Here is a 55376-nt window from a genome sequence, read left to right as displayed (position 1 = left end):
ACGAGTTCTGGGCGCAGAGCAACGTCACGCTGAAGACGAGCGAGCGACTGACCTCGCTCACCGTCGAGTTGAAGGTGGCGCAGACCGGCGGGGTGTCCTCGACGGGCGCCTGGCGGTCGCTGCCCGAGGACGACTTCACGCTCACGGTCGCCGAGGAGGACGGCTTCCTCGTCTACACCTGGGTGCTCAAGGAGGGCCGTACGGTCCCGGCGGGCGAGTGGGTGTTCGCGGGGCAGTACGACCACGAGCGCGGCGGCCGGGACGCGAAGGACGACAGGTACACCGCGACGGCCGTCGCGGGGTCCGGGCAGCTCTTTGTGGGCGGCGACTTCGCGCCCCGGGACGGCGACGGCGCGGACGACGAGGACTCGTAGAGGATTTTTCCGCGGACGCGGCAACCCTTTCCTCGCGGGCGGCGACCAGGAGACGCAAGTATCCGCTCACCACGCAAGGAATGGGCATGACTGCACGAGCTGAACAGCGGGTCCGCCATCGCCGCCGGGTCACCGGACGACGGGCGGTGATCGCCGGGGCCGCTGCTTTCGGCATCACGGGTGCGGCCATCGTCACCACGACGATGCTCTCCACCGCCGGCGCCGCGACGGCCTGGCCGACCGCCAACGGCAGCAAGGCCGTCAAGTCGACGATCCCGGTGTCCGGCACCTACGACGGCAAGCTGCAGAAGTTCTACGGCTCCGGGGCCCTGGGCGGCGACAGCCAGGACGAGGGCCAGGACCCGATCTTCGAGCTGGCCGACGGCGCCGTGCTGAAGAACGTCATCATCGGCACCCCGGCCGCGGACGGCGTCCACTGCAAGGGCAGCTGCACGCTGCAGAACGTGTGGTGGCTGGACGTCGGCGAGGACGCCGCGAGCTTCAAGGGCAAGTCGTCCTCGGCGACGTACAAGGTGATCGGCGGCGGCGCGAAGAACGCCGACGACAAGGTGCTGCAGTTCAACGGCGCCGGCACGCTGACCGTGACCGGCTTCCAGGTGGAGAACGCCGGCAAGCTGGTCCGCTCCTGCGGCAACTGCTCCACGCAGTACAAGCGCACGATCGTGCTCAGCGACATCGACGTGACCGCGCCGATGAAGTCGATCGTCGGCGTCAACGCCAACTACGGCGACACCGCCACGCTGTCGAAGATCCGCATCCACGGCGACAGCAAGAAGAAGATCAAGACGTGCGTCCGCTACCAGGGCAACAACACCGGCAAGGAGCCCACCGAGCTCGGAACCGGCGCGGACGGCAAGACCTGCAAGTTCTCCAGCTCCGACATCAGCTACGAGTGACGCCGGCCGCCAGCCGGCCACGCGTGGCCGAATGAGCGCCACCACTGGTCGTCCGGCCTGAGAAACCCCCCTTCAGGTCGGCGCGCCGGTCCGAGCCCCCCTCGGACCGGCCACCGCCGGTCGGGCCCCCACCCGGCCGGCATCCCGGTCGCCGGGCCGAGCCCCCTCGGCCCGGCGGCCACCACGCCCCCGCCGGTCGGTGACCGGCGGGGGCGTTCGTCCGTGCGGGCCGGGCCGCGATCGCGCCGGCGTGGCCGGACCGGTGACCGGGAGCGTGGGGGCCGCGCGGGTCGCCGCGGCGGACGAAAGCCGCCGAAAACTTTCGTCCGGCCGTCCCCGGCGCCACCTGTTGACGCCCTGTCCCCCGCCGATGACACTCCGAAGGCCTGCATCGAACAGAAACCCCCATACTCCGACAGGAAGTGTCATGCGCTCCCGCACCGCCCGCACGCTCCTGCTTCCGCTCCTCGCCCTGCCCGCCCTCCTGCTGGGCCTGCTCGCCGCACCGCCCGGCACCGCCCACCCCGGAGCACCCCCCGTGAGACACCCGCAGTACGCCGGCTACCTCTTCGCCTACTTCACCGGCGAGGGCACCGCCGACGGCGAGCAGATCCGCTACGCCCTCAGCCGCGGCAACGACCCGCTGCACTGGCGCGAGCTGAACGCCGGCCGGCCGGTGCTGACCTCCGCCGTCGGCGAGAAGGGCCTGCGCGACCCGTTCGTGATCCGCTCCCCCGAGGGCGACCGGTTCTACCTGATCGCCACCGACCTGAGGATGTACCGCAACAGCAGCGGCAGCTGGGACGAGGTCCAGCGCCACGGCAGCAGGTCGATCATGGTCTGGGAGTCCGCCGACCTGGTCCACTGGACCGACCAGCGCCTGGTGGAGGTGGCCCCGGACAACGCGGGCAACGCCTGGGCGCCGGAGGCCTACTGGGACGAGAGCCTGGGCTCGTACGTCGTCTTCTGGGCGTCGAAGCTGTACGCCGACGACGATCCCGGCCACACCGGGTCGACGTACAACAGGATGCTGTACGCGACCACGAAGGACTTCCGCACCTTCAGCGAGCCCAGGGTCTGGCACGACCCCGGCTACTCGGTGATCGACTCGACGGTGGTCGAGCACCGGGGCACCTACCACCGCTACACCAAGGACGAGCGGGACCCCGGCTCCGCCGGCCCCTGCTCGAAGTTCATCACCGCGGAGAAGTCCACGTCCCTGACCTCCACGGCGTACGACTTCGTCGCCGACTGCATCGGCAGCGGCACCCTGGACCGCGGCGAGGGCCCGACGGTGTTCAAGTCCAACACCGAGGAGAAGTGGTACCTGTTCATCGACGAGTACGGCGGCCGCGGGTACGTCCCGTTCGAGACCACCGACCTCGACTCGGGCCGGTGGACCCCGTCCGCGGACCACCAGCTCCCGGCGAGCCCCCGGCACGGCACGGTGCTCCCGGTGACGCAGCAGGAGTACGACCGGCTGCTGGCCGCCTACCCCGCCACGCCGGCGTCCGTGGTGGACGTGACCGCGAAGGGCCAGAAGGGGTACGCGATCGTCACGGAGTCCGCGTCGAAGGTCGTGCTGCCGATGCGGCCGGACGCGGACCTGGGCGGCCTCGCCCCGAAGCTGTGGGCCGGCGAGGGCGCCACGATCAGTCCCCGCTCCGGGACCCGCCGCGACTTCCGCACGCCGCGGACCTACACCGTGACGGCCGCGGACGGCACGCGGCGCACCTGGACGGTGGAGGCGGTGCGCACCCGCAGCCCCGTCCTGCCCGGCCTCACCGCCGACCCCGACGTGCACCGTTTCGACGGCCGGTACTGGATCTACCCGACGACGGACGGCTTCCGGGGCTGGAGCGGGACGCGGTTCACCGCGTACTCGTCCAAGGACCTGGTGCACTGGGAGGACCACGGCGTCGTCCTCGACCTGGGGCCGGACGTGAGCTGGGCCGACCGGTACGCCTGGGCCCCGGCGATCGCCGAGCGCGACGGCCGGTACTACCTGTACTTCTGCGCCGAGCAGCAGATCGGCGTGGCGGTGGCCGACTCCCCCGCCGGGCCCTTCCGGGACGCGCTCGGCAAGCCCCTGGTCGCCAAGGGCGGGTCCTTCGCCGGCCAGACGATCGACCCGGCGGTCTTCACCGACGACGACGGGCAGGCGTACCTGTACTGGGGCAACGGGCACGCCTACGTGGTCCCGCTGAACGACGACATGGTGTCGTTCGACGCGGCGGCGGTGCGGGACATCACCCCCGGGGACTTCCGCGAGGGCTCCTTCGTGATCAAGCGGAACGGCACGTACTACTTCATGTGGTCCGAGGACGACACCCGCAGCGAGAACTACCACGTGGCGTACGCGACGGGACCGTCCCCGCTGGGCCCGTGGACCGAGCGGGGCACGATCCTGTCCAAGCGCCCCGAGTACGGCATCCTCGGCACCGGCCACCACTCCGTGGTGAACGTCCCCGGCACCGACGACTGGTACGTCGTCTACCACCGGTTCGCCCTGAACGGCCCCGGCCGGCCCGGCGGCGACGGCACGCACCGGGAGACCACCGTCGACCGCCTGGAGTTCGCGGCCGACGGCACGATCGAGCCGGTGGTGCCGACGCTGGAGTCGATCCGCCCGGTGCGGCGGTAGGGCTCACAGGACCTCGTCGAGCCAGGCGAAGACCTCGTCCTGCATACGGCCGGTGAAGGCGTGGCCGAGGTCCGGCCACGCCTTCAGCCGCAGCCGCTCCTCGGCGCGGCGCGAGCGCCACACGGCCCGCATCTTGTCGTACGCGACGCGCACGCCGTCGGCGGGGAACAGCGTGTCCTGCCCGCCGTGGAAGAACAGCATCGGCTTCGGGGCCGCGATGCTCGCCACGTCGGGGATGTCCAGGTGCCGGGCGAGGCCGGGGTGGAGCATGTGGTACGCCGACTGCCCGCGCAGCGTGTTGTTGCCGGGCACCATCATCTCCTTCAGGCCGGTCATCCAGCACACGCTCGCGGCGGCGGCGACGTCGTCGCTGAGCGCGGCGGCCTGCCAGGCGCGGTAGGCGCCCATGGAGAACCCGACGGCCGCGACCCGGCGGGCGTCCACCCGGTCCAGGCCCGCCAGGAAGCCCGCGGCGCGGGCGTCCTCGCGGGCCATGAGCCCGGCGGGCGAGGAGCCGAGGTGGTAGAGGTTGGAGGCCAGGGCCTGCTGCTGGTCGTAGACGAGCGGCCCGCGGTCGCTCCAGCCGAGGGCGTCCAGGCACAGCACCACATGGCCGCGCCGGGCCAGCTCGTCGCCGACGAACCGGCCGTCGAAGTGCCGGTCCGCCCAGGCCTGCGCGGAGGCCAGGCGCGTGTCGTCGTACCAGGGCCGGACGAGCTTCTCCTTCCCGATGTCGAACTTCGCGCCGTGGTCGTGCAGCAGCAGGACCGCGGGGAAGGGTCCGGGGCCGTGCGGGGTGAGCAGGACCCCGCGGACGCGTTCGTAGCGGGTGAGGGAGACGGTGACCAGCTCCCGCCGGTAGCCGTCGCCCTCGGGTCCCTCGGTGTACTCGGGCGCGTACGGCGTCCCGTCCTGCCGGCCGACGAGGAGGTGCTCCTCGACGGTGGCCCGGGCGGCCCGCCGCCACGCCCGGAAGTCGCGGACGGGCGAGGTGCCCCAGGCGAGCGGGAAGGTCAGCTCGTCCTTCAGGGCCTGGTGGAAGTCCGGCAGGTTGCCGCTGATCAGCCCGGCGGCCTCGGCGGCACCGGCGGGCCGCGCCCCCGTCCCGAGGAGGGCCATCGCCGCCGCTCCCGTCACGAAGGTCCGCCGTCCCGGCGCGTCAGCCCTGGACACGGGGCCTCCAGTCGCCGAGGTACGCCTGCCTGGTGTGCGCCGCGGCCTCCTCCTCGGTGAGCTGGGGCCGGTTCTCCGGGACGGTGATCGCGGCGCCCGGGCCGGTGTTGCGGTACTCCCGGAACCGCATGGACTGCCAGGGGTACGCGTCCCGCATGTTCGTGTAGGGCGCGGCCGCGTCGATGCCGGGGCCGAGCCGGGTCTCCCGGACGGTGAGCATCGGGCGGGCGGTCGGGTCGGAGCTGGGCACCCAGGGGCGGGCCAGCTTGTAGAAGCCGTCGGGGGCCTCGCTGCTGACCCGGCTGCGGATCACCAGGTAGCCGCGCGGGTTGGCGCCGGCCGTGGACGGGGCGAAGACGAAGCCGTACGGGGCGGACGCCAGGTCGGTGCGGTCCAGGGTGCGGAAGTGGCAGTGCTCGAAGACGGCGGTGGCCCGGCCGAAGACGAAGTCGACGTCGCCCTCGACGTAGCAGTGCGCGAAGAACTGGCGGGCGAAGACGCCGAGGTCCGGCGAGTCGGCGTACAGCGTGTCCTGGTGGCCGAGGAACCGGCAGTGGGTGAAGGCGCTCCGGTCGCCCTGCGTCTTGAGGGCGACGGCCTGGGTGCCGGTGATGCCGGGGTGGTCGGCGCGCAGCCAGTCGTTGGCGAAGGTGATCCAGCGGGCGGTGAAGCCGTCGGCCTGCGTCGTGACGGTGGCGGAGCCGGACGTGCCGTACGTGCCGCCGCCGGGCTTGGGGGTGCCGGCCGCGTTGTCGTGGACGATCACGACATCGCGGGGGTCCTCCGAGGCGCCGATCCAGGTGGTGTCCGTGCGGGTGGCGTCGACGGTGACCGTCTCCCGGTAGGTGCCCGGTGCGACGACCAGGGTCCAGCCGCTGCCGGCGGCCGCGGCGACGGCGGCCCCGACGGTGGTGAAGTCGCCGCGGCCGTGCGGGTCGACGTACAGGGTCTTCGGGTCGCGGCGGGCGGCCGGTGAGCCGTACCGGCCGAACGGGCGCCGCCCGCCGCCGGCCCGTGCGGGGCCGGACGCCGCGCCGAGCGCCACGGCCGCGCCGGCGCCGGCCAGGAGCAGGTTGCGTCGGGACAGGGGGAGAGGGGGATGCGAGGGCATGGGGCTGTTCCTTCGCGGTGCGGGTCGGAGGGCGCGGGCCGGGGCGCGGTGGCCCCGGCCCGTCCGTCGGAGCAGGTGCGGACGGGGCGCGGCGGTCCCGGCCCGTCCGGGTGCGGGGGCGGGCCGGGCGGTCCGGGTCCGCCGGGTGCGGGGGCGCGGGACGGGTGCGGCCCCGCCGTCCCTTGGAGGCTGCGCCGGCGGGGCGCGGTGGCCCCGCCCGCGCCGGCGGGAGGGGTCAGCGCAGGCGGCCGGCGCCCGCGCCCCGGTCGACGATCGCGGGGACCGCCCTGGCCGGGTGGACCTGGGCGCGCAGGACCGGCGTCCAGCCCGCGCCCGACTGGAGGGTCTCGCCGGGGATCTCCGCGTTGTGCACGGCGATCAGGTCGACGGGCCGGCCGTTGACGACGTTGTGGGCGGCGGTGACCGGCGCCTCGTTCCACTTCTTCAGCACCTTCGCCGGGCTGATCCCGGCCGGCAGCGTGAAGGCGTTGTGCTCGGCGACGAGCTGGGACTCCTTGCCGATGCCGAAGCTGTAGGAGTAGGTCCCGTCGGCCACGACGTGGTTGTTGTACGCGTCGACCTGCCCGAAGCGGACCCGGGGCGTGCGCTCGACCAGCCTGGCGAACAGGTTGTGGTGGAGGGTGACCTTCAGGCGCCCCCGGTCGCCCGCGGCGGTGGACTCGCTGTCGCTGTTGCCGATCAGGATCGTCTTGTCGTGCTCGGTGAAGACGTTCCAGGAGGCGGTGACGTAGTCGGAGCCCCGCACGACGTCCAGCTGGCCGTCGTGCTGCTGGTAGAGCATGCCGAAGTAGGCGGGCGCCGCGCTGTCGGGGTGGCTGCCGTCGGTGAAGGTGTTGTGGTCCAGCCACACGTGGGTGGAGCCGTGGACGACGGCGGTGTCGTACTCGGAGTTCCAGTTGCCCTTCGAGCCGTCGGTGGGATCCCACTGCGGGAAGCAGTCGACGGGGCTCTCCAGGGTCAGGTTGCGGACGATGACGTTGTCCACGCCCCTGATCTGCAGGCTGGCGCCCTTGAACCCGGCGTTGCGGCCCACCCCGATGATGGTGGTGTTGGACGGGACGGTGGCCTTGATGGCCTTGTCCTGGTTGGCGGCGGAGGCGCGGCGCAGCCCTTCGGGGCTGTCGGCGGGCTCGGCGGAGAGGTCCTGCTCCAGGCCCCACTTCTCGGGCGCGTACTTGTCCAGGTAGGCGGCGAAGTCGTACCCGGGCGCGGCGAAGGCCTCGCAGCCCTCGGCGACCGCGTCGATGGTGCCCTTCACCTTGATGATCTTCGGGGCGTCGCCGCCCGCGGCGAGCGCGGCCTTGAACTGGGCCCAGGTGGTGACGGTGTACACGTGCTCGGCGTCGGCCGCGGCACCGCCCGTGGTGCCGGTGCCGTGGGCGGCCCAGCCGTCGTTCGCGCCCAGGGTCTGGCGGGCCGGGTCGCGGTGCCCGGCCTGCGCGGCGGGACCGGCCAGCGACAGCACGAGCGCCGTGCAGCCGGCCAGCACGGCACCTCTTCTTATGGCATGCCCATGCCGCTTCTGTGTGTTCATCGTGCGGCTCTCTCCTCTGTGGGACGGGGTGGGTTACGCGCCGGCCTCCGGCCAGGTGATCCAGGACTCGGGGATCTCCTCGTCCAGCCGGCGCACGTCGCGCGGGGCGAGCACCCGGGTGCGCAGCAGCTCCCGCGCGACCAGTCGCGCCACGGCGATCGCGCCCGGCGGGTTGAAGTGCGTGTTGTCCTGTTCGGCGGCGGTCCAGTTGAAGTACGCCTTGGTCTCCTCCGGCCCCAGCTCCTGCCAGAGCGCGAGCGACAGCGCCTGGACGTCGAGCAGGGCCACCCGCTCCTCCTCGGCGAGCGCCCGCATGGCCGCCGGGTACTCGCCGTGGCTGGGCAGCGCGGTGCCGTCCGCGTCGAACCTGCGGCGCTCGACGGGGGTGGCCAGCACGGGGCGGGCCCCGCGGGCCCGGGCGCCGTCGACGTACTGCCGCAGGTACTGCTGGTACGTCGTCCAGGGCTCGGTGTACCGGGCCGGATCGTTCGCCTTCTCGTCGTTGTGCGCGAACTGGATCAGCAGGAAGTCACCGGGCCGGATCACCGACAGGACGGCGTCCAGCCGCCCCTCGTCGACGAAGCTCTTGGAACTGCGCCCGTTGACCGCGTGGTTGGCGACCGGACGGTCGCGGTGCAGGAAGAAGGGCAGGGCCATGCCCCACCCGGTCTCGGGGGCGGCGTCGGCGTACTTCTGCGCGGCGGTGGAGTCACCGGCGATGTGGAGGGTCCGCCGGCCGGGGGCGGCCTGCGCGGCACCGGTGGCGGCCAGGGTCAGGGGAACGGCGGCGAGTGCCGCCGAGGTGACCTGCCTGCGGCTGAGCGACACGGGTTGTTCACCTTTCCGCTGAGGGAACCCCCGCGCCCCGAGAGGGCGCGGGGCTGTCTCGACGTCCGTCAGCCGTTCTGCTGCTTCCACTCGGCCTGGGCCTCGTTCAGCTGCTCGGCCAGCGTGTCCAGGAACTCCTTCGCGCTCAGCTTCCCGAGCAGCACCTTCTGGAAGTTCGGCTCGTTGTCGGCCTTGGAGATGGTGTTCCAGTCCGGCAGGTAGTACGGCAGCTGCACGATCGTCGTGGACCCGTCCGACAGGGCCTCGGCGGCCAGCTTCGTCGGCTCCGCCTCGGAGACCCACGCGTCCTGCGCGGCCCGGGTGTTGGCCGGCACCTGCCCCGCCGACTTGTTGAACTTCGAGTTCTCCTCGTGCGAGAGGGCGAACTCGATGAACTTCCAGGCGGCCTCCTTGTTCTTGGAGCTCTTGAACAGCCCCAGGCCGTCCACGGGGTTGGACACCTGCACGCGCTTCCCGGAGGGGCCGGTCGGCTGCGGGATGCCCCGGAACTTCTCCGGCCCCAGCGCCTTCACGTGGTCCTGGTAGGAGCCCAGGTTGTGGTTGAGCATCCCGATCGTGCCGGAGTCCCACTGGGCGACCATCTTGGTGAAGTCGTTGTTGAGGTCGGCGGCCGGCGTGTACTTCTTGTACAGCCCGGCGTACTTCTCCAGCGCCTCGACGTTCTTCGGGTCGTTGACGGTGGTCTTCTCGCCGCTCTCGTCCCAGAAGGACGTGATGCCGGACTGCCCGTACATGGCGTCGAACGCCTGGGCGATCGAGCCCGCGCCGCCGCGGATGGTGTACCCGAACTGGTTCCTGCCCTTGTCGGTGAGCTTCTCGGCGGCCTCGAAGAACGCGTCCCAGCTCGCCGGCGCCTCCAGGCCCGCCTTGTCGAACAGGTCGGTGCGGTAGTACAGCACGCCGTTGTTGGCGGAGGTCGGGACCGAGTACAGCGTGCCGTCGCCGCCGCCGGCGGCCTTCATCGACTCCACCATGTCCTTGTTGAGCTCGCCGCTCAGCGGCGACTTGGCGAGCCGGTCGTCCAGCGGCTCCAGCGCGTTCTGCGCGGCGAACCCGGCGAGCATCGCCGCGCCGACGCCGCCGACGTCCGGCAGGCCGCCGCCCTGGATGGCGGTGTCGACCTTGGACTGGTACTCGGTGGCGGCGATCCCGACGTACTCGACGTCGATGTCCGGGTTGGCCTTCTCGAAGTCGGCGATGATCTCCTTCCAGATGTCGGTGCGCACACCGCCGTTGTTGTCCCAGAAGACGATCTCGCCCTTGCCGCTGCCCTCGGCGCCCTCGTCGCCGCCCGCCCCGCTGCCGTCGTCGCCGCAGGCGGTGACGGTCAGCGCGAGCACGGCCCCCAGGGCGACGGCGGCCGGCATCCGGCGCCTTCCTGTGCTGCTGGTGCGAATGCTGATCTTCATTGGTCGGCTCTCTCTTCCAAATCCAGCAAAGGTGTGAGGTGGGGGGATCAGGGGCGGGTGTGGGGCGCCCAGTCGTCCGTGCCCTCGAGGTAGGCGGCGACGGTGTACGCCCGTGCCGCGTCCTCGCCCAGTTGCGGCCGGTCCGCGGTGACGGCCGCGCCCGGTCCGTGGTTGCGGTACTCGGCGAACCGCGCGTCCCGCCACGAGAAGCCGCTCATGTCGGTCCACGGCGAGGACTTGATCGCGGCCGGCAGCTCGGTGTCCCGGATCAGCACCTGGGCGACCGCGTCGGGTTCGCCGCCCGGGTGCCAGGGCCGCCCGAGGTGGAAGGTCCCGGCGGGGGCGTCGCTGACGATCCTCGACCCGGTGATCAGGAACCCGTACGGGTTACCCGTCCAGGTCGAGGCGGCGGTGACGTAGCCGTTGTTCGTGGCCGAACCCCGGCTGAGCGCGCGGATGACCGAGTGCTCGATCACCGTCGTCGCCCGTCCGTAGATGAAGTCGACGTCGCCCTCGATGTACGAGTCGCGGATGTAGACCCTGCTGACGGTGGTCAGCTTCGGGCTGTCGGTCATCAGGGTGTCCTGGTTGCCCAGGAAGGCGGTGTCCTCGAAGACGATCCGGTCGCCGGTCGTCTTCATCGCCAGCGCCTGCTCGCCGTCGAGGTCGTGCGCGGCCTCGTCGAAGTCGTTGCTGAAGGTCAGGCGGCGCGCGGTGACGTCGTCCGCGGCGATCCGCACGGTCGCGCTCCCGGTGGAGCCGCCGTACGCGGCGGGCGTGTCGTAGACGATGACGGTGTCGGACCGGTCCTGTCCAGTCCCCTGCAGCACGATCTTCGGCTTGGCGGCGGGGACGACCACCTTCTCGCGGTACGTGCCCGGCGCGATCGCGATCGTCACCGGCACGTCGTTGCCGTCGGGCACGGCGTCCACGGCGGCCTGCACGGTCGGGTGGTCGGCCGGGACGCGCAGCGTCACCGAGTCGCCGATGCGCCGCTGCGGGCCCGAGAACCGCTTCACCAGCGCCGGCACGGCGGCCGCCGGGTCCAGCCGGTAGGCGTAGAACGCCCGCGGGTCGAAGGCCTCGCCCCGCTCGTCGTGCCGTCCGGTGGTGTTGCGCAGGACCGAACCGCGCTGCACCAGCTCGGCGGTGGCGTCGGCCTGGTAGGGGTGCTGCACACGGTCGTAGAAGCTGTTCTCGATGACCATCCGGGTCCGGCCGCGCGACCAGTTCCCGTAGGTCCACACGGGGTCGCCGGGGTCCGCCTGCGCGCTCAGGTAGTTGTTGTACAGGTGCGCGTAGGCGGCGTTGTCGACCGAGGGGTTGCGCTGCTTGGTGTTGCGGAACCAGTTGTGGTCGACGGTGATCTGCGTCCTGACGTTCGTCGTCCAGCCCAGCCCGAACGTCTTGTTGTTGTTCTCGAACCGGTTGTAGGAGACGGTCACGTACTCGCTGTCCTTGCGGATGTCGAGCTGCCCGTCGCAGATGCGCGAGAAGCGGTTGTGGTCGATCCAGACGTGGTGGACGGTGTCCATCTGGATGCCGTCGAAGTCGGTCTCCTTGCAGTCCCAGTCGCCCTCGACCGCCGAGTCGCGGATCGTCATGTTGCGGATGATCACGTTGTGCGTGCCGGGGGCGAGGCGGAACTCGCCCCGCACCAGTTCACCGCTGGTGCCGACCCCGACGATCGTCTTGTCCGAGGCGACCTCGATGCCCGCGCCGAACGGCTCGACGGTGATCGCGCCCCGCACCCGGATGACGTACGGTTCGGGCGCCGCCGCGTACTCGGCCAGCGCGGCCTGGTCGGTGACGGTGACGACCCGGCCGCCCGCGCCGCCGGTGGTGCCGCCGGCGAGGGAGGCGAAGCCGTGCGGCCGGTCGCTCCAGCGGGACGCGTCCGGCGCGGGCCGCTCGGCGGGGGCGGCCCGCGCCTGGCCGACCGCGCCCAGGCCCAGCGCGGCGACGAGGCCGATCACGGCGGCCACGACCGTGCCGGGTCTGCCGTGCCCCGGTCTCGGCAAGCGCTTGCCACGGAAGTGCGTCATTGCGGCTCCCCACAGGCGTACGGGTGGATTACGAAGGCGTCACTCGGAACTGCGTGAAGGTCGCCGCGCCGGCGTGTCCCCGGCCGGCGGGCGCGAGGGCGAACAGGCCGAGCAGGGCGCCGACCCAGCGCCAGGGAGCGGCGGCGAAGACCTGGCCGGAGGGGCGGAACCCGTCCCCCGTGTCGGCGAGGAAGCGGCAGCGCGCGCCGGGGCCGATCTCGACGCGCAGCCGGGCCCGCCCCCCGGGCGCGAGCCGCGGATGACCGGCGTCCCGTTCCCGGTCCGCGACCGCCTCCGCGAACCGGTGCACCAGGTGCACCGTCCCGTCCGCGCCCCGCTGGAGCCCGATCCAGCTGTAGGCGTCCCCGAGCACCGCCAGCCCGGCCCGCGCGCCCGGCTCCTCGCTGTCCAGGCGCAGCTCCACCTCGGCGGCGGACGGGCTGCCGGGCAGCCGCTGGGTGAGCACGTTCGGCAGCAGGCGCAGGTCGTGCGCGTCCGGCGAGCGGACGCAGGTCAGCTTCAGCCCGTCCCCGGAGTGCTGCGTGGCCCAGCCGTCCCGGGGGTTGGCCGTCCACTGCCACTGGCGGCCGAACCGTCCGCCGGGGAAGTCGTCGTCGGTGGCGGGCGCGGCGGGCGGCTGCGGCGGCAGGCCGGGCCGCCGGTGCACGGTGACGGGGGCGCCGTCGTCCCCCATCACCGGCCAGCCGTCGTCGCCCCAGCGCATCGGCTGGAGGTGGACGACCCGGCCGTAGGCGCCGCGCTGCTGGAAGTGCAGGAACCAGTCCTCACCGGACGGCGTGCGCACCCAGCCGCCCTGGTGCGGCCCGTTGACGCCGGTGTCCTTCTGCTCCAGGACGACCCTCTCCTCGTACGGCCCGAAGAAGCCGCGCGAGCGGAAGGCCCCCTGCCAGCCGGTCTCCACTCCCCCGGCGGGCGCGAGGATCCAGAACCAGCCGTCGTGCCGGTAGAGCTTCGGGCCCTCCAGGGTGAACCAGCCGGGGATGCGGTCCGCGTCGACGATCACCTTGCCCTCGTCGAGCAGCGCGGTGCCGTCGGGGTGCATCCGGTGGCCGGTGAGGCGGTTCTTGATGCCCGAGCGGGACCTGGCCCAGGCGTGCACGAGGTAGGCCTCGCCGGTCTCCTCGTCCCACAGGGGGCACGGGTCGATCAGGCCCTTGCCCTCCTTCACCAGGTGCGGGCGGGTCCACGGGCCCCTGATCCCGGGGGCGTTGACCTGGAAGACGCCCTGGTCCGGGTCGCCCCAGAAGATCCAGAAGCGGTTGTCGTGGTACCTGAGCGACGGCGCCCACACCCCGCAGTCGTGGCGGGGCACGGCGAACCGGTCCTCCGGTTCCAGGCGTTCGAGGGCGTGGCCGACCAGCGTCCAGTTGACCAGGTCCCGGGAGTGCAGCAGCGGCAGGCCGGGGACGCGGCCGAAGCTGGAGGCGGTCAGGTAGAAGTCGTCGCCGACGCGGACGACGTCCGGGTCGGACCAGTCGGCGTCGAGGACCGGGTTGGTGTAGGTCGCGCCGGTCACGGGCTCACCGCCTTGCGCACCAGGGCCGCGGCCGCGTCCCGGTCCAGGCGGCCGTCGGCGACGACGGTGACGACGCGGCGGACGACCGTGTCGCCGGGCGCGACCGTCAGCCGCTCCTCGGAGGCCAGCGAGGAGCCCACGCCCGGGTACTCCTCGGCGCGCACGAACCACGGGTCCCGGCGGGTCCGTTCGGTGGCGCCGGCGAAGACCAGCGTCCAGGTGCGGCCGGCCAGGGCGAGCCAGTCGGCGCGGCGGCCGTGGACCCGCTCCTCGCCCTCGGCGTCGGCGGTGAAGACCGCCGGCGCCGCGTCCTCCTTGCGGGCCCGCCAGAAGAAACCGCCGTAGGCGGCGCCGGGGCGCCCGTTGGTGGCGGGGCTGCCGATCGACAGCGGCTCCGGCGTGACGTTGGTGAGGGAGAAGGTGAAGTCCAGCGCCCAGGCGGTGCCGGTGAGTTCGACTGCCGCGACCGTGCGGCGCTCGCGCAGCAGCTCGGCTCCGGCCGCGACCCAGCGCAGCTCCTCCACGAAGCCGTCCGGGTCGCGCAGCTGGAAGGCGACGTGCCGCTGGGCGCCGTGGTTGTCCAGCTCGGTCGGGCCCCGGCCGCGGACGAAGGTGCGCCCGCCCCAGAAGTTGTGCCCCTCGACGTCGGGAACGGCGACACCGACGCCGAGGTGGTGCAGGTGGTCGGCGGGGCCGAGCTCGGTGACCGCCGTGCCGGCCAGGGTGGTGACGGGGTGCAGATACGGGCGCGGGGAGAGCCGGTCGGGCAGCTCGGGCCGGGTGACGTAGCGGCCGACCGGGCGGCCCGCCACCCGCAGGACCGGGGAGTCGCTGCCGGTCATCGGGCGCTCACCTCCTTCGGCAGGTGCTCCGCGGCCGGCGCCCAGGGGGCGCCCAGCTCGGAGTAGAGGGACAGGGTGTCGGCGGCGGCCGCGACGAGCCCGTCGACGCCGGGCACGGCCCGGCGGTTCTCGGCGGGGATCCGGCGCCAGGCGGTGGGCGGCAGCGGGGCCGGGTCGGGGGCCCGCCGGATCGTCTCAACGACCTTCATGAAGGCGCCGGTCTCCTCCGGGGCGACGAGGAGGCCGGCTCCCCGGGTGAGGTGCGCGACGAGGTTCTCCAGCAGGTCGGTGCGGCCGTACTCGTACTCCTCCGGGCCGTGGCCGGCGCGCTGGAGCAGCACCCGGTCCTGCTTGTACCAGAAGGTGATCCGGCCGCGGCTGCCGTGCACCAGGACGTACGGCTCGCCGGCCCGCTCGGCGCACAGGGTCGCGGCGACGGTGACCCGGTGGCCCCGCCCGGTGGTGATCCGCACGCAGGAGGTGTCGTCGGACTCGATGTCGTTGGCGCGCAGCAGCTCGGTCTCGATGCCGGTGACGTCCTCGGCGCGGGTGGTGCCGCCGAGGGCGAGGGCGGTGGCGACGGCGTGCGCGAGCGGGTTGGTCAGCACGCCGTCGACCACGTCGGCGCCGTTCAGCCGCCGCCGGCCCGCCCAGGGCGCGCGCCGGAAGTACGCCTCGTCGCGCACCCAGGCGCCGGCCCCGCCGAGCCCGACGAGTTCGCCGATCGCGCCCTGGCCGATCAGCTCCCGGATCGCCGGCACGGCGTGCGAGCCCAGCGACTGGAAGCCGATCTGGCAGGCGACCCCCGCCTCGGCCACCCCGTCGGCCATGCGGCGGAACTCCGCGTAGGAGGGGGCGGGCGGCTTCTCCAGCAGGATGTGCACGCCCCGGCGGGCGGCGGCCAGCGCCAGGTCGGTGTGGGTGGGGATCGGCGTGCAGATCACGGCGACCTGCGCGCCGGTGGAGTCCAGGAGGGCGCCGAAGTCGGCGGACTGCTCGGGGAGGCGGCCGCCGAACTCCTCCTCGGTCAGCGGGGTCAGCTCGCAGATGCCCGCCAGCCGCACCAGGCCCTCGTCCTGGAGCCGGCGGATGTTGGCGACGTGCCAGCGGCCGTGGCCGCGGGCGCCCGCGAGGACGACGGACAGCGGTTCGTTCATGGCGTCCTCCCCGCGCCGCCCGGGTGGCAGGCGTGGCGGAACCGACACGGTGTCATCCCTTCACCGCCCCCGCGCTGAACCCGGTGATCAGCCACTTCTGGATGAAGGCGAACACGATCACCACCGGCACGGCCGCGATGATGCCGCCCGCGGCGAGGGCGCCGAGGTCGACGCTGTCCGCGCTCATCAGGGTGTTGAGGCCGACCGGGATGGTCTGCGTCTCCTGGTTGTTGAGGAACATCAGGGCGAACAGGAAGTGGTTCCAGGAGTGCACGAAGGCGAAGGAGCCGACGGCGATCAGACCGGGCCGCAGCAGCGGCAGCACGATCGTCCGGAAGGCGCGGAACCGGCCGCAGCCGTCGACCCAGGCGGCCTCCTCCAGCGAGTACGGCACGTTCTTGATGAAGTTGCTGATCAGGATCATCGACAGCGGCAGCTGGAAGACCGTCTCGGCGATGATGACACTGCCCAGGGAATTGATCATCCGCAGCTCGGCGAAGATCTCGAACAGCGGGACCAGCAGCAGCGCGCCCGGCACGAACTGGGAGCACAGCAGGGCGAGCATGAAGCCCCGCTTGATCCGGAAGTCGAACCGGGCCAGGGCGTAGCCGCCGGCCAGCGCGACGATCGTCGTCATCACCAGGGTGGCGACGCCGACGAGCACGCTGTTCTGGAAGTAGGTCCCGAACTGCCGCTCCGTCCACACCTTCTCGAAGTGCTCGAAGGTGACCGGCCAGGGCACCAGCGAGGTGGAGCCGGCCGGGCGCAGCGCGAACAGCAGGATCCAGTAGAAGGGGATGAGGGTGAAGACCAGGTAGACACCCAGCGGCAGGTAGATCTGCCAGCGGGGGACCTCGTCCCAGGCGGGGCTCCGCTTCGCCGGCCGGGGCGGTTCGGGGGCGGTGCGCACGGGGGCGGGCGCGGCCTGGGTGGCTTCCTTGACGCTCACTTCTCGCCTCCGAACTTGCTCAGCCGCAGGTAGACGATCGAGCAGAAGAGCAGGATCACGAACGCGACCGTGGTCAGGGCCGACGCGTAGCCGAAGTCGTGCGACTCGACGGACGTGTTGGCGATGTACAGGGGCAGCGTCGTGGTCTCGCCCGCGGGCCCGCCGCCGGTCAGGGTGTAGAGCAGGTCGACGTTGTTGAACTCCCACACCGCGCGCAGCAGCGTGGACAGGATGATCGCGTCCTTCAGGTGCGGCAGCGTGATGTGCCAGAACTGCTTCAGCCGGCTCGCCCCGTCGACCTCGGCGGCCTCGTACAGGTCCTTCGAGACGGACTGGAGGTCGGCGAGGATGAGGATGGCGAAGAAGGGCACGCCGCGCCACAGGTCGGCGACGATCGCCGCGGGGAACACGGTCGAGGTGTCCGACAGCCAGCTGGTGCCGTAGTCGCCGATGCCCAGGTCCGCGAGGTAGCGGGTGATGCCGGTCTGGGAGTTGTAGAGCAGCACCCAGATCGCGGAGGTCAGCACGCCGGAGACGGCCCACGGGGAGAACACCAGGGCGCGTCCCAGCGCCCGGCCCACGAAGGTCTGGTTGACGATGAGGGCCAGGGCGAGTCCGAACAGCAGTTGCAGCCCGACCTCGACGAAGACCCACTTGGCGCTGAAGACGAGGGTGTCCCAGAACTGCGGGTCCTCGGTGAAGATGCGGACGAAGTTGTCGAAGCCCGCGTAGCCGTTCCGCCACGGCTTGGTGGGGTTGTACTCCTGCAGGCTGTAGTAGAAGACGCTGATGACCGGGTAGGCGATGAAGCCCAGCATCAGCAGGGCCGCCGGGGCGATCAGCAGGTACGGCAGCCTGCGCGGCGTGGCGGAGGCACGGCGCCGCCGGGGTGGCGCGGGCGGTTTCGCCACGGCTGCGGCTTGGGCCATGACTGTTCTCCGTTCTCGTACGTCGTGCGGTCTCGTGCGCGTGCTTCTCGGGCCGGTGCCTCTTGCACTGGGGGAAGCGCTTTCTATGTGTGCAGCGTGCATCCGGGTGCGGTGCGGGAGGTCAGCCCGCGTACGGGTCCTGCACCGCGCCCGGCCGGGCCAGGAACTCGAAGTCGCAGCCGGTGTCGGCCTGGGTGATCTGGTCGTTGTAGAGCGCGCCGTAGCCCCGCTCGTACCGGACGGGCGGCGGCGTCCACTCGGCCCTGCGCCGCCGCAGCTCCTCGTCGTCCACGTTGAGCTGGAGGGTGCGGGCCTCGACGTCGAGGGTGATGCTGTCGCCGGTGCGGACCAGGGCGAGCGGTCCGCCGACGTACGACTCGGGGGCCACGTGCAGCACGCACGCGCCGTAGCTGGTGCCGCTCATCCGGGCGTCGGAGATCCGCACCATGTCCCGCACGCCCTGCTTGAGCAGGTGGTCGGGGATGGGCAGCATCCCGTACTCGGGCATGCCCGGTCCGCCCTTGGGCCCGGCGTTGCGCAGCACCAGCACGCTGTCGGCGGTGATGCCCAGCGACGGGTCGTTGATGGTCCGCTGCATCGCCTTGTAGTCGTCGAAGACGACCGCGGGGCCGGTGTGCTTGAGCAGGTGCGGCTCGGCGGCGATGTGCTTGATGACGGCGCCGTCCGGGCAGAGGTTGCCGCGCAGCACGGCGACCCCGCCCTCGCTCGCGACCGGGTTGTCCCGGGGCCGGATCACGTCGTCGTCGTACACCTGGGCGCCGGCGATCTGCTCGCGCAGGGTGTCGTGGGCGACGGTGGGCCGCTCCAGGTGCAGCAGGTCCGGGATCCGGGAGAGGAACCCGGGCAGGCCGCCCGCGAAGTGGAAGTCCTCCATCAGGTACGTCCGCCCGCCCGGCCGCACGTTGGCCAGCACCGGGACCGTGCGGGCGATCCGGTCGAAGTCGTCGAGCGTGAGCTTCACGCCCGCGCGGCCCGCCATGGCGATCAGGTGGATCACGGCGTTGGTGGAGCCGCCGAGGCCGAGCACGGTGGTGACCGCGTCCTCGAACGCCTCCCGGGTGAGGAGGTGGGAGAGCCGGCGGTCCTTGTGCACCAGCTCGACGGCGATCATGCCGGCCTTCGCGGCCATCCGGTCGTGCCCGGAGTCCACGGCCGGGATGCTGGAGGCGCCGGGGACCGTGACGCCGAGCGCCTCGGCCGCGGCGGTGAGCGTGGAGGCCGTGCCCATCGTCATGCAGTGCCCGGGCGAGCGGGCCAGGCCGCTCTCCAGCTCCTGCATCTCGCAGTCGCCGATCAGGCCGGCCCGGTGGTCGTCCCAGTACTTCCACATGTCGGTGCCGGAGCCGAGGACCTCGTTGCGCCAGTGGCCCGGCAGCATGGGCCCGGCGGGCACGAACACGGCCGGCAGGTCGGCGGAGGCGGCGCCCATCAGCAGGGCCGGGGTGGACTTGTCGCAGCCGCCCATCAGCACGGCCCCGTCGACGGGGTAGGACCGCAGCAGCTCCTCGGTCTCCATCGCGAGCAGGTTGCGGTAGAGCATCGGGGTCGGCTTCTGGAAGGTCTCGCTGAGGGTGGAGACGGGGAACTCCAGCGGGAAGCCGCCCGCCTGCCACACCCCGCGCTTGACGGCCTGCGCGCGGTCGCGCAGGTGGACGTGGCAGGGGTTGATGTCGGACCAGGTGTTGAGGATCGCGATGACGGGCTTGCCGAGGTGCTCCTCGGGCAGGTAGCCGAGCTGGCGGGTGCGGGCGCGGTGGCTGAAGGAGCGCAGGCCCGAGGAGACGCCGCTGCCGTACCACTGGTGGCTGCGCAGTTCCTCGGGGTTCTTCCTCGGCGTGTTCATATGGACCATCCGGCGGCGATGGCGGCGACCTCGGCGCGCTCGGGCTCGGGCAGCGGCTTGCTCGGCGGGCGGACCTCGCGGCGGCACAGCCCGAGCGAGGCCAGGGCCTCCTTGACGACGGTGACGTTGTTGGCGGAGCCGTCGGCGGCGCGCAGCTCCTCGAAGCGGCGGATCTGCTCCCAGACCTTCATGGCGGCCGGGTAGTCGCCCGACCGCAGCGCCTCGATCATGTTCCGCGAGACGGCCGGGGCGACGTTCACCAGTCCCGAGGTGAAGCCGGTGGCGCCCGCGGAGAAGTAGGAGGGGGCGTACGGCTCGGCGAGCCCGGCCACCCACACGAAGCGGTCCAGCCCGGCGTCGCGGGCGAAGGCGGCGAACCTGGCGGCGTCCGGCACGGCGTACTTCACGCCGATGACGTTGGGGCAGGCGTCGGCCAGTTCGGCCAGGAGGGCGCCGGTGAGCCGGTCGTTGCGGATGTAGGGGACGACCCCCAGCTCGGGCACCGCCTCCGCGACCGCGCGGTGGTAGTCGACCCAGCCGGCCGGGGAGACGTACGGGTGGACGGGCTGGTGCACCATCACCATCTGCGCGCCGAGCTCACGGGCGTGCCGGGCGGAGGCGACGGCGGTGGGCACGTCGTGTCCCACGCCGACCAGGACGGCGGCCCGGTCGCCCGCCTCGTCGATCGTCAGTTCGGTGACCAGGCGGCGCTCCTCGGGGGTGAGGGCGTAGAACTCGCCGGTGTTGCCGTTGGGGGTGAGGGTGGTGATGCCGCCGTCGAGCAGCCGGCGCAGCAGGGTCCGGTAGGTGTCCCGGTCGACGGAGCCGTCCTCGGCGAACGGGGTCACCGGGATCGCCACCACGTCGGCCAGGGCCGCCCGCTGGGTCTCGAACGTCGTTGTCATGCCTGACCGTCCTCTCCCTGGGCCTCGGTCTCCGCTTCCGGGAAGGCCCGCTCGACGAACGACGCGATGTGCGCGTGGAGGGCGCCGGCCGCGCCGTCCGCGTCCCCGGCGAGGGCCAGCCGCAGGATCTCCCGGTGCTCGCTGGCCTCCCGCTCCCAGGAGGGTTCGGCGGCCCAGGCGACCGCGGAGACGAGGGCCGCCTGGTCGCGGACCTGGTCGAGCATCCGGCCGAGCAGCGGGTTGCCGCACGGCAGGTACAGGGCGCGGTGGAACTCGCGGTTGGCCAGCGACCGTTCGGCGGTGTCGGCGGCCTGGTCGGCGCGGGTCAGCGCGTCCCGGGCGGCCTCCAGGGAGGCCCCGCGGCGCACGGCCCGCCTGAGCGCCTCGGGCTCCAGCAGCAGCCGCACGTCGTAGACCTCGCGCGCCATGTCCGCGTCCACCATGCGCACCGTGACGCCCTTGTACTGGCTCATCATGACCAGTCCGGTGCCGGCCAGCGTCTTGAGCGCCTCGCGCACCGGGGTCTTGGAGACTCCGAACTGCGCGGCGAGCTCGGTCTCGACCAGAGCCTGGCCCGGCGTCAACTGCCCGGTGAGGATGCGGCGTTTGATCTCCTCCAGCACGAACTGCGTGCGGGAGGGGATCGGCGTGGGCACAGAGGTCATGCGCGCCTCTCGGATCTCGCGTATCGCGTCTCATATATGACGTACGAAGTACGACGCGTTGAAGGTAGGAGCGCCCCTGTGTTTCGTCAATGCTTCTGACAGAGGAAGTTGAGGTTGCCGAGAGGGCGAGGGGGGCCGGGCCGGGCCGGCGGAAACGGGCCCGGAAACCGGGCCCGTACGGGAAAGCGCAGGCCAAACGCCCGGACGCGTCGCACACGGGGTCCGCGGCCCGCGTGCGGCGCGCCCGGGCCGGGAGAGGGCGCCGGGCGGCGGGACGAATCCCCCGCGAGGAGGCCGGGACCGGCATTCGGCCCGGAACGCGCGAAGCGGGCCGGAGCGGGGCGTGTCCGGCGCCCCGCTCGACGTCGGGACACGGGCCGGGCGCACCGGTACGGCCCCTGGCCGAGCCCCGGTCGGCGCCGGGCGCGTCCGGCCCGGATCACGGCCGCCGGGGGCCGCCGCCCGGGCCGGGAGGGCGTGCCGGGCGGGACGGGGCGCCGGGGCCGCGGACGCCGCCGCCCCGGCGCGGGTCTCGCGGCGGGTCAGAGCCCCGCGAGCGCCGAGCGCACCGCCGCCAGGTCGGCGTCCGAGGCCAGTCCGGCGTGGTACAGCCGCAGTTCGGTGGCGCCGAGGTCCCGGGCGGCCGCGGCGTCGGCCGCGAGCGTGCCGGGGCTGCCGCCCATGCCGGAGACGACGGTGAGGTTGGCGGCGAGGACGGCGCCCGCGCGGCCCTGCTCCGCGAACGGGGCGAGCAGGCCGGGGCCGCCCGTGCAGGGCACCACCACCCCGTCCGTCACGGACAGGATGTGCGCGGGGTCGACGCCGGCGTTGGCACCGCAGTGGTACGACACCGGGTCGGCGTGCAGCAGCACCTGGAAGCCGTCCGGCGCGGCGGCGCGGACCGCCGCGACCGCCGCCTCCTGGAGCGTGCGGGCGGTTTCGTCCCGCCACGCGCGGGTGGCGTCCGCCGTCGTCTCGCCGAGCAGCTTCGCCACGCCCGCCCAGCCCCCGTCCGAGGGCGCCCCCCGCCACACCGGCTCCAGCGCGGTCCGTACCGCGTCCGCCAGTTCGTCGGCGTCCAGGCCCTTGGCGCCGTAGCCCGCCCGGCAGTCCGGGCAGAAGCACAGCGACATCAGGTACTGGCCGGCGTCCCCGAGGCCGACCCCGCCGGTCTTGTCGTGGGCGTGCAGGTGGGCGAGCCCGTACCAGCCGAGGGACTCCAGTTCCGTGCCGCGCGCCCCGGGCCGCACCGCGGCCTCGGCGGCCAGGTCGGTGAGGTACGCGCGGGTGGCGGGCCGGGCGATGCACGGCGCCCACGGGTAGCGGTCCCCGTAGGCGTTGACGACCGAGGTCTCGGGGTGTTCGGCGCCCAGCCGGGAGTTGTGCGCGAGCACCACCCAGGTGTGCACCTCCAGGCCCGCGTCCGCGAGCGCGGCGGCGGCCTCGCCGTAGGCGTCGCCGGGCGCCCAGTCGCCCGCCTCGTACGGGCGCAGCTCCCGGCCCTCCCAGCGGCCGTCCGGCGGGTAGAGCACGGCGGCGTGCTCGGCGGTGACCACGCGGTGGCGCGGGTGGCGCGGGGTGAGGGCGCGGGTGGAGTGGTAGGCGGCGGCGAGGGTCACCTGCCGCACGCCGGTTCCCGCGATGAACTCCGCGGCCCGCGGGTCCCCGTTGACGTCCCAGGGGTAGACGAATGCCGACGCCTTCACATGTCCTCCTCGAGCAGCGCGTCACCGCGTTCGATCAGCCGGGCGAGCTGCTCGACATGATCCTCGGTCGGTTCGTGCAGCGGCGGCCGCACCTCCCCCACGTCGAGCCCGCGCAGCCGGACTCCGGCCTTGACCAGGGCGACGGCGTATCCGCGGCCCTGGGCGCGCAGTTCGGCGAACGGCCGGTAGAAGCCGTCCAGCAGGCGGTGCGCGGTGGCCTCGTCGCCGGTGTTCAGGGCGCGGTGGAAGGCCAGGGCGAGGTCGGGGGCGAAGCAGAAGACGGCGGAGGAGTAGAGCGTGATGCCGATGCCGCGGTAGGCGAGCTGGGTCTGCTCGGCGGTCGGCAGCCCGTTGAAGTACAGGAAGTCGCCCGGGGCCTCGGTGCGCACGGCGCTCACGATGCGCTGCATGAGGTCCAGGTCGCCCAGTCCGTCCTTGAGCCCGATGATCCCGTCCGTGCGGGCCAGGCCGACGACGGTCCGGGGGGTGAACACGGCGTTGTCGCGCTGGTAGACGATCACCGGCAGCGAGGTCGCGGCGGCCACCTCCCGGTAGTGCCGCAGCAGCCCCTCCTGCCCGGCGAGCACGAGGTAGGGCGGCAGGGCGAGCAGCCCGTCCGCGCCGGCCGCCTCGGCGAGCCGCGCGTAGCGCACCGCGAGCGCGGTCCCGTACCCGGCGCCCGCGACCACCGGCACCCGGCCCTCGGCGGCCTCCACGGCCGCCCGGACGCACCGCTCGAACTCCTCGGGGGTCAGCGCGTGGAACTCCCCGGTGCCGCAGCACGCGAAGACCGCGGCGGCTCCCGCCTCGACCCCGCGGCGCACATGGGCGCGGTAGGCGTCGAGGTCGAGCGCGCCGTCGGGACCGTACGCCGTGACGGGGAAGAACAGCGGCCCGCTGGGGACGGTGAGTCGAGCGGCGAGAGGGGCTGTCGTCACGGGCTCTCCCATTTCTATATGTATGATCAGTGTCTACATTTCTGAACGATGTCACGCTAAAGGGCCTCCCGGAAGGCGGTCAAGCGCCCCCATCCGCGACGCACCTGCGAATTCCCCGCCCGACGGGCCCCTTGACGGGCGACGCCCTCGCTCCTTAGCGTGTCCACGCATATGAATGCCGTACGCACATATGTACGGCTGTTGATTCGAGGAGACCCGAGGATGCCCGCTCCCCGCACCGTCCTGCTCACCGGCGCCGCCGGCGGCCTCGGCACCCTGATGCGGGACCTGCTGCCCGCGTACGGCTACCGGCTGCGCCTGCTGGACCTGCGCCCGGTCGAGGGCGAGCCGGACGCGATCACCGCCGACCTCGCCGACCGGGAGGCCGTCCGCGAGGCCGTGCGCGGCGTCGACGCGATCATCCACCTCGCGGGCATCTCCCTGGAAGCCCCCTTCGAGAAGATCCTCAAATCGAACATCGAGGGCACCTACCACGTCTACGAGGCCGCCCGCGAGGAGGGGGTCAAGCGCATCGTCTTCGCCTCCTCCAACCACGCCGTCGGCTACACCCCGCGCCCCCGGGGCGACGACCCCCTCGTCCCGATCGACACCCCGCGCCGCCCGGACACCTTCTACGGCCTGTCCAAGTCCTTCGGCGAGGACCTCGCCCAGCTCTACTGGGACAAGCACGGCCTGGAGACCGTCTCGGTGCGCATCGGCTCCTGCTTCCCCGAGCCGACCAGCGTGCGCATGCTCTCGGTGTGGATGAGCCCCGCCGACGGCGCCCGCCTCTTCCACGCCGCGCTGACCGCCGAGAACGTCGGGCACACCGTCGTCTACGGCTCCTCCGCCAACACCCGGCTGTGGTGGGACCTGTCCACCGCGCGGGCGCTCGGCTACGAACCGCAGGACGACTCCGAGCCGTACGCCGAGAAGCTCATCGCCGAACAGGGCGAGCTGGACCCGGAGAACGAGGCGCACGCCCGCATCGGCGGCCACTTCGTCACCGACCCGCCGATCTGGCCGTACTGACGCCGGTCCGCACGGCGGAAAACCGACCCCCGCGGGGGGGGGGGGGGGGGGGGCCCCCCCCCCCCCCCCCCCCCCCCCCCCCCCCCCCCCGGCGCCCCCCCCCCCCCCCCCCCGCCGGGGGGGCCGCCCCCCGGCGGCCCCCCGGGGCCCCCCCCCCCCCCCGGGGGGGGGGGGGGGCCCCCCCCGGCCCCCCCCCGCCGCCGCATTCGGGCACCGCCGCTGCCCGGTCCCACGCCCCGGTCGGCGGTGACGCAGGTACGCGCCGGGCGCACGCCGCGCCGAACGGGCGCAAACGGGCATCATCGAACCCGCAACAGACCTGGTCAGCGCCGCCTCCCCGCTGTAGAACTTCCCCCGAGGGCCCCACCGGGCCCGAACGGGCAGGCCGGCGACGAGGCAGGTGGAGGCCATGGGCACGAGAACGGCGGAAGAGCGCCAGCGGGAGATCGTGCGGGTGGCGCGCGCCACCGGCTCGGTCGACGTCACCGCGCTCGCCGCCCGGCTGGGCGTGGCCAAGGAGACCGTCCGGCGGGATCTGCGCGCCCTGGAGGACCACGGCCTGGTCCGCCGCACCCACGGCGGGGCCTACCCCGTGGAGAGCGCCGGGTTCGAGACGACGCTCGCCTTCCGCGCCACCAGCCACGTCCCCGAGAAGCGCCGGATCGCCGCCGCCGCGGCCGAGCTGCTCGGGGACGCCGAGACGGTCTTCGTCGACGAGGGCTTCACCCCGCAGCTCATCGCCGAGGCGCTGCCCCGGGACCGGCCGCTGACCGTGGTCACCGCGTCCCTGCCGGTCGCGGGCGCCCTGGCCGGGGCGGAGCACGCCACCGTGCTGCTGCTCGGCGGCCGGGTCCGCTCCGGCACCCTCGCCACCGTCGACCACTGGACGACGCGGATGCTGGCCGGCTTCGTCCTCGACCTGGCCTACATCGGCGCCAACGGCGTCTCCCGCGAACACGGCCTGACCACCCCCGACCCGGCGGTCGGCGAGGTCAAGGCCCAGGCGATCCGGGCCGCGCGCCGCACGGTGTTCGCGGGCGTGCACACCAAGTTCGGGGCGGTCAGCTTCTGCCGGTTCGCCGAGGTCGGCGCCCTGGAGGCGATCGTCACCAGCACCCTGCTCCCGGCGTCCGAGGCCCACCGCTACTCCCTGCTGGGGCCCCAGGTCATCCGGGTCTGACCGCCCGGCGCGCCGCCGGGCGCCCCCCGCGCCCGCCCCGCCTTCCGGGCGCGGCACCCGAACCCCCCGCACGTCCCCCGGGGGCACCGCACGCCCAGCGGCGCCCCTTATCCCCCCATACATCCAGTTCTCCCCTACGTCCAGGAGCGATCCATGCGAACCCAGAGCCGACGGCGGCCAGCGCGAGCCATGCTCGCCACGGCCGCCGCAGGGACGCTGCTCGCCCCGCTGCTCTCCGGCTGCTGGGTCGGGGCGGGCGGGGCCGGATCGGGCGGCGACGCCATCAACGTCCTGATGGTCAACAACCCCCAGATGGTGACGCTGCAGAAGCTCACCGCCGCCCACTTCACCGAAGAGACCGGCATCGAGGTCAACTTCACGGTCCTGCCCGAGAACGACGTCCGCGACAAGATCAGCCAGGACTTCGCCAACCAGGCCGGCCAGTACGACGTCGCCACCCTGTCCAACTACGAGGTACCGATCTACGCCCGCAACGGCTGGCTGCACGAGATGGACTCCTACGTCGCCCGGGACCCGGCGTACGACGAGCAGGACGTGCTGAAGCCGATGCGCCAGTCGCTCACCGGCGACGACGGCAAGCTCTACGGCCAGCCCTTCTACGGCGAGTCGTCCTTCCTGATGTACCGCAAGGACGTGTTCGCGAAGAAGGGGCTCACCATGCCCGCGCGCCCCACCTGGCGGCAGGTGGCCGACCTCGCCGCGAAGGCCGACGGCGCCGAGCCCGGCATGAAGGGCATCTGCCTGCGCGGGCTGCCCGGCTGGGGCGAGGTGATGGCGCCGCTGACGACGGTGGTGAACACCTTCGGCGGCACCTGGTTCGACCAGGACTGGAAGGCGCGGCTGGACTCCCCGGAGTTCGAGAAGGCGACGAAGTTCTACGTCGACCTGGTCCGGAAGCACGGCGAGTCGGGAGCGGCCCAGTCCGGTTTCGCCGAGTGCCTGAACAACATGACCCAGGGCAAGGTCGCCATGTGGTACGACGCCACCTCCGCCGCCGGCTCCCTGGAGTCGGCCGGCTCCCCCGTCAAGGGAAAGATCGGCTACGCCCCCGCCCCCGTGGAGAGGACCGGGTCCTCCGGCTGGCTCTACACCTGGGCCTGGGGCATCCAGAAGGCGTCCCGCAACGCGGACAAGGCGTGGAAGTTCGTCTCCTGGGCGTCCGGCAAGGAGTACGAGCAGCTCGTCGGCGACCGGATCGGCTGGTCCGACGTCCCGGCCGGCAAGCGCGCCTCGACGTACGCGAACCCCGCCTACCGCGCGGAGGCCGCCGCCTTCCAGGAGATGACGAAACGGGCCATCGAGGGCGCCCGCCCGACCGACCCGGGGGTGCAGCCGCGGCCCGCGCCCGGCATCCAGTTCGTCGGCATCCCCGAGTTCACCGACCTCGGCACCAAGGTCTCCCGGGAGATCAGCGCGGCCATCGCCGGACGCCAGTCCGTCGAGTCGGCCCTGAGGAAGTCCCAGCAGCTCGCCGAGAAGATCTCCGAGGAGTACGAGGGACGATGACCGCCACGACCACGGCCCCCGTGGCCGCACCCGAGATCCGCGCCGCGGGACACCGGCCCTCCGCCCGGCTGCGCGCCTGGGCCACCCGGGCCCCGCTGCTCCCCGCCCTGATCTTCATGATCGTCGTCACCCAGCTGCCGTTCGTGGCCACGCTGGTGATCTCCTTCTTCGACTGGAACGCCCTCTACCCAAAGGCCCGGCGCTTCGCCGGCCTCGACAACTACCGCCAGGTGCTGACCGATCCGGACCTGCGCCACTCGGTGGGGACGACCGTGCTGCTGACCGCGGCGGTGGTCCTGGCCAGCCTGGCGCTCGGCCTGCTCCTCGCCCTGCTCCTGGACCGCAGGTTCCGCGGGCGGGGCGTCGTCCGCACACTGCTGATCGCCCCGTTCCTCGTCGTTCCCGTGGCGGCGGCGCTGCTGTGGAAGCACGTCCTGTACAACCCCGAGTACGGCCTGCTCAACGGCCTGCTGCACTACGTCGGCGGCCCGCAGCCCGACTGGGTCTCCAGCACCCCGCTGCTCGCCGTCGAGGCCGCGCTGGTGTGGCAGTGGACGCCGTTCATGATGCTGATCCTGCTGGCCGGACTGCAGAGCCGGGACCAGCAGCAGATCGAGGCCGCCCGGGTCGACGGGGCGAGCGACTGGCAGATCTTCCGCCATCTGACGCTGCCGCACCTGCGCCGCTACCTCGAACTCGGCGCCCTGCTGGGCTCGATCTACATCGTCCAGAACTTCGACGCGGTCTTCACGATCACGTCCGGCGGCCTGGGCACCGCCAACCTCCCCTACACCGTGTACCAGACCTTCTACCAGGCCCACGAGAACGGCCTCGCCTCGGCCGCGGGCGTCCTGGTGGTCATCGGCTCGATCGTCATCGCCACCTTCGCGCTGCGCGTGGTGTCGTCCCTGTTCCGCGAGGAGGTCTCCCGCGCATGAGCACCATCGCCGTACGGCGCGCCCGCCGCAAGGGCGCCGGGCTGGGCCTGGCGGCCTGGCTGGCCGGCGTCGTCTTCTTCCTGCCCGTCGCGTGGATGGCGCTGACCTCCTTCCACTCGGAGGAGGACGCCGCCACCAACCCGCCGTCCTTCACCGCCGCGCTGACCCTGGACGGCTACCGCGAGTTCTTCGGCGCCGACGGCGGCGCGAGCCCCTGGCCGGCGCTGGTCAACTCGGCGGTGGCGTCGGTGGCGTCGACGCTGCTCGTCCTGCTCCTCGCGCTGCCCGCGGCGTACGCGCTGTCGATCCGCCCGGTGCGGAAGTGGACGGACGTCCTGTTCTTCTTCCTGTCGACGAAGATGCTGCCGGCCGTCGCCGGCCTGCTGCCGGTCTACCTGTTCGCCAAGAACGCCGGCCTGCTGGACAACATCTGGCTGCTGGTCGTGCTGTACACCTCCATGAACCTGCCGATCGCGGTGTGGATGATGCAGTCGTTCCTCGCCGAGGTGCCGGTGGCGGTGATCGAGGCGGCCCGGGTGGACGGCGCGCGCCTGCCGACGGTCCTGGCCCGGGTGGTCGCCCCGATCGCCCTGCCCGGCATCGCCGCGACGGCGCTGATCTGCTTCATCTTCAGCTGGAACGAACTGCTCTTCGCACGGGTGCTGACCGGCGTGGTCGCCGAGACCGCCCCCGTGTTCCTGACCGGCTTCATCACCAGCCAGGGCCTGTTCCTGGCGAAGGTGTGCGCCGCGTCGCTCGTCATCTCCCTGCCGGTGCTCGCCGCGGGGTTCGCCGCCCAGGACAAACTGGTCCAGGGCCTGTCGTTGGGAGCCGTGAAATGAAGGCCGCCGTCATCGAGTCCGTGGGCCGGGCCGTCGTCACCGAGGTCCCGGACCCGACGCCCGGGCCGCGGGACGTCGTCGTCGAGGTCGCGGCCTGCGGGCTGTGCGGTACGGACCTGCACATCCTGCAGGGGGAGTTCGCGCCGAAGCTGCCGATCGTGCCGGGCCACGAGTTCGCGGGCGAGGTGGTCGGGACCGGCAGCCAGGTCACCGAACTCGCGGTCGGCGACCGGGTGGCGGTGGACCCGTCCCTGTACTGCCACGAGTGCCGCTACTGCCGCACCGGCCACAACAACCTGTGCGAGCGCTGGGCGGCGATCGGGGTGACGACGGCGGGCGGCGCGGCCCGGTACGCGGTGGCGCCGGTGGCGAACTGCGTGAAGCTGCCCGAGCACGTCCGCACCGAGGACGCGGCGCTGGTGGAACCCCTGTCGTGCGCGGTGCGGGGGTACGACATCCTGTCCTCCCGGCTCGGGGCGCACGTCCTGATCTACGGCTCGGGCACGATGGGCCTGATGATGCTGGAACTGGCCAAGCGGACGGGCGCGGCGAGCGTGGACGTGGTCGACGTGAACCCGGCGCGGCTGGAGACGGCCCGGCGGCTCGGGGTCTCGGCCGGCGCCACCAGCGCCGACGAACTGGACCGGCCGCAGGGCTGGGACGTCGTCGTCGACGCGACGGGCAACGCGGCGGCGATCCAGGACGGCCTGGACCGGGTGGCCAAGGCGGGCACGTTCCTGCAGTTCGGGGTCGCCGACTACGCGACGCGGGTGACGATCGACCCGTACCGGATCTACAACCAGGAGATCACCATCACGGGTTCGATGGCCGTGCTGCACAGCTTCGAGCGCGCCGCCGAGCTGTTCGCGAACGGGGTGCTGGACCCGGAGGTCTTCATCAGCGACCGCATCCCGCTGGACCGCTACCCCGAGGCGCTGGACCAGTTCGCGGCGGGCGTGGGCCGCAAGATCGTGGTGGTCCCGCAGGGCTGACCGCCTCCGCCGCCGGGCGGGGCGGGACGGGCCGGGCCGTACGGTCCCGGCCCGCCTCCGCCCCCGCGGCCGCACCGCCCCGCGGTTCCGCCGCGGGGCGCATCCGAGCGGCACCCTGCGCACCGCCCGCGCGCCCGGCGCCGAGCCGGTCGGGCACCTGGTAAGGGAACGGTAAAACGGCCCCGCTCGTTCACCGGTCATGACAGCTATGACCCCCGGCTCGAACATCCCTCTCTCCGCCGCGCGCGTGACGGTGGACGTCGCCGCTCCGGTGCGGCTCGACGTATCGGGCCTGCTGCTCACCGCCGACGGCAAGGTGCGCTCCGACGACGACTTCATCTTCTACAACCAGCCCGCCGGCCCGGGTGTGACCTACCGCCCCGGCGGCGGCGCCGCCCCCGACGCGATCACCGTGGACACCACGGCCGTCCCCCCGGGCATCGAGAAGATCGTCGTCACCGCCAGTCCCGACGCCCCGGGCCAGACCTTCCAGGGCATCGAACCGACGGCCACGATCCGCAACGCGGACGACGACTCGGTGCTGGCCACCTTCACGCCCCCGCGGCTCGGCAGCGAGACGGCCCTGGTGGTCGTGGAGATCTACCTGCGGGGCGGCCAGTGGAAGGCCCGCGCGGTCGGCCAGGGGTACGCCGACGGCCTCGCCGGCATCGCCACCGACTTCGGCGTCACGGTCGAGGAGCCGGCCGCCGCGCCCCAGCCGGCCGCCGCGCCCCGGCCGGTCACCCCGCCGCCGGCCGCGACGCGGCCGCCGGTGACTCCGCCGGCCCCGGCCGCCCCCGCCTCGGCCGCGCCCGCCGCACCCGCGCCCGGCGCCGGGAAGATCAACCTGGACAAGGGCCGGGTCAGCCTCCAGAAGAACCAGACGGTCTCCCTCGTCAAGGGCGGCCGTCCCGTCCTGTCCCAGGTCAAGATGGGCCTCGGCTGGGAGCCCGCGTACCGCGGCAGGGACATCGACCTGGACGCCTCGGTCATCGCCTACGGACCGCAGCGCAACCACATCGACAGCTGCTACTTCGGCAAGCTGCAGATCGTGGGCGGCGCCATCCGGCACTCCGGCGACAACCTCACCGGCGAGGGCGGCGGCGACGACGAGGTGATCACCGTCGACCTCGGCCGGCTCCCGCAGGAGGTCACCGGCCTGGTCTTCACCGTCAACTCCTTCTCCGGCCAGAAGTTCACCGAGGTCGCCAAGGCCTACTGCCGTCTGCTGGACGGCGCGACCGGCGAGGAACTGGTCCGCTTCGACCTCACCAGCGCCGAACCGCAGACGGGCGTGATGATGGCCAAGCTGATCCGCCAGTTCTCCGGCGAGTGGGAGATGACCGCCATGGGCGACTTCGTCAAGTCCCGCACGGTACGGGGAATGGTGAAGCCGGCCGCCCAGGCCCTGTAACGGCCCGTACGGCTCCGGGGGCGCCCCTGGTCCGGGGGCGCGGCCCGGAGTCAGGCGCCGCCGGCCCCCGGGCCCGGCCGCAGTCCCTCCGTCAGCAGGGACAGGTACCGGCGGATGCACCGGCCCTGCCCGTCCGCCAGTTCCGACGCCGTCGCCACGCCGTGGGCCAGGCGCAGGACCTCGATCGGCTCGACGTCCCGGCGCAGCGTCCCCTCCCGCTGCGCCGCGCCCACCAGCCGCGCCGCCGCGTCCTTCACCGAGTCGCCGCAGGCGGTGACCACGGCCGGGCCGCCGTCCGTGACGGCCGCTCCCACCAGTGCCTTCAGCCCCCGCACCTGGATCATCCCGACGCCGAGCTCGTGCAGCCACTCCGTCAGCGCCTCGCCCGGCGGCAGCTCGGCCGCGAGGGTGCCGGCCCGGGCCGCGATCGCCTCGATCCGGTCGAGGTACGCGGCCTCCAGCAGCGCCTGCCGCGTCGGGAAGTGCCGGTACAGCGTCCCCGACCCGACGCCCGCGCGCCTGGCGATGTCGTCCAGCGACGCGTTCTCCCCCTGCTCGGCGAAGGCCTCCGCCGCCGCCTTCAGCAACCGCTGGTAGTTGCGCCGGGCGTCCGCGCGCATGGGTCTGACCTGCGCCATCCCGCACTCCTCGCACACCGGGGATCCTCCGCGCAGCTTATCGGGGCGCGGCGCGCCGGCGGCCTGCCGCCGGCGTCCGCCCCCTGCCGCCGCCCCGCCCCGGCGAGCGCGCCGGGCCGGTGGAGGCGCCCGGGGACGAGGCCGGCGGCGGGGTGCCGAAGGCCGCGGCCGGGACCGGCGACGGCGACACGCCGCCGCCCCGCCTCAGCCCCCGTGCTGTGACCGCGCCTTGAACGCCGCTTTCCGGGCCTCCTTGGCGATCCGCTTGTCCGGGTGCAGCCGCCCCATCGCCTCCAGCACCTCCGCGGTGGCCGGGTGGTCGACCCGCCACGCCGCCGCGAAGAAACCGCTGTGCTGCTGGGCCAGCCCCCGCACCAGCGCGCTCAGCTCCTCGGAGTTGCCCTCGGCGGCGAGCTGCGCGGCCACCGTGTCGACGGTCAGCCAGAAGACCATCTCCTGCGACGGCGCGGGCACGTCGCGGGCCCCGTGCTCGGTCAGCCACACCCGGGCCAGCCCGCCCAGCTCGGGATCGTCGAGGACCTCCCGCAGCGCGGGCTCGGCCTCGGCGCCGACCAGCGACAGCGCCTGCTGGCAGCGCAGCCGCCGCAGCGGCGCACCGGGGTCCGAGCCGCGGGCGGCGGCCAGCAGCTCCCGGGCGGCGTCGAGGGGCCGGCGCCGGGCCAGCCACTGCTCGGTCTCGGCCTGCGCCGCCGCGGGCGGGAACGCCGCCGTCCCGTCGAGCAGCGCGTCGGCCCCCTTGTCGGCGAGGTCCCCGACCGCCGGCGCCTCGAACCCGGCCTCCAGCAGCCGTGCCCGCAGCCCGTACCGGCCGAGCGGCGTCAGCCGGACCATGCCGTAGCGGGAGACGTCGGTGTCGTCGGCCACGGCCGCCTCCTCCTCGGCGTCGCCCGCCCTGAGCGCCTCGTCCACCGGCTGGTACTGCACGAGTCCGGCCGGCTCCAGCAGCCGGAACTGGTCGTCCAGCCGCATCATCGCGTCGGACACCTGTTCCAGCACGTCGTTGGTGGGTTCCCGCATGTCGCCGGGCACGAGCACCGACGCGGCCAGCGCGGGCAGCGGCACCGGCGCGTCGCCGGGTCCGTCCTGGTCGACGGTCAGCAGGTACAGGTTGCCGAGCACCCCGTCGAGGAACTCCGCCTCCGCCTCCGGGTCCCACTGCAGCGCCGAGAAGTCGATCCTTCCGTCCTCGTCCACCGCGTCGGCCAGGCCGTCGAGGTCGGGCACGCTCGCGTCGGCGAGCACCGCCTCCAGGGCGTCGAGCCACACGCCGAGCACGTCCTGCGGCGAGCCGCCGGTGAGCAGCGCCAGGTCCTTGCCGGGCGCGACGGTGCCCTCCTCCTGGTCGACGATCTCCACGAGCCCGGTGTCCACGGCGATCCGCCAGGCCTCGCCGGCGTACGCCGTCGCGTCCCGGCCGCTCAGTCCCAGCACCTCGGCCGCCGCCGGCAGCTGCTCGTCGACGAGCCCGCCCCCGGCGTCGACACGGGTGTCCGGCCCGGCCCAGCGGGCGAGCCGGGCGGCCCGGGAGAGCAGCGGTGTGGACAGTGCGTCGCGGGCCAGCTCCGCTTCGGGTCGCAGCCGTACGGGCGGCAGGGTGGAGCTGTCTGACATCGGCTGGTTCTCCTAGCGCACGTCGCTTCGACTCAACCGCTCAGCCTAGACGGGTTCTCACCCGTGCCGCCCGGTTCATCCGCCCGTCAGGAGGCGTACATGGCCGAAACCTTGACAAGCGGCCCGGGCAGGCTGGAGATTGACGCGCGTAGAAATCGGCGGACACCTGTTCACCGGGCTGCACCTCCGCCCGCCCTGGCCCACCGGCTTCTACGGGTGTCGCGCCGCCCCGCCGGCCGCGGCCGTCGCTCCCGCTGTTCCCGCATCTCGTCCCGGCGCCCCGTCACGTCCCCGGAGGGATCCCGTTGCCGAGCAAGTCGTCCGCGCGCCTCGCCGCGCTCACCGTCGCCGCCGTCTGTTCCGCGGCGGTCGCCGCCCAGACCGTCGCCCTCCCCACGCCCGCGCACGCGGACTCCGTGCGCATCCACGACGTCCAGGGCGACACCCGGATATCGCCGTACGCCGGACAGAAGGTCACGGACGTGGCCGGAATCGTCACCGGCGTCCGCGCCTACGGCTCCTCCAAGGGCTTCTGGATGCAGGACCCCGACCCGGACGCCGACGCGGCCACCAGCGAGGGCGTCTTCGTCTTCACCAGCTCCGCCCCGAAGGTCGCCGTCGGCGACGCGGTCACCGTCTCCGGCACCGTCTCGGAGTACGTCCCGGGCGGCACCTCCTCCGGCAACCAGTCGCTGACCCAGATCACCCGCCCGACGGTCACCGTCGTCTCCGGCGGCAACCCGGTCCCGGCCGCGACGGTGATCGACGCCGCCTCCGTGCCGGACGCCTACGCGCCCGCCGGCGACCCGGCCGCGAACAACTCGGTCAACGCCCTGCCGCTGCGGCCCGCCGCGTACGCCCTGGACCGCTACGAGTCCCTGGAGGGCATGAACGTCCGGATCGCCGACGCCCGCGTGGTCGGCGCCACCGACCCGTACACCGAGCTGTGGGTGACGGTGAAGCCGCGGGAGAACCCCAGCCGCCGCGGCGGCACGGTCTACGGCTCGTACGGCTCCCAGAACACCGGCCGCCTCCAGATCCAGTCCCTCGGCGCCGCGGCCGACTTCCCCGACGCCAACGTCGGCGACACCCTCACCGGCACCACGGCGGGCCCGCTCGACTACAACCAGTACGGCGGCTACACCCTCGTGGCGAACGAGCTCGGCACCCTCAGGAGCGCCGGCCTGCAGCGCGAGACGACCCGCCGGCAGCGGAACGGCGAGCTGGCGGTCGCGACGTACAACGTCGAGAACCTCGACCCCTCCGACGACACCTTCGCCGCGCACGCCGACGCGATCGTGCACCACCTGCGGTCGCCCGACATCGTGTCCCTGGAGGAGATCCAGGACGACAACGGCGCCACCGACGACGGCACGGTCACCGCCGGCCGGACGGTGGCCCGGCTGATCGACGCGATCGCCGCGGCGGGCGGCCCCGTGTACGACTGGCGGTCCGTCGACCCGGTGGACGGCGCGGACGGCGGCGAGCCGGGCGGCAACATCCGCCAGGTGTTCCTGTTCAACCCCGAGCGGGTCTCCTTCACCGACCGCGCGGGCGGCGACGCGACGACGGCCGCCGGGGTGACGAGGGTGCGCGGCAAGGCGGCCCTGACGGTCTCCCCGGGCCGCGTCGACCCGGCGAACCCCGCCTGGGAGAACAGCCGCAAGCCGCTGGTGGGCGAGTTCGTCTTCCGCGGCCGCACGGTCTTCGTGATCGCCAACCACTTCAACTCCAAGGGCGGCGACCAGGGCCTGACCTCGGCCTACCAGCCGCCGGTCCGCAGCTCGGAGACCCAGCGCCACCAGCAGGCGACGGCGGTGCACGCCTTCGTCGAGGAGATCCTCGACGTCCAGAAGAACGCCGACGTCGTCGCGCTGGGCGACATCAACGACTTCGAGTTCTCCGGCACCACCCGGATCCTGGAGGGCGACGGCGAGCTGTGGTCGGCGATCAAGTCGCTGCCCCGCAGCGAGCGTTACTCCTACGTCTACCAGGGCAACAGCCAGGCCCTGGACCAGATCCTGGTCAGCCCGTCGATCCGCCGCGGCGCGTTCTCCTACGACAGCGTGCACATCAACGCGGAGTTCCACGACCAGATCAGCGACCACGACCCGCAGGTGCTGCGCTTCCGCCCGTAGGGCCCCCCGCGGGGCCGTCCGGACGCCCCGTCCGGACGGCCCCGCGGACGGAGCCGTCCGCGCCCCGGGTCAGTCGGGGAGGAGCCCGAGGACATGGTCGTACCGGCTGACCGAGCTGTTCCTCAGCCCCGGCCAGTTCTGCACGCGCTCCCACAGCGGGCCCGCCGAGCCGACGCCCTCCCCGGGGGCGGCCAGGGCCTCGGCGTGCGCCCGGGCGCTCTCCCACTCGGCGTAGTTGAGGACCCTGGTGCCGTCCGTGCCGAGGTGGAAGTGCGCGGAGAGGCCGCCGCGATGCTGGTGCGGTTCGCTCTCCAGCGCCGCGAACACGCCGTCGACCCAGGCGCGCTGCCGCGCGGCGTCCGCCCCCTCGAACTCGACCTCGACCACCACCACGCATCCGGGCGTGCGCCGGTCCCGGTCCTCCGCCACCCTGCTGCGGTACCGCCGGTACCGCCCGAGCCGCACCCGCTCGATCCCCGGCACGGCGGTGTCGATCTCGTCGTTCCGCTCCTGCCGGCGGGTCTTCGCGAAGGCCTCGTACGCGGCCTCGTCCGCCCACTGCGAGTAGTGCAGCAGGGTGTCGCCGTCGTGCCCGGCGTAGACGTGGTACCCCAGCAGGCCCTGCGTCGGCCACGGGCGCCGCTCCCAGGTCCGGGCGATCGCCTCGACGGCCTGCCGCTGCCGTTCGGGCGTGCCCACCCGCCAGGTGCTGAAGAAGGGCGCGCCGACGCCGGGCCGGGCGGGATCGGGGTGTGCGTCGGTACGGCGGGTCATGCCAACCTCCATGGTCCGGTGGCCGTTGTCCGCTCCCACTCTTCAACCTCGACCAAGATTCAGGTCAACTGGGCGATTGGGGAAGGGAATTCGGGAGACCCGCGTCCCATGGACGCGAAGGACGGCCCCGGCCGGTTGCCCGCACGGTCCTGGCGGGCGGTGGCGCGGCGCACGCTGAAGGAGCTCCTGGACGACGAACTGTCCGACCGCGCCGCCGCGTTGACGTACTACGGCGTCCTGTCGCTGTTCCCGGCCCTCCTCCTGCTCGTCTCCCTGCCGGGCGTGATCGGCCGGCGCGCCACGGACGGACTCCTCGACAACACCGAGGAGTTGACCCCCGGCCCCGCCCGGGACATCCTGCGCGACGCGGTGGTGCAGCTGAGCGACACCGGAGGCACCGGAGGCGTCCTGGCCGTCGCCGGCCTGCTCTTCGCCCTGTGGTCCGCGTCCGGCTACGTCGCCGCGTTCATCCGCGCGTCCAACGCGGTGTACGACCTTCCCGAGGGCCGCCCGGTGTGGAAGCTCACGCCGCTGCGCCTGGCGCTGACGGTCGTTCTGATGCTGATGCTGGCCGCCAGCGCCCTGATCGTGGTGTTCACCGGACCGCTGGCCGAGCGGGCGGGCACGGCGATCGGCCTCGGCGACGCGGCGCTCACGGCGTGGGGCGTCGCCAAGTGGCCGGTCCTGCTCCTCCTGGTCGTCCTGATGATCGGCCTGCTGTACTGGGCGGCCCCCAACGTCCGCGGCCGGGGCTTTCGCTGGATCTCCCCCGGCAGCGTCCTGGCCACCCTGATCTGGCTGGCGGCCTCCGCGGGCTTCGCCGTCTACGCCGCCCACTTCGACACGTACAACAAGACGTACGGCACCCTGGCCGGCGCCATCGTCTTCCTGGTGTGGCTCTGGCTGAGCAACCTGGCGATCCTGCTGGGCCTGGAGTTCGACGCGGAGCTGGCCCGCGAACGGGCGATCACCTGCGGCGGGCGGCCGGCGACGGAGGAGCCGTACGTGGAACCGCGGGACACCCGCAAGTGGCCCCCGAGGTTCCGCGCGGCGGGAGGCCACTGAACGCCCCCCGCCGGACGCGTCCCCGGCCCCCGGGGCACCGCGGGCGCGACGCGCGCCCCGCCGAAGCGGCACAGGCCGCCGCGGGCGCCCCGGCCCACCCGCCGAAGGCGCCCGCGGACATCCCGCCGCGCCGCCGAAGGCCCCGTCAGCGACGCCCCGGGTACCGCCGCCGCAGCACCTCCAGCGCCACCACGCCCCCCACGGCCCCCGCGGCCGCCCCGGCGAACAGCACCGATCCGGGATGCCGCAGCCCGGCTCCCTCGGCCCGCGCCGCCTTGTCCTGCACGGCGTGACCGGTCTGCGCCGCCTTGTCCTGCACGGCGTGGCCGGACTGCGCCGCCTTGCCCTGCACGGCGTGACCCGCCTGCGCCACGGTGCTGCGCAGCTGCACCGCCATCGCACCGGCCTTGTCCCTGAGATCGGCGGCCCGCGCCTGCGCCCGTCCCTTCACGTCCATCTTCCCCGCCAGCTCCTCCACGGTGTCCCCGAGCTGGCTGCGGGTCTGCTCGATCTGCTGCCGCAGCTCGTCGGGCCCCTTGGCCCCGCCGGCGGCCCCGTCCGGCCGCGCGCCGTCCCCGCTCCTCGCCTCGTCCGTCATCGGTGCGCCCTTTCCCTGATCTCCTCCATGTCGGCCCTGACGCTGCCCAGGGTCTTCTCCGGCGTCGGCGGCACGGCGCGCCGGAGCTGGGTGCGCCCGGTCACGGCCAGCGCTCCCGCCACCGCGAACAGCACCGCCGTCACGATGAGCGTCGCGGCCCACACGGGCAGCGCCAGGGAGAGCGCGGCGGCGGCCGTGCCGGCCAGGAAGAGCAGACCGGCGTAGGCGACGGCGCCCGCGACGCCCAGCAGCCCGCCGCCGCGCCCGGCGCGCCGCCCCTTCTCGGCCAGCTCCTCCTTCGCGAGGGTCATTTCCTGGCGCACGAGCCGGGAGAGCTGTTCGGTGGCCTGGGCGACGAGCTCGCCCACGGAGTGCCGCTCGTCGTGCACAGGCTTGTGTGCCATGGTCCCGGTCACGGTGTCCGCCTCCTCTCGGTCCGAAGCCTCCCGGGTACCCTTCCCGGCCCTCGCTACCCTCGCTCCCCGCCCCGCCCTTCGGCCGAACCAGTGCGCCGCGCCCGCCCCCTTCACGGGGACGGGCGCGGGCGGCCTGCCGGGGCCCCGCCGTGGTACGGCGGGACGAGCGGCCGCGTGACCGGAAGGCGTCAGCGCTCCGCGAAGACGGGCTCCCACTCCAGGCTGTCGAAGTCCTCGTCCGGCTCGCGCACTCCGCTGAGCGGCACGACCCTGTCGCTGCCGATCGTGACCAGCACCAGCCGGGGCCGGTACGACTCCGACCCGGGTGCCCGCTCCCAGGCGATCAGCCGCCGGTCGTCCGCCCAGGCCAGCAGGTGCGCCCCGCGCACCCTGGTGATCTCCTCGCCGGTACGCGGGTCCCGGATCGAGGACCAGGACCTGTCCTCGGCCTCGGCGGTCAGGCCCAGCGCGGCGAGCCGGCCGTCCGGGGACAGCCGCGCGCCGACGTCCGACCGCAGATGCCGCTCGTTCGCGGGCGCGGCGACCTCGTCGCCCGCGAGGTCGTAAAACTGCTGCAGCCCGTCACGGTCGCCGACGACCTGCGAGTACACCAGCCTGCCGTCTCGGGAGAAGGAGAAGTCCTGGCGGCTGTCGATGTCGCGGCGGTGCGCGACCGGGCTCCAGGAGCCCGCGCCGGAGGGCACGTCGAGGACGTAGAAGCCGGTCCGGCTCGACCGGTCCCCGAACCGCGGCAGCCACTGCTCCTCACCGGAGGGCGACCGCACCCGGTCGCGCAGATCGGGGTGCTCGTCGTACGTCGTGGCGACGAGCCTGCTCCCGTCGTGCGAGAAGGCGAGACCGCCCACGCCCCGGCCGGCCGGGATCCAGCGCTCGACCTCCCCCGTGGTGAGGTCGAGCAGTCCGATCCGCCGGGCGGGCAGCCGCCGCTCCAGGACGGCGGCCGTGCGCAGGCCGGGCGCGACGGCGACGAACGACCACCGGTCGTCCTTCTCGTACCGTCCGGTCCTCGGGTCGAGCAGCCGGTAGGTGCGGGTGAAGATCCCCTCCTTCTCCGACCGGGCGACGGTCCGCGCGGTGTAGTAGGCCGCCAGCGCGGCCCTCCCCGCGGCGATGAACCCACGCGGCGGCGACTGGTCCGGATGGCCGAGGATCCCGCCGCCGTCCAGCACGCCGGCGGGGCGCACGTCCTCCCTGCCCGGATCCAGCAGCGGCACCGCCACGGCGACGGCGACCACGGCGGCGGTGGCGGCGGCCGCGGCCGCGAGCCGGCGGGCCAGACGGCGCCGGCGGGCCGCCAGCACCCGGTCGGCGAGCCCGGGCGCCGCGGGCGGCTGCCGGTCGGCCTGGTCGCGCAGCGCGTCGCGTACGGCTTCCGCGACGTTCACGGGGTTCGCGGGATTCACGGGCGCACCTCCACGGGCGCGTAGTCACGGGACGGCTGCCGCTCGACGTCGGCCGGGCCCAGGGCGGCCAGTTCGGGCGCGAGGGCGCGCAGCCGGGCGAGGGAGCGGTGGGTGGTGGACCGTACGGTGCCGACGGAGCAGCCGAGCACGCGGGCCACGTCGGCCTCGGGCAGGTCCTCGAAGTAGCGCAGCACCAGCACGGTGCGCTGCCGCGCGGTCAGCCGGGCCAGCGCGCCGCGCATCACCAGGCGCAGCTCGGCCGCGGCCGCGGCGTCCGGGCCGGCGCCGGTGTCGGGCGGTTCGGCGACGCTCAGCTCGCGTCTCGGCCACTTCAGCCGCCAGCGGCTGACCTGCTGCCGGTACAGGACCTGCCGTACGTACGCCTCGGGCTCGTCGATGCGGTGCCAGCGGCCGGCCGCCTTCATCAGGGCGTTCTGCAACAGGTCCTCGCCCGCGTGCCGGTCGCCGCCGGCCAGCAGGACCGCCGTCCTCAGCAGCGCGGACGACCGGTTCGCCACGAACTCCCGGAAGCTCTCCTCCGCCTGGGCATCCATCGTCACCTTCTCTTCCCCGGGCGGGCCCCGTGCCCGGCCCCTGTGCTCCTTGAGACGCACCGGGCGGCCTCCCGCTATGTCAGCCCGTCGGGGCGTCGCGGCCGGGAACGCCGAACGGGCCGGGGCCCGTACCGCGTCGTGCGGTACGGGCCCCGGCCCGCGGTGTGCGGATCAGCTCCAGCGGTAGCCGTCGCCGAGGAGCAGCGTGTGCTCCAGCACGTCCTCCATCGGGTCGTCGACCTGGCCGACGTCGACGTTGACCAGGCCGACCCGGGGACCGTTGTTCGAGTGGTGGTTGGTCTCGTCGGCGTGCGCGGCCCCGGCCGCCATCCAGCACACCGCCACCGCGGCCCCCGCCCCGGTCAGCCCGCGCGCCACGCCCCGCATCCGCTCGTTCCTCATCTTCCCCAGCCCCTCGTCTCGTCGGTTCGGCGTATGACCGGACTTCCGTGTCCACCCGTTCATCCGCCGGATCCGCCGCGAGGTCACGCCGGCTCATCCTCACGGGCCCGCCCGAACCCGTGTGCGGACGTCAGTTGTGGCTGTGCAGGATCTCGTTCAGGCCGCCCCACACCGCGTTGTTCGGGCGGGCCTCGACCGCGCCGGTGACCGAGTTGCGGCGGAAGAGGATGTTGGAGGCGCCGGACAGCTCGCGGGCCTTGACGATCTGGCCGTCGGGCATGGTGACGCGGGTGCCGGCGGTGACGTACAGCCCGGCCTCGACCACGCACTCGTCGCCGAGGGCGATGCCGACGCCCGCCTCGGCGCCGATCAGGCAGCGCTCGCCGATGGAGATGATCACGTTGCCGCCGCCGGACAGCGTGCCCATCGTCGACGCGCCGCCGCCGATGTCCGAGCCGTCGCCCACCACGACGCCCGCGGAGATCCGGCCCTCGACCATCGACGTGCCGAGCGTGCCCGCGTTGAAGTTGACGAAGCCCTCGTGCATCACGGTGGTGCCCGCGGCGAGGTGGGCGCCGAGCCGGACCCGGTCGGCGTCGGCGATGCGGACGCCCTTGGGGACGACGTAGTCCGTCATCCGCGGGAACTTGTCGATCGAGGTCACCTGCAGGTGCAGGCCCTGGGCGCGGGCGTTCAGCCGCACCTTCTCGACGTCGTCGACGGCGACCGGGCCGAGCGAGGTCCAGGCGACGTTGGCGAGGAAGCCGAAGATGCCGTCGAGGTTCTGGCCGTGCGGCTTGACGAGCCGGTGCGACAGCAGGTGCAGGCGCAGGTAGACGTCGTGCGTGTCGACCGGCTTGTCGTCGAGGGAGGCGATGACCGTGCGGACCGCGACGACCTCGACGCCCCTGAGGGCGTCCGGGCCGATCGCCTTGGCGGCGCCCTCGCCGAGCAGTTCCACGGCCCGCTCGGCGGTCAGCCGCTCGGTGCCGGCCGGGCCGGGGTCCCGGTCGGTCGCCGTCACCAGTTCGGGCGCGGGGAACCAGGTGTCGAGAACGGTGCCGTCGGCGGCGATCGTGGCGAGGCCGGCGGCCACGGCGCCGGTGGTGCGGGGAGCAGTCGTGTCGGTCATGAGGGCAACCTAACCGCCCGGGGGCCGGCGAGGCGAACCGGCCCCGGCTCGTCTCACGTGCCGGGCGGCCGGTCCGGAACCCAGGTCACCGGGCTGCCGGACCGGGAGTGGGGGTTCCGCGGACCGGGGGCCGGCGCGTCCTCGCGGCGCCCCGGGCGCGCGGCCGTCGGGCGCCTCCCGCCGCGCGGCGGGGTCAGTGCGCTCCCCCCAGGTTCAGCACCACCACCCCGATGATGATCAGCGCGATGCCGGCGGCCTTGGCGAGGGTCATGCCCTCCCCCAGGAAGACGATCCCGATCGTGGCGATGGCCGCCGTGCCGACGCCGGACCAGATGGCGTAGGCCGTGCCGACGGAGACGGTCCGCAGCGTCTGCGCGAGCAGCGTGAAGGAGACGAGGTAGCCGGCGAGGGTCAGCAGCGAGGGCCACAGCCTGCGGAACCCGTCGCTGTACTTCATCGCGGTCGTGCCCGCGACCTCGGCGGCGATGGCTCCGGCGAGCAGCAGGTATCCCATGGGCGGGAGCGTACGCAACGGATGACGCCGGGAAAGCGCCGCGGCCACCCGGGCGGGGTGCGGGTACGGGAGACGGCGACGCCCCGGGGGGCGTCGCCGTCGGCTCCGTCCGGTGTCCGCCGGCCGGTGGGTCTCAGACGTTGAACCCGAGCGCCCGAAGCTGCTCGCGGCCGTCGTCCGTGATCTTGTCGGGGCCCCACGGCGGCATCCAGACCCAGTTGATGCGCAGCTCGTTGACGAGGCCGTCCGTGGCGGACCTGGCCTGGTCCTCGATGACGTCCGTCAGCGGGCAGGCCGCGGAGGTCAGGGTCATGTCGACGGTGGCGATGTTCGCCTCCTCGTCGATGTGGATGCCGTAGATCAGGCCGAGGTTGACGACGTCGATGCCCAGTTCGGGGTCGACGACGTCCATCAGGGCCTCGCGGAGTTCCTCCTCCGAGACCGGCTTCATCTCCACGGTGTCGCTCATGCCGTCTTCCTTTCGGCGTCGGCTCCGCCCAGGGCCTGGGCCGTCGCGTCCTTCCAGGCCATCCAGCTCAACAGGGCGCACTTGACCCGGGCCGGATACTTGGACACCCCGGCGAACGCGACCGCGTCCTCCAGCACGTCCTCCATGGCGTCGTCGGGCTCGATCCGGCCCTTGGACTGCATCAGCTCCAGGAAGGTCTCCTGGATCCTCTGCGCCTCGGCCAGCTCCTTGCCGACCAGCAGCTCGTTGAGCACCGAGGCGCTCGCCTGGCTGATGGAGCAGCCCTGACCCTCGTACGAGACGTCGGCGATGGTCGTGCCGTCGTACCTCACGCGCAGCGTGATCTCGTCTCCGCAGGTCGGGTTCACATGGTGCACCTCGGCGTCGCCGTCCCTGAGACCACGCCCGTGCGGGTTCTTGTAGTGGTCGAGGATGACGTCCTGGTACATCGAGTCCAGCTTCACGGTTTCAGCACGCCCTTCAGCCGAAGAAGTTCCGTACGTGCTCCAGCCCCGCGACCAGTGCGTCGATCTCGGCCGGCGTGGAGTACAGGTAGAACGACGCTCGCGTGGTCGCGGGAATTCCGTACCGCAGGCAGACGGGCCGTGCGCAGTGGTGGCCGACGCGGACCGCGATGCCCTGCTCGTCGAGGACCTGGCCCACGTCGTGCGGGTGGATGTCGCCGAGGGTGAAGGAGATGGCCGCCCCGCGGTCCTCGGCCGTGGTCGGGCCGATGATGCGCAGGTCGGGGACCTCCGACAGCCGCTTGACCGCGTACTCGGTGAGCGCGTGCTCGTGCGCGAGGATCTTGTCCATGCCGATCGAGTTCAGGTAGTCGATCGCCGCGCCGAGCCCGACCGCCTGCGCGATCGGCGGGGTGCCCGCCTCGAACTTGTGCGGGGCGGGGGCGTACGTCGACGAGTGCATCGACACCGTCTCGATCATCTCGCCGCCGCCCAGGAACGGAGGCAGGTCCTCCAGCAGTTCCTGGCGGCCCCACAGCACGCCGATGCCGGTCGGGCCGCACATCTTGTGGCCGGTGAAGGCCACGAAGTCGGCCTGCAGGGCCTGCACGTCCAGCGGCATGTGGGGGGCGGCCTGGGAGGCGTCGACGCACACCAGGGCGCCGACCTCCTGGGCGCGGCGCACGATCGCCTCGACCGGGTTGACCGTACCCAGGATGTTGGAGACCAGCACGAAGGAGACGATCTTCGTCTTCTCCGTGATGATCTCGTCGATGTCGGACAGGTCGAGCCGGCCGTCGTCGGTGAGACCGAACCACTTCAGCTTCGCGCCCGTGCGCTGCGCGAGCAGCTGCCACGGCACGATGTTGGAGTGGTGCTCCATCTCCGTGATGACGATCTCGGTCTCGGAGTCCACGCGGTAGGGCTCGTCGGCCCAGCCCAGCATGTTGGCCACGAGGTTCAGCGACTCCGAGGCGTTCTTGGTGAAGATCACCTCGTCGCGGCTGGGCGCGTTGATGAACTCGGCGACCTTGTCGCGCGCGCCCTCGTACAGTGCCGTGGCCTCCTCGGCGAGGACGTGCACGCCGCGGTGGACGTTGGCGTTGTGCTGCTCGTAGTACTCGTCGAGCACGTCGATGACCTGGCGCGGGGTCTGCGAGGTCGCGGCGTTGTCGAGGTAGACGAGCTTCCTCCCGTCGTGGAGCACTCGGTCCAGGATCGGGAAGTCCTTGCGGATCGCCTCGGTGTCGAGGAGGCCCGGCAGCTGTGTCACGCGGATGCGCCACCCTTCACGTATGCCTCGTAGCCTTCGTTCTCCAGCTTGTCCGCGAGCTCGGGACCGCCGGACTCGACGATGCGGCCGTTGGCGAACACGTGGACGTGGTCGGGCTTGATGTAGCGCAGGATGCGCGTGTAGTGGGTGATCAGCAGGGTGCCGACCTCACCGGTCTCGCGGACCCGGTTGACGCCCTCGGAGACGACGCGCAGGGCGTCGACGTCCAGGCCGGAGTCGGTCTCGTCGAGGATCGCGACCTTCGGCCTGAGCAGCTCCAGCTGGAGGATCTCGTGGCGCTTCTTCTCACCGCCGGAGAAGCCCTCGTTGACGTTGCGCTCGGCGAAGGACGGGTCCATGTTGAGGCGCTCCATGGCCTCCTTGACCTCCTTCACCCAGGTGCGCAGCTTGGGGGCCTCGCCGCGGATGGCGGTGGCGGAGGTGCGCAGGAAGTTGGAGACCGAGACGCCGGGGACCTCGACCGGGTACTGCATGGCGAGGAACAGGCCGGCGCGGGCGCGCTCGTCGACGGACATCTCGATGACGTCCTCGCCGTCGAGGGTGACGGTGCCGCCGGTGATCGTGTACTTGGGGTGACCCGCGAGGGAGTAGGCGAGGGTCGACTTGCCCGAGCCGTTGGGGCCCATGATGGCGTGCGTCTCGCCCTGCTTCACGGTGAGGTCGACGCCCTTGAGGATCTCCTTCGTGGCGTTGTCGGCCTCGACGGTGACGTGCAGGTCTCGGATTTCAAGCGTTGCCATGGGTGCCTCAGGACTCCTGGGTGAGGGAGACGAGCACGTCGTCCCCTTCGATCTTTACGGGGTATACGGGGACGGGGCGCGTCGCCGGGAGGGCGTCGGGCTTGCCGGAGCGGAGGTCGAAGCGCGAGCCGTGCAGCCAGCACTCGATGTGGCAGGCGTCGACCTCGCCCTCCGAGAGGGAGACGTTCGCGTGCGAGCAGATGTCGTGGATCGCGAACACCTCGCCCTCGGTCCGCACGATGGACACGGGCGTGCCGTCGAGTTCCACCCGTTTCGGGGTGTCCTCCTCCAGCTCGCCCAGTCCGCAGGCGCGTACGAAGGTCATGCGACCGACGCCTCCAGCTCCTCCTGGATCCTGGCGATCAGGCGCTCCTCGATGTCCGGGAGGCCGATCTGCTGGACCAGCTCGGCGAAGAAGCCGCGGACCACCAGGCGGCGGGCCTCGTGCTCCGGGATGCCGCGGGCCATCAGGTAGAAGAGCTGCTCGTCGTCGAAGCGGCCGGTGGCGGAGGCGTGGCCGGCGCCGACGATCTCGCCGGTCTCGATCTCCAGGTTGGGGACCGAGTCGACGCGCGCGCCGTCGGTGAGGACCAGGTTGCGGTTCATCTCGTAGGTGTCCGTGCCCTCGGCCGCGGCCTCGATGAGCACGTCGCCGATCCACACCGCGTGCGCGTTGTCGCCCTGCAGCGCGCCCTTGTAGACCACGTTCGACTTGCAGTGCGGGACGTTGTGGTCGACGAAGAGCCGGTGCTCCTGGTGCTGGCCCCGGTCGGTGAAGTACAGGCCGAACATCTCGACCTCGCCGCCGGGACCGGCGTAGTTCACGCGCGGGTGCAGCCGCACCAGGTCGCCGCCGAAGGTCACGACGACCGACTTGAAGGACGCGTCCCGGCCGACGAGGGCGTTGTGCTGGGCGGCGTGCACGGCCTTGTCGTCCCAGTCCTGGACGGAGACGACGGTCAGCTTGGCGCCGTCGCCCAGGAGGTAGTCGACGTTGGCGGCGAGCACCGCGTCACCGGTGTGGTCGATGACCACGACGGCCTCGGCGAAGGCGCCCAGCTCGATCACCTGGTGGCCGTAGGCGACCCCGCCCTGGCCGTGCACCGCGATGCGGATCGGCTCGGTGAGGACGGTCTCCTTCGGCACGGTCACGACCGAGGCCCGCTCGAAGGCGGAGTACGCCTGGGCGGCGACGCGGTCCACCGGGGTGCCCGCCCTGCCGAGCCGCGCGTCGTCGCGGCCGACGGTCTCGACGGTGACGCCCTCGGGGGCCTCGACGGTGACCTTCACGCCCTCGCCGGTGGCGACGGCGGTGCCGTCGTGCAGGCCGCGCAGCCGCTCCAGCGGGGTGAACCGCCACTCCTCCTCGCGGCCGTGCGGGACGGGGAAGTCCGCGACGTCGAAGGAGGGGGGCGCGCTCATGCGCGTGGCGACGGTGGAGTCCGCCTCGGCGGCGACCGCGATCGCACCGGCGGTCGTGGAGCCGACCGGTGGGGGTCCCCCCGCCGCAGCGAAGCCGGAGGTGGGGGAGTTCTGAGCCTCAGCCATGGCTGTCGTAGTGCTCGCTTTCCGTTACGTAAGGGGCTTGACGGGGACGGCGGGGCGGCTCCGGGGCCGCCCCTGGCCGGTGGTTAGCCGACCGCGCCCTCCATCTGCAGCTCGATCAGCCGGTTGAGCTCCAGCGCGTACTCCATGGGCAGCTCCTTGGCGATCGGCTCGACGAAGCCGCGCACGATCATCGCCATCGCCTCGTCCTCGCTCAGGCCCCGGCTCATCAGGTAGAAGAGCTGGTCCTCGGAGACCTTGGAGACGGTCGCCTCGTGGCCCATGGACACGTCGTCCTCGCGGACGTCCACGTAGGGGTAGGTGTCCGAGCGGGAGATCGTGTCGACGAGCAGCGCGTCGCAGAGCACGTTCGACTTCGAGCCCGGGGCGCCCTCGCCGATCTCGATCAGACCGCGGTAGGAGGTGCGGCCGCCGCCGCGCGCCACCGACTTGGAGACGATGTTGGACGACGTGTTCGGCGCCATGTGGACCATCTTGGCGCCCGCGTCCTGGTGCTGGCCCTCGCCCGCGAAGGCGATGGACAGGGTCTCGCCCTTGGCGTGCTCGCCCATCAGGTAGACGGCCGGGTACTTCATCGTCACCTTGGAGCCGATGTTGCCGTCGATCCACTCCATGGTCGCGCCCTCGTAGGCCACGGCGCGCTTGGTGACCAGGTTGTAGACGTTGTTCGACCAGTTCTGGATGGTCGTGTAGCGGCAGCGGGCGTTCTTCTTGACGATGATCTCGACGACCGCGGAGTGCAGCGAGTCCGACTTGTAGATCGGGGCCGTGCAGCCCTCGACGTAGTGCACGTAGGCGCCCTCGTCGACGATGATCAGGGTCCGCTCGAACTGGCCCATGTTCTCCGTGTTGATGCGGAAGTAGGCCTGGAGCGGGATCTCCACGTGCACGCCCGGCGGCACGTAGATGAAGGAACCGCCGGACCACACGGCGGTGTTCAGCGCGGCGAACTTGTTGTCGCCGGCCGGGATGACCGTGCCGAAGTACTCCTTGAAGAGCTCCGGGTGCTCCTTGAGCGCGGTGTCGGTGTCCAGGAAGATGACGCCCTGCTCCTCCAGGTCCTCGCGGATCTGGTGGTAGACGACCTCCGACTCGTACTGGGCGGCGACACCGGCCACGAGGCGCTTCTTCTCGGCCTCGGGGATGCCCAGCTTGTCGTAGGTGTTCTTGATGTCCTCGGGCAGGTCCTCCCAGGACTCCGCCTGCTTCTCCGTGGAGCGTACGAAGTACTTGATGTTGTCGAAGTCGATGCCCGACAGGTCCGAGCCCCAGTTCGGCATGGGCTTCTTCTCGAACAGGCGCAGGCCCTTGAGGCGGAGCTTGGTCATCCACTCCGGCTCGTCCTTCTTCGCGGAGATGTCCCGGACGACGTCCTCGTCCAGGCCGCGACGTGCCGACGCACCGGCCTCGTCCCGGTCGGCCCAGCCGTATTCGTACTTGCCCAGGCCCTCGAGCTCAGGGTGGGCAGTCTCCGTGGGGAGAGTCATGCGGGGTTCCTCCCGGCCGTGCTTGCGGATGCGTTGTGGCTGTAGTGACTGGTCTTGGAAGTCTTGGGCGCCTTCGGAATGAAGGTGGTGCAGACGCCGTCGCCGTGTGCGATGGTCGCCAGCCGCTGCACATGTGTACCGAGCAGCTCGGCGAAAAATTCCGTCTCGGCCTCGCACAGCTGCGGAAACTGCTCGGCGACGTGGGCGACCGGGCAGTGGTGCTGGCACAGCTGCTCGCCCGTGTGGGGCTGGGGAGCGCTGCGCGCGGTTGCAGCGTACCCGTCCGCGCTGAGCGCTTTGGCCAGGGCCTCGGTCCGCCGGTCCGGGGCGGCCGCTTCGACCGCCTTCCGGTAGGTCTCGGCCTGGGCGGCGATGCGGGCGCGGGCGAAGGCGGCGACGGCCTCGCCGCCGCCCTCGCGCTCGGCGATCCAGCGCAGCGCGTCGACGGCGAGCTTGTCGTACGACTGGTCGAAGGCGTCCCGTCCGCAGTCGGTCAGGGCGAACACCTTGGCCGGCCGGCCGCGCGTGCGCGTGCCGTAGACCCGGCGCTCGCGGGCCTCGACCACGCCGTCGGCGGCCAGGGCGTCGAGATGGCGGCGCACGGCCGCCTGGGTGAGTCCCAGCCGCTCGGCGAGTTCGGCGACGGTCGACGGGCCGTGGTCCAGGATGGACCGCGCGACCCGGTTGCGGGTGGGCCGCTCCCCGGTCGCGAGCTCCTCGTGGGGGATCCCCGTCGATGGCGCACCGTTTTTCACAACGCCATTGTTGCGTAATTCTTCGGGGCCGGGCAAGCCGCGTCCGGGCCCGCCGACGGTGCGCTGCGTCACTTAGGCATACCTAATCCGACCTGCGGAAACGATCTGGGATCGATCGAACCGGTGGCATGCCGGAGCCGCTTGCGGGACACTCGCGAACCATGCCCGCACCTCCTCCCACCGGCCCTCTCGTCACCCGGGGCACCCTCGCCGCGCAGCTGCGCGAACTGGGGGTCCGCTCCGGCGAGACCCTCCTCGTGCACTCCTCGCTCAGCTCCCTCGGCTGGGTCTGCGGCGGCGCCGTCGCGGTGGTCCAGGGCCTGCTGGACGTGCTCGCCCCGGACGGCACGCTGGTGGTCCCCACCCAGACCGGCGACCTGTCCGACCCGGCGCTGTGGCGCGACCCGCCGGTGCCCGAGCAGTGGTGGGAGACCGTCCGGGCCGCGATGCCCGCGTACGACCCGCTGATCACCCCCGCGCGCGGGGTCGGCGTGGTCCCGGAGACCGTGCGGACCTGGCCGGGCGCCCTGCGCAGCGCGCACCCGCAGACCTCGTTCGCGGCCGTCGGCCCGCGCGCGGCGGAGGTGGTCGAGGGGCACGCCCCCGACTGCCGGCTGGGTGAGCGCAGCCCGCTGGCGAAGCTGGAGGCGATGGGCGCGCGGGTGCTGCTGCTCGGCGCCGGGTACGGCGCCTGCACCAGCTTCCACCTCGCCGAGTACCGGATTCCGTCCCCGCTCGTCGAGGTCGGCCGCCCGGGGCCGTACGGCTGGGAGGTGGTGACCGAGGTGTCGATCACCTCCGAGCGGTTCGACGAGCTCGGGCACGACTTCGAGCGGGACCGGCCCGTGGTCCGGGGCAGGGTCGGGGCGGCCGACGCACGGCTGTTCCCGGTGGCGGACGCGGTGGCCTATGCCGAGAGGTGGCTGTCGGTGCACCGGCCGCGCACGGAGGAGTTCCTGTACCCGCCCGGCTGAACGCCCGCCCGCCCGCGTACCTAGACTCTGGACTCATGCGAAGTGAGCCCGCCCGTCCGTCTCCCGGCCACCACCCCGCGGGGAGAGGCTTCGCCTCGCACCCGCTCATCGAGGTCCGGGCCCTGGTGAAGCGGTACGGCACGAAGACCGCGGTGGACGGGCTCGACCTGGTGGCCCGGGCGGGAGTCACCGCCGTGCTCGGCCCCAACGGGGCGGGCAAGACGACCACGGTCGAGACCTGCGAGGGGTACCGGAAGCCGGACTCCGGCACGGTGCGCGTCCTGGGCCTCGACCCGGTGCGGGACTCGCGCGCGCTGCGGCCCCGCATCGGCGTGATGCTCCAGTCCGGCGGCGTCTACTCGGGCGCGCGGGCCGACGAGATGCTGCGCCACGTGGCGAAGCTGCACGCGCACCCGCTGGACGTGGACGCCCTGATCGAGCGGCTGGGCCTCGGCTCCTGCGGCCGGACGGCGTACCGCCGGCTCTCCGGCGGCCAGCAGCGGCGGCTCGCGCTGGCGATGGCCGTGGTGGGCCGCCCGGAGCTGGTGTTCCTCGACGAGCCGACCGCGGGCCTGGACCCGCAGGCCCGCCGCGCCACCTGGGACCTGGTCCGGGACCTGCGCGCCGACGGCGTCTCCGTGATCCTCACCACCCACCACATGGACGAGGCCGAGCAGCTCGCCGACGACGTGGCGATCATCGACGCGGGCCGGGTCATCGCCCAGGGCTCCCCGGAGGAGCTGTGCCGCGGCGGCGCCGAGAACACGCTGCGGTTCTCCGGCCGGCCCGGCCTGGACGTGGGCTCCCTGCTCAAGGCGCTGCCCGCGGACTGCTCGGCCGTGGAGCTGACGCCGGGCTCCTACCGGGTCACCGGCAAGATCGACCCGCAGCTGCTCGCGACGGTGACGTCGTGGTGCGCCCAGCACGGGGTGATGCCGGACCGGATCTCGGTGGAACGGCGCACCCTGGAGGACGTCTTTCTGGAACTGACCGGCAAGGAGCTGCGCTCGTGACCGCCACCGGTACGGGGACCCACGCGCCGAGGCCCGGCGCCGCGCCCCTCCCCCGCATGATCGCCGCCCAGGCCGCCCTGGAGACGCGGATGCTGCTGCGCAACGGCGAGCAGCTGCTGCTGACGGTGATCATCCCGACGCTGCTGCTCGTGCTGTTCAGCTCGGTGGACATCGTCGACACCGGCGCGGGCGAGGCCGTCGACTTCCTCGCCCCCGGCGTCCTCGCCCTCGCGGTGATGTCCACGGCGTTCACGGGGCAGGCCATCGCGACCGGGTTCGAACGGCGGTACGGGGTGCTGAAGCGGCTGGCGGCCTCGCCGCTGCCCCGCTGGGGCCTGATGACCGCGAAGACGCTGTCCGTGCTGGTCACCGAGGTGCTCCAGGTGGCGCTGCTGACGGTGATCGCCTTCGCGCTCGGCTGGTCGCCGCACGGCGGTCCCCTCCCCGTGCTCCTGCTGCTGCTCCTGGGCACGGCGGCCTTCTCCGGCCTCGGCCTGCTGATGGCGGGCACCCTGAAGGCGGAGGCGACGCTGGCCGCGGCCAACCTGGTCTTCCTGCTGCTGCTCGTCGGCGGCGGCGTGATCGTGCCGCTGGAGAAGTTCCCGGACGCCGCGCAGGGCGTGCTGGGCCTGCTGCCCGTCTCCGCGCTCTCCGACGGCCTGCGGGACGTGCTCCAGCACGGGGCGGGCATGCCGTGGGGCGACCTGGGGATCCTCGCCGTCTGGGCGGCCGCCGGGCTCGCGGCGGCGGGGAGGTTCTTCCGCTGGGAGTAGGCGGGACCCTCGTGAACGCGTGCACAAGCCGCCCCCTACGATGGAACGCGTGTCAAACGTGACCCGCGCCGACGCCGCGACCGCCGTGCGCAACCCGCTCGCCTTCGTCGCCGCCCGCTGGACCCCCGCCCCCCAAACGGTCCGGCGGGCCGCCCTGTCCGCGCTCGTGATGTCGGTGGTCATCGTGGTCACCGGCGGTGCCGTCCGGCTGACGGGCTCGGGCCTGGGCTGCCCGACCTGGCCCAAGTGCACCGCCGACTCGCTCACCGCGACCAGCGAGATGGGCGTCCACGGGGCCATCGAGTTCGGCAACCGGATGCTGACGTACGTGCTGTGTGCCGCCGTCGGCTGGGCGATCATCGCCGCCCGCTCGCAGAAGCCGTACCGGCGCGGCCTGACCCGGCTGGGCTGGGCGCAGTTCTGGATCGTGATGAGCAACGCGGTGCTCGGCGGCATCGTGGTCCTGGTCGGCCTGAACCCCTACACGGTCGCGGCCCACTTCGTGGCGACCTCGGCGCTCATCGCGGTCGCCACGGTGATGTGGCAGCGCACGCGGGAGGGCGACGCGCCGCCGCGTCCGCTGGTCGGCAAGGCGGTGCAGCAGCTGGTGTGGTTCATGGTCGCGGCCGCCGTGCTGCTGATCCTGGTCGGCACGGTGGTCACCGGCGCGGGCCCGCACGCGGGCGACTCCAGCGAGGTCGAGCGGATGCCGGTCGACTGGGAGACCGTGGCGAAGCTGCACGCCGTGCTGGCGTGGATCGTGGTGACGCTGACGTTCGCCCTCTGGTTCGCGCTGAAGGCGGTCGACGCCCCGAAGGGCCCGCTGAGCCGCACCCGCGAGCTGTTCCTGATCCTGCTCGCCCAGGGCGTCATCGGGTACGTGCAGTACTTCACGGACCTGCCCGAGATCCTGGTCGGCCTGCACATGTTCGGCTCGGCCCTGATGTGGATCTGGGTGCTGCGGGTGCTGTTGTCGCTGCGCGAGCGCCCGGAGGGCACGCCCGCGGTCCTGCCGGCCCGGGAGCCCGACAGCGCCGGTGTGCCGGTGGCCGGCCCCCGATAGCCGGAGCGGCGCCTTCCGGCCGGAGTCCTTCCGGCCGTCCCGGGAGACGGGTGCGTCCGTGCCGCCGCGGCCCCAGGGAGGGGGCCATGACCGACCGGCTGACGCGCATCAACCCCGAGCGGCGCCACGCGACGCCCGGCTACCGCCACGTCACTGTGGTGGAGGCGGGCCGCACGGCCCGCCTCGCGGGGCAGTGCCCCCTGGACGCCGACGGCGCCCTGCTCGGCGTGTCCCGGCTCGGGCTGCCGGGGCAGCTCGTCGAAGTGGACTTCACGGTGGCGCCGCCCGGCTGAGCGGCCCGGTCCGATCCAGCCCGTACACCCGCGTCGCGTTTCCCGACGCGATCATTCCCGCCACCCGCTGAGCGTCCCCCGGCGACCACGCCCCCTCGGCGACCCAGGTGCCGAGCACGCGCGCGAGGGACTCGCGGAACAGGCGGGCGCCCACCACGTGCAGTTCGGGCAGGCCCCGGGCGCCGCTGGAGAAGAGGATCTTGCCGAAGGGGGCCAGTTCCAGGATCTCCGCGAGGACGGTCGCGGCGCGGGCTCCGGTGCGGACCAGGGCGGCGCCCGAGTCGGCGTACACGTGCGGGAAGACGCCGGCGAGGTGGGCGGCGTGCCGGTGGTACGGGTAGCCGTGCAGCAGCACGAGGTCGGTGCCGAGACCGGCGGTGGCCCGTACGAAGTCCGTCAGCAGCACCGGGTCCGTGCGGTCGATGCGCAGGCCCGGCTCCCCCAGCCCGGCGTGCAGCTGCAGCGGCAGCCCCGAGGCGACCGCGCTCCACAGCAGGTGCCTGAGCAGCACCGGGTCGCTCAGCTCCCCGCCGACCTCCCGTCCGGCCAGCCACCGCCCGGCCGCGCCGCGCACCTCGCCGGGCCCCGGCGGCTCGGGGGCGAGGGCCAGCCCGTGCCGTACGCCCGCCACGGAGGTGAAGGCCACGGCGTGCGCGGCGGCGCCGTGCACCGCCTCGGCGAGGTTGGCGAGGAACGCCTCCACGGTCCCGGAGGTGTCGGCGACCTGCTCCGCCAGCAGTTCGAGGCGCACGATCTCGTGGGCCTCGGCGGCCCCGGCGGACGCCATCTCGGCGGGGCCGGTCAGATCGCCCGGCAGTCCGGTGTCGACCAGATAGGTCGTGATGCCGCTGCCCCGCAGCAGCCGGCGGCCCGCCTCCAGGACGCCCAGCTCCCGGCGCCGGGCCAGGTAGCGGGCGGGCGGGCAGTGCGGTTCCAGGCCGAGCAGCGGCGGGCACCAGCGGCGTACCGCGAAGCCGGTCTGCGTGTCGAACAGGGTGGTGCCCGGCGCGGGCGGTCCCTCGGTGCGGGCCAGCTGGGCCTCGAAGGTGCCCAGGCCCAGCTCCGTTCTCAGCACGCCGTGGCAGTACTGGTCCACGAGGGACGGCGTCTCGATCATCCGGGCTCCCCGTGACTGGACCGTGCGCTCCTCGGCCGGGCCGTCGCCGGGCCCGCGCTCCTACGGTCCTAACGGGTGAACCGGGTCTCAGGTGTTGCTCTTCCCGCCCACCTGGATCCCGGCCATGCGCGACCACTCGTACGGGCCCGTCCTGACCTTCGCCGCGAACTCGCCGTCGAACGCCTCGTGGGCGGTGATCCCCGCCTTCTCCACCGCCTTCCGGGCGATGGCGTACGTCGGCGCGACCAGGTCGCCCCAGCCGCCGTCCCCGCCGACGAGCACGATCCGGGCCCCGCGCTGCCCGAGGTAGGCCACCTGGCCCTCGGCCCCGCCGTGCGCCTTGGCGAAGGCGCCGATCCGCTTGGCGAGCCGGGCCGCCGTGCGCTCGGCCTTCGCGTCAACCTGCTGCGTGTCTGCCATGGCCAGGATGCTACCGACGGGTAGCCGGAACGGCGACGGGCGGGGGGGGGGGGCGGGGGGCCCCCCCCCCCCCCCCCGCCGGGGGGGGGGGGGGGGGCGGGGAAACGCGCGGGCCCCGAGCAAGAACCCCCCCAAGATGGATGTCCACGTGAAAACCCCCAGCAACC

The 55376-nt window shown here is 73.0% G+C and carries 52 protein-coding genes and 1 pseudogene (1 of these 53 running past the window's edge); 17 read left to right on the top strand and 36 right to left on the bottom strand.

The features are described from left to right. The 3 genes from ACIBAI_RS10280 to ACIBAI_RS10270 form a co-directional block, all read left to right on the top strand. Positions 1–374: the 3' portion of a hypothetical protein gene (locus ACIBAI_RS10280; RefSeq protein WP_399032760.1), read on the top strand. 487 nt of this gene lie to the left of the window's left edge; 374 of the gene's 861 nt are visible here — the last part of the coding sequence; its start codon lies beyond the left edge, outside the window; it ends in the stop codon at positions 372–374. 86 nt (positions 375–460) lie between these two features. Continuing rightward, complete coding sequence (locus ACIBAI_RS10275; RefSeq protein WP_399032758.1) at positions 461–1291, top strand: pectate lyase; 831 nt, start codon at positions 461–463, stop codon at positions 1289–1291. A gap of 427 nt (positions 1292–1718) precedes the next feature. Continuing rightward, on the top strand, positions 1719–3935 hold the full coding sequence (locus ACIBAI_RS10270; RefSeq protein WP_399032757.1) for a family 43 glycosylhydrolase: 2217 nt from the start codon (positions 1719–1721) through the stop codon (positions 3933–3935). A gap of 3 nt (positions 3936–3938) precedes the next feature. Here the strand turns inward: ACIBAI_RS10270 and ACIBAI_RS10265 are convergent, their stop codons facing one another. The 16 genes from ACIBAI_RS10265 to ACIBAI_RS10190 form a co-directional block, all read right to left on the bottom strand. After that, positions 3939–5054, bottom strand: coding sequence for a dienelactone hydrolase family protein (locus ACIBAI_RS10265; protein ID WP_399032901.1), 1116 nt, complete (start codon positions 5052–5054; stop codon positions 3939–3941). 40 nt (positions 5055–5094) lie between these two features. Then, positions 5095–6219: a pectinesterase family protein gene (locus tag ACIBAI_RS10260; protein ID WP_399032755.1), complete on the bottom strand. Its 1125-nt coding sequence runs from the start codon at positions 6217–6219 to the stop codon at positions 5095–5097. Between the two features lie 235 nt (positions 6220–6454). After that, entirely contained in the window at positions 6455–7774 is a 1320-nt protein-coding gene (locus ACIBAI_RS10255; RefSeq protein WP_399032753.1) for a polysaccharide lyase family 1 protein, read from the bottom strand. A gap of 33 nt (positions 7775–7807) precedes the next feature. Then, positions 7808–8602, bottom strand: a complete 795-nt coding sequence (locus ACIBAI_RS10250; RefSeq protein ID WP_399032752.1) for a rhamnogalacturonan acetylesterase — start codon at positions 8600–8602, stop codon at positions 7808–7810. A 68-nt stretch (positions 8603–8670) separates the two neighbouring features. Continuing rightward, on the bottom strand, positions 8671–10032 hold the full coding sequence (locus ACIBAI_RS10245; RefSeq protein ID WP_399032750.1) for an ABC transporter substrate-binding protein: 1362 nt from the start codon (positions 10030–10032) through the stop codon (positions 8671–8673). A gap of 47 nt (positions 10033–10079) precedes the next feature. Beyond that, positions 10080–12077, bottom strand: coding sequence for a pectinesterase family protein (locus ACIBAI_RS10240; protein WP_399032748.1), 1998 nt, complete (start codon positions 12075–12077; stop codon positions 10080–10082). Positions 12078–12105: 28 nt separating this feature from the next. Next, positions 12106–13614, bottom strand: a complete 1509-nt coding sequence (locus ACIBAI_RS10235) for a family 43 glycosylhydrolase (RefSeq protein WP_399032746.1) — start codon at positions 13612–13614, stop codon at positions 12106–12108. Further along, positions 13611–14456, bottom strand: coding sequence for a PmoA family protein (locus ACIBAI_RS10230; RefSeq protein ID WP_399032744.1), 846 nt, complete (start codon positions 14454–14456; stop codon positions 13611–13613). The genes ACIBAI_RS10235 and ACIBAI_RS10230 overlap by 4 nt, the downstream gene beginning before the upstream one ends. Then, positions 14453–15613: a Gfo/Idh/MocA family protein gene (locus ACIBAI_RS10225; protein WP_399032742.1), complete on the bottom strand. Its 1161-nt coding sequence runs from the start codon at positions 15611–15613 to the stop codon at positions 14453–14455. Before ACIBAI_RS10225 ends, ACIBAI_RS10230 begins: the two co-directional genes overlap by 4 nt. Before the next feature lie 52 nt (positions 15614–15665). Then, positions 15666–16562 carry a carbohydrate ABC transporter permease gene (locus ACIBAI_RS10220; RefSeq protein WP_399032741.1) on the bottom strand — a complete coding sequence of 299 codons (897 nt, stop codon included), beginning with the start codon at positions 16560–16562 and terminating at the stop codon, positions 15666–15668. Next, complete coding sequence (locus tag ACIBAI_RS10215; protein ID WP_399032739.1) at positions 16559–17491, bottom strand: carbohydrate ABC transporter permease; 933 nt, start codon at positions 17489–17491, stop codon at positions 16559–16561. The genes ACIBAI_RS10220 and ACIBAI_RS10215 overlap by 4 nt, the downstream gene beginning before the upstream one ends. Positions 17492–17612: 121 nt before the next feature. Next, positions 17613–19355 (bottom strand): L-arabinonate dehydratase, encoded by a 1743-nt coding sequence (gene araD / locus ACIBAI_RS10210; protein WP_399032737.1) that lies wholly within the window; start codon positions 19353–19355, stop codon positions 17613–17615. After that, complete coding sequence (locus ACIBAI_RS10205) at positions 19352–20260, bottom strand: dihydrodipicolinate synthase family protein (protein WP_399032735.1); 909 nt, start codon at positions 20258–20260, stop codon at positions 19352–19354. Before ACIBAI_RS10205 ends, araD begins: the two co-directional genes overlap by 4 nt. Next, complete coding sequence (locus ACIBAI_RS10200) at positions 20257–20925, bottom strand: GntR family transcriptional regulator (RefSeq protein ID WP_344607943.1); 669 nt, start codon at positions 20923–20925, stop codon at positions 20257–20259. Before ACIBAI_RS10200 ends, ACIBAI_RS10205 begins: the two co-directional genes overlap by 4 nt. 542 nt (positions 20926–21467) lie before the next feature. Then, the gene (locus ACIBAI_RS10195; RefSeq protein ID WP_399032732.1) at positions 21468–22631 is read right to left on the bottom strand and encodes a hypothetical protein; all 1164 of its coding nucleotides are present in this window, start codon (positions 22629–22631) and stop codon (positions 21468–21470) included. Then, complete coding sequence (locus tag ACIBAI_RS10190; RefSeq protein WP_399032730.1) at positions 22628–23569, bottom strand: 5-dehydro-4-deoxyglucarate dehydratase; 942 nt, start codon at positions 23567–23569, stop codon at positions 22628–22630. The genes ACIBAI_RS10195 and ACIBAI_RS10190 overlap by 4 nt, the downstream gene beginning before the upstream one ends. Positions 23570–23791: 222 nt before the next feature. On the opposite strand from ACIBAI_RS10190, the gene ACIBAI_RS10185 reads away from it, so the two are divergent. From ACIBAI_RS10185 to ACIBAI_RS10155, 7 genes are all read left to right on the top strand, one after another. Next, positions 23792–24601 carry an NAD(P)-dependent oxidoreductase gene (locus ACIBAI_RS10185; protein WP_344607949.1) on the top strand — a complete coding sequence of 270 codons (810 nt, stop codon included), beginning with the start codon at positions 23792–23794 and terminating at the stop codon, positions 24599–24601. A 409-nt stretch (positions 24602–25010) separates the two neighbouring features. Next, on the top strand, positions 25011–25781 hold the full coding sequence (locus ACIBAI_RS10180; RefSeq protein ID WP_399032727.1) for a DeoR/GlpR family DNA-binding transcription regulator: 771 nt from the start codon (positions 25011–25013) through the stop codon (positions 25779–25781). Positions 25782–25934: 153 nt separating this feature from the next. Then, positions 25935–27308: an ABC transporter substrate-binding protein gene (locus ACIBAI_RS10175; protein WP_399032725.1), complete on the top strand. Its 1374-nt coding sequence runs from the start codon at positions 25935–25937 to the stop codon at positions 27306–27308. Next, the gene (locus tag ACIBAI_RS10170; protein WP_399032723.1) at positions 27305–28246 is read left to right on the top strand and encodes a carbohydrate ABC transporter permease; all 942 of its coding nucleotides are present in this window, start codon (positions 27305–27307) and stop codon (positions 28244–28246) included. Before ACIBAI_RS10175 ends, ACIBAI_RS10170 begins: the two co-directional genes overlap by 4 nt. Then, positions 28243–29088, top strand: coding sequence for a carbohydrate ABC transporter permease (locus ACIBAI_RS10165; RefSeq protein WP_399032721.1), 846 nt, complete (start codon positions 28243–28245; stop codon positions 29086–29088). Before ACIBAI_RS10170 ends, ACIBAI_RS10165 begins: the two co-directional genes overlap by 4 nt. Further along, positions 29085–30080: a zinc-dependent alcohol dehydrogenase family protein gene (locus tag ACIBAI_RS10160; protein ID WP_399032719.1), complete on the top strand. Its 996-nt coding sequence runs from the start codon at positions 29085–29087 to the stop codon at positions 30078–30080. The genes ACIBAI_RS10165 and ACIBAI_RS10160 overlap by 4 nt, the downstream gene beginning before the upstream one ends. A gap of 208 nt (positions 30081–30288) precedes the next feature. After that, the gene (locus ACIBAI_RS10155; protein WP_399032899.1) at positions 30289–31494 is read left to right on the top strand and encodes a TerD family protein; all 1206 of its coding nucleotides are present in this window, start codon (positions 30289–30291) and stop codon (positions 31492–31494) included. A gap of 50 nt (positions 31495–31544) precedes the next feature. Here ACIBAI_RS10155 and ACIBAI_RS10150 read toward each other — a convergent pair whose 3' ends face one another. Continuing rightward, positions 31545–32132, bottom strand: a complete 588-nt coding sequence (locus ACIBAI_RS10150; RefSeq protein WP_399032717.1) for a TetR/AcrR family transcriptional regulator — start codon at positions 32130–32132, stop codon at positions 31545–31547. A gap of 204 nt (positions 32133–32336) precedes the next feature. Beyond that, complete coding sequence (locus ACIBAI_RS10145; protein ID WP_399032715.1) at positions 32337–33764, bottom strand: hypothetical protein; 1428 nt, start codon at positions 33762–33764, stop codon at positions 32337–32339. A gap of 305 nt (positions 33765–34069) precedes the next feature. On the opposite strand from ACIBAI_RS10145, the gene ACIBAI_RS10140 reads away from it, so the two are divergent. Next, positions 34070–35902, top strand: coding sequence for an endonuclease/exonuclease/phosphatase family protein (locus ACIBAI_RS10140; RefSeq protein WP_399032713.1), 1833 nt, complete (start codon positions 34070–34072; stop codon positions 35900–35902). Positions 35903–35971: 69 nt separating this feature from the next. Here ACIBAI_RS10140 and ACIBAI_RS10135 read toward each other — a convergent pair whose 3' ends face one another. Beyond that, complete coding sequence (locus ACIBAI_RS10135; protein WP_399032711.1) at positions 35972–36676, bottom strand: antibiotic biosynthesis monooxygenase; 705 nt, start codon at positions 36674–36676, stop codon at positions 35972–35974. A gap of 108 nt (positions 36677–36784) precedes the next feature. On the opposite strand from ACIBAI_RS10135, the gene ACIBAI_RS10130 reads away from it, so the two are divergent. After that, complete coding sequence (locus ACIBAI_RS10130) at positions 36785–37741, top strand: YihY/virulence factor BrkB family protein (RefSeq protein WP_399032709.1); 957 nt, start codon at positions 36785–36787, stop codon at positions 37739–37741. Between the two features lie 145 nt (positions 37742–37886). Here ACIBAI_RS10130 and ACIBAI_RS10125 read toward each other — a convergent pair whose 3' ends face one another. From ACIBAI_RS10125 to ACIBAI_RS10055, 15 genes are all read right to left on the bottom strand, one after another. Continuing rightward, the gene (locus tag ACIBAI_RS10125; protein ID WP_399032707.1) at positions 37887–38339 is read right to left on the bottom strand and encodes a DUF3618 domain-containing protein; all 453 of its coding nucleotides are present in this window, start codon (positions 38337–38339) and stop codon (positions 37887–37889) included. Beyond that, positions 38336–38755: a phage holin family protein gene (locus tag ACIBAI_RS10120; protein WP_399032705.1), complete on the bottom strand. Its 420-nt coding sequence runs from the start codon at positions 38753–38755 to the stop codon at positions 38336–38338. The genes ACIBAI_RS10125 and ACIBAI_RS10120 overlap by 4 nt, the downstream gene beginning before the upstream one ends. 188 nt (positions 38756–38943) lie before the next feature. Then, positions 38944–40161: a WD40 repeat domain-containing protein gene (locus tag ACIBAI_RS10115; protein ID WP_399032897.1), complete on the bottom strand. Its 1218-nt coding sequence runs from the start codon at positions 40159–40161 to the stop codon at positions 38944–38946. 14 nt (positions 40162–40175) lie between these two features. After that, positions 40176–40733 carry a SigE family RNA polymerase sigma factor gene (locus ACIBAI_RS10110; protein WP_399032703.1) on the bottom strand — a complete coding sequence of 186 codons (558 nt, stop codon included), beginning with the start codon at positions 40731–40733 and terminating at the stop codon, positions 40176–40178. A 171-nt stretch (positions 40734–40904) separates the two neighbouring features. Next, positions 40905–41135 carry a hypothetical protein gene (locus tag ACIBAI_RS10105; protein WP_399032701.1) on the bottom strand — a complete coding sequence of 77 codons (231 nt, stop codon included), beginning with the start codon at positions 41133–41135 and terminating at the stop codon, positions 40905–40907. A 130-nt stretch (positions 41136–41265) separates the two neighbouring features. Continuing rightward, positions 41266–42267, bottom strand: a complete 1002-nt coding sequence (dapD, locus tag ACIBAI_RS10100) for a 2,3,4,5-tetrahydropyridine-2,6-dicarboxylate N-succinyltransferase (RefSeq protein ID WP_399032699.1) — start codon at positions 42265–42267, stop codon at positions 41266–41268. Between the two features lie 193 nt (positions 42268–42460). Next, the gene (locus ACIBAI_RS10095; protein WP_399032697.1) at positions 42461–42781 is read right to left on the bottom strand and encodes a DMT family transporter; all 321 of its coding nucleotides are present in this window, start codon (positions 42779–42781) and stop codon (positions 42461–42463) included. A 133-nt stretch (positions 42782–42914) separates the two neighbouring features. Further along, positions 42915–43250 carry a metal-sulfur cluster assembly factor gene (locus ACIBAI_RS10090; RefSeq protein WP_344600838.1) on the bottom strand — a complete coding sequence of 112 codons (336 nt, stop codon included), beginning with the start codon at positions 43248–43250 and terminating at the stop codon, positions 42915–42917. Continuing rightward, positions 43247–43714 carry a Fe-S cluster assembly sulfur transfer protein SufU gene (gene sufU, locus ACIBAI_RS10085; protein ID WP_344600840.1) on the bottom strand — a complete coding sequence of 156 codons (468 nt, stop codon included), beginning with the start codon at positions 43712–43714 and terminating at the stop codon, positions 43247–43249. The genes ACIBAI_RS10090 and sufU overlap by 4 nt, the downstream gene beginning before the upstream one ends. A gap of 16 nt (positions 43715–43730) precedes the next feature. After that, positions 43731–44987 carry a cysteine desulfurase gene (locus ACIBAI_RS10080; RefSeq protein ID WP_399032694.1) on the bottom strand — a complete coding sequence of 419 codons (1257 nt, stop codon included), beginning with the start codon at positions 44985–44987 and terminating at the stop codon, positions 43731–43733. Continuing rightward, positions 44984–45748, bottom strand: a complete 765-nt coding sequence (gene sufC, locus ACIBAI_RS10075) for a Fe-S cluster assembly ATPase SufC (RefSeq protein ID WP_344600844.1) — start codon at positions 45746–45748, stop codon at positions 44984–44986. The genes ACIBAI_RS10080 and sufC overlap by 4 nt, the downstream gene beginning before the upstream one ends. A 7-nt stretch (positions 45749–45755) precedes the next feature. Next, the gene (locus tag ACIBAI_RS10070) at positions 45756–46073 is read right to left on the bottom strand and encodes a non-heme iron oxygenase ferredoxin subunit (RefSeq protein WP_344600846.1); all 318 of its coding nucleotides are present in this window, start codon (positions 46071–46073) and stop codon (positions 45756–45758) included. Beyond that, positions 46070–47296, bottom strand: coding sequence for a Fe-S cluster assembly protein SufD (gene sufD, locus ACIBAI_RS10065; RefSeq protein WP_399032692.1), 1227 nt, complete (start codon positions 47294–47296; stop codon positions 46070–46072). Before sufD ends, ACIBAI_RS10070 begins: the two co-directional genes overlap by 4 nt. A gap of 83 nt (positions 47297–47379) precedes the next feature. Then, positions 47380–48801, bottom strand: a complete 1422-nt coding sequence (sufB, locus tag ACIBAI_RS10060) for a Fe-S cluster assembly protein SufB (protein WP_344600850.1) — start codon at positions 48799–48801, stop codon at positions 47380–47382. Then, complete coding sequence (locus tag ACIBAI_RS10055; protein WP_399032689.1) at positions 48798–49556, bottom strand: helix-turn-helix transcriptional regulator; 759 nt, start codon at positions 49554–49556, stop codon at positions 48798–48800. Before ACIBAI_RS10055 ends, sufB begins: the two co-directional genes overlap by 4 nt. Positions 49557–49717: 161 nt before the next feature. Here ACIBAI_RS10055 and ACIBAI_RS10050 point away from each other — a divergent pair, with 161 nt between their 5' ends. The 5 genes and pseudogenes from ACIBAI_RS10050 to ACIBAI_RS10030 form a co-directional block, all read left to right on the top strand. Continuing rightward, on the top strand, positions 49718–50530 hold the full coding sequence (locus ACIBAI_RS10050) for an aminoglycoside N(3)-acetyltransferase (protein ID WP_399032687.1): 813 nt from the start codon (positions 49718–49720) through the stop codon (positions 50528–50530). 35 nt (positions 50531–50565) lie between these two features. Beyond that, on the top strand, positions 50566–51543 hold the full coding sequence (locus ACIBAI_RS10045; protein WP_399032685.1) for an ABC transporter ATP-binding protein: 978 nt from the start codon (positions 50566–50568) through the stop codon (positions 51541–51543). A 56-nt stretch (positions 51544–51599) separates the two neighbouring features. Then, a complete protein-coding gene (locus ACIBAI_RS10040) occupies positions 51600–52316 on the top strand; it encodes an ABC transporter permease (protein ID WP_399032895.1) in 717 nt (238 codons plus the stop codon). Positions 52317–52356: 40 nt separating this feature from the next. Beyond that, on the top strand, positions 52357–53379 hold the full coding sequence (locus ACIBAI_RS10035) for a heme A synthase (protein WP_399032683.1): 1023 nt from the start codon (positions 52357–52359) through the stop codon (positions 53377–53379). Between the two features lie 86 nt (positions 53380–53465). Further along, positions 53466–53618 (top strand): annotated as a pseudogene (locus tag ACIBAI_RS10030) (RidA family protein); the annotation flags it as partial. A 31-nt stretch (positions 53619–53649) separates the two neighbouring features. Here ACIBAI_RS10030 and ACIBAI_RS10025 read toward each other — a convergent pair. Both ACIBAI_RS10025 and ACIBAI_RS10020 read right to left on the bottom strand, forming a co-directional pair. Beyond that, entirely contained in the window at positions 53650–54789 is a 1140-nt protein-coding gene (locus ACIBAI_RS10025; protein ID WP_399032681.1) for an amidohydrolase family protein, read from the bottom strand. A gap of 87 nt (positions 54790–54876) precedes the next feature. Beyond that, the gene (locus tag ACIBAI_RS10020; RefSeq protein ID WP_399032679.1) at positions 54877–55209 is read right to left on the bottom strand and encodes a hypothetical protein; all 333 of its coding nucleotides are present in this window, start codon (positions 55207–55209) and stop codon (positions 54877–54879) included. Between the last annotated feature and the right edge of the window lie 167 nt (positions 55210–55376).

Origin of the sequence: Streptomyces sp. NPDC051041, assembly GCF_044456065.1 — a bacterium.
In the GTDB taxonomy this organism is placed as follows: domain Bacteria; phylum Actinomycetota; class Actinomycetes; order Streptomycetales; family Streptomycetaceae; genus Streptomyces; species Streptomyces glaucus.
Note: the sequence above shows the minus strand (reverse complement) of the source record. Positions and strands in the feature narration are given on the sequence as shown.

What these genes read in the sequence shown, in the direction of transcription:
- ACIBAI_RS10275 (WP_399032758.1), top strand. Translation starts at nt 461, where the DNA reads ATGACTGCACGAGCTGAACAGCGGGTCCGCCATCGCCGCCGGGTCACC.
- ACIBAI_RS10270 (WP_399032757.1), top strand. Translation starts at nt 1,719, where the DNA reads ATGCGCTCCCGCACCGCCCGCACGCTCCTGCTTCCGCTCCTCGCCCTG.
- ACIBAI_RS10265 (WP_399032901.1), bottom strand. Translation starts at nt 5,054, where the DNA reads ATGGCCCTCCTCGGGACGGGGGCGCGGCCCGCCGGTGCCGCCGAGGCC.
- ACIBAI_RS10260 (WP_399032755.1), bottom strand. Translation starts at nt 6,219, where the DNA reads ATGCCCTCGCATCCCCCTCTCCCCCTGTCCCGACGCAACCTGCTCCTG.
- ACIBAI_RS10255 (WP_399032753.1), bottom strand. Translation starts at nt 7,774, where the DNA reads ATGAACACACAGAAGCGGCATGGGCATGCCATAAGAAGAGGTGCCGTG.
- ACIBAI_RS10245 (WP_399032750.1), bottom strand. Translation starts at nt 10,032, where the DNA reads ATGAAGATCAGCATTCGCACCAGCAGCACAGGAAGGCGCCGGATGCCG.
- ACIBAI_RS10240 (WP_399032748.1), bottom strand. Translation starts at nt 12,077, where the DNA reads ATGACGCACTTCCGTGGCAAGCGCTTGCCGAGACCGGGGCACGGCAGA.
- ACIBAI_RS10230 (WP_399032744.1), bottom strand. Translation starts at nt 14,456, where the DNA reads ATGACCGGCAGCGACTCCCCGGTCCTGCGGGTGGCGGGCCGCCCGGTC.
- ACIBAI_RS10225 (WP_399032742.1), bottom strand. Translation starts at nt 15,613, where the DNA reads ATGAACGAACCGCTGTCCGTCGTCCTCGCGGGCGCCCGCGGCCACGGC.
- ACIBAI_RS10215 (WP_399032739.1), bottom strand. Translation starts at nt 17,491, where the DNA reads ATGGCCCAAGCCGCAGCCGTGGCGAAACCGCCCGCGCCACCCCGGCGG.
- araD (WP_399032737.1), bottom strand. Translation starts at nt 19,355, where the DNA reads ATGAACACGCCGAGGAAGAACCCCGAGGAACTGCGCAGCCACCAGTGG.
- ACIBAI_RS10205 (WP_399032735.1), bottom strand. Translation starts at nt 20,260, where the DNA reads ATGACAACGACGTTCGAGACCCAGCGGGCGGCCCTGGCCGACGTGGTG.
- ACIBAI_RS10200 (WP_344607943.1), bottom strand. Translation starts at nt 20,925, where the DNA reads ATGACCTCTGTGCCCACGCCGATCCCCTCCCGCACGCAGTTCGTGCTG.
- ACIBAI_RS10185 (WP_344607949.1), top strand. Translation starts at nt 23,792, where the DNA reads ATGCCCGCTCCCCGCACCGTCCTGCTCACCGGCGCCGCCGGCGGCCTC.
- ACIBAI_RS10180 (WP_399032727.1), top strand. Translation starts at nt 25,011, where the DNA reads ATGGGCACGAGAACGGCGGAAGAGCGCCAGCGGGAGATCGTGCGGGTG.
- ACIBAI_RS10175 (WP_399032725.1), top strand. Translation starts at nt 25,935, where the DNA reads ATGCGAACCCAGAGCCGACGGCGGCCAGCGCGAGCCATGCTCGCCACG.
- ACIBAI_RS10170 (WP_399032723.1), top strand. Translation starts at nt 27,305, where the DNA reads ATGACCGCCACGACCACGGCCCCCGTGGCCGCACCCGAGATCCGCGCC.
- ACIBAI_RS10165 (WP_399032721.1), top strand. Translation starts at nt 28,243, where the DNA reads ATGAGCACCATCGCCGTACGGCGCGCCCGCCGCAAGGGCGCCGGGCTG.
- ACIBAI_RS10160 (WP_399032719.1), top strand. Translation starts at nt 29,085, where the DNA reads ATGAAGGCCGCCGTCATCGAGTCCGTGGGCCGGGCCGTCGTCACCGAG.
- ACIBAI_RS10155 (WP_399032899.1), top strand. Translation starts at nt 30,289, where the DNA reads ATGACCCCCGGCTCGAACATCCCTCTCTCCGCCGCGCGCGTGACGGTG.
- ACIBAI_RS10150 (WP_399032717.1), bottom strand. Translation starts at nt 32,132, where the DNA reads ATGGCGCAGGTCAGACCCATGCGCGCGGACGCCCGGCGCAACTACCAG.
- ACIBAI_RS10145 (WP_399032715.1), bottom strand. Translation starts at nt 33,764, where the DNA reads ATGTCAGACAGCTCCACCCTGCCGCCCGTACGGCTGCGACCCGAAGCG.
- ACIBAI_RS10135 (WP_399032711.1), bottom strand. Translation starts at nt 36,676, where the DNA reads ATGACCCGCCGTACCGACGCACACCCCGATCCCGCCCGGCCCGGCGTC.
- ACIBAI_RS10130 (WP_399032709.1), top strand. Translation starts at nt 36,785, where the DNA reads ATGGACGCGAAGGACGGCCCCGGCCGGTTGCCCGCACGGTCCTGGCGG.
- ACIBAI_RS10125 (WP_399032707.1), bottom strand. Translation starts at nt 38,339, where the DNA reads ATGACGGACGAGGCGAGGAGCGGGGACGGCGCGCGGCCGGACGGGGCC.
- ACIBAI_RS10110 (WP_399032703.1), bottom strand. Translation starts at nt 40,733, where the DNA reads ATGGATGCCCAGGCGGAGGAGAGCTTCCGGGAGTTCGTGGCGAACCGG.
- ACIBAI_RS10105 (WP_399032701.1), bottom strand. Translation starts at nt 41,135, where the DNA reads ATGAGGAACGAGCGGATGCGGGGCGTGGCGCGCGGGCTGACCGGGGCG.
- dapD (WP_399032699.1), bottom strand. Translation starts at nt 42,267, where the DNA reads ATGACCGACACGACTGCTCCCCGCACCACCGGCGCCGTGGCCGCCGGC.
- ACIBAI_RS10095 (WP_399032697.1), bottom strand. Translation starts at nt 42,781, where the DNA reads ATGGGATACCTGCTGCTCGCCGGAGCCATCGCCGCCGAGGTCGCGGGC.
- ACIBAI_RS10090 (WP_344600838.1), bottom strand. Translation starts at nt 43,250, where the DNA reads ATGAGCGACACCGTGGAGATGAAGCCGGTCTCGGAGGAGGAACTCCGC.
- sufC (WP_344600844.1), bottom strand. Translation starts at nt 45,748, where the DNA reads ATGGCAACGCTTGAAATCCGAGACCTGCACGTCACCGTCGAGGCCGAC.
- ACIBAI_RS10070 (WP_344600846.1), bottom strand. Translation starts at nt 46,073, where the DNA reads ATGACCTTCGTACGCGCCTGCGGACTGGGCGAGCTGGAGGAGGACACC.
- sufD (WP_399032692.1), bottom strand. Translation starts at nt 47,296, where the DNA reads ATGGCTGAGGCTCAGAACTCCCCCACCTCCGGCTTCGCTGCGGCGGGG.
- sufB (WP_344600850.1), bottom strand. Translation starts at nt 48,801, where the DNA reads ATGACTCTCCCCACGGAGACTGCCCACCCTGAGCTCGAGGGCCTGGGC.
- ACIBAI_RS10050 (WP_399032687.1), top strand. Translation starts at nt 49,718, where the DNA reads ATGCCCGCACCTCCTCCCACCGGCCCTCTCGTCACCCGGGGCACCCTC.
- ACIBAI_RS10045 (WP_399032685.1), top strand. Translation starts at nt 50,566, where the DNA reads ATGCGAAGTGAGCCCGCCCGTCCGTCTCCCGGCCACCACCCCGCGGGG.
- ACIBAI_RS10040 (WP_399032895.1), top strand. Translation starts at nt 51,600, where the DNA reads ATGATCGCCGCCCAGGCCGCCCTGGAGACGCGGATGCTGCTGCGCAAC.
- ACIBAI_RS10035 (WP_399032683.1), top strand. Translation starts at nt 52,357, where the DNA reads ATGGAACGCGTGTCAAACGTGACCCGCGCCGACGCCGCGACCGCCGTG.
- ACIBAI_RS10025 (WP_399032681.1), bottom strand. Translation starts at nt 54,789, where the DNA reads ATGATCGAGACGCCGTCCCTCGTGGACCAGTACTGCCACGGCGTGCTG.
- ACIBAI_RS10020 (WP_399032679.1), bottom strand. Translation starts at nt 55,209, where the DNA reads ATGGCAGACACGCAGCAGGTTGACGCGAAGGCCGAGCGCACGGCGGCC.